The following is a 56,497-nucleotide window of genomic DNA, read 5'->3' on the forward strand; positions in this document are numbered from 1 at the left end:
CGTCGGGCGTGCCGCGCTGCCGCTGGGGACGGTGCTGGGGGGCAGGTGGGCGCTGAGCTCCCAGATCTCCAGCATTTCCGCGTATTCCAGGGCGTTGGCCGGGTCGCTGTCGATCCAGGCCTGGAACTCGGCGCGCTCCTCGGCGGTGCAATCCTCGGCGTGCAGTCGCATGCACCAGTGGGCGGCGACTTCGACCAGGGGATCGCTGGTGGCGGGGGAGGTGGCTTTGTTCATCGGGCTTACCGGTTTGACCTGGGTTCCATGGTGATTTGGAGGCGATCCGTCATTGAGGCTTAAATCTTGATGAGAATTATTATAAATTTAGTTCATTTCAGACTGCCAGCATCGTAGGACGATGGGCGTTGATCTCGCTCAACTGGTGTGGCCGCGTGGAACGCGGCCGGGGGACGCCTTGGAAAACTACTATCGGGAGCTGCTGCGTTTCCTGCAGTCCAGGCTCGGAGACCGTCAGGCAGCAGCGGATGTCGCCCATGACGCGTATTTGCGGGTGATGGAGCGTGCGAGTCAAGAGCGCATCGAGTCGCCACGGGCCTTTCTCTACCGCACGGCACTCAATCTGGTGGTGGACGAACACCGGCGCAGCGTCATCCGCCGCAACGAGCCGCTGGAGGTGCTGGACGAGGAGGAGCGCTTCCACGCGCCGTCGCCCCAGCGCCTGCTGGCCCGCGATCAGCGCCTGTCGATGCTCGGGCGGGCCCTGGACGAACTGCCCCAGGCCTGCCGCGACGCCTTCCTGCTGCGCAAGCTGGAGGGGCTGTCCCACATGGAGATCGCCGAGCGCCTGGCGATTTCCCGCAGCCTGGTGGAGAAACACATCGTCAATGCGATGAAGCACTGCCGGCTGCGCATGCGCGAGTGGGAGGCCGGTTGAGTCGCCGGTAAATTTCCCCGCCCAGTCCTCGTTCCTTGTCAGCAGGCGGCCACCGGGCCGTCCCCCATGACAGCCGCGGTCCGCGACGGCCCGCCAGCAGAGGACACAGGACATGACCCAGCCCCTCAACACCGCCATCCACGACCTGATCGGCATCGGCTTCGGCCCTTCCAACCTGGCCCTGGCCATCGCCCTGCAGGAGCGTGCCGCCAGCGGGCAGGGCACCCTGGACGCGCTGTACCTGGACAAGCAGGCGGACTACCGCTGGCACGGCAACACCCTGGTGAACCAGAGCGAGCTGCAGATTTCCTTCCTCAAGGACCTGGTGACTCTGCGCAACCCCACCAGCCCGTACTCCTTCGTCAACTACCTGCGCCAGCACGACCGCCTGGTGGACTTCATCAACCTCGGCACCTTCTACCCCTGCCGCATGGAGTACAACGACTACCTGCGCTGGGTTGCCGGCCAGTTCGCCGACCAGTGCCGCTATGGCGAGGAAGTCCAGGCGGTGGAGCCGCTGCTGGAGGGCAAGCAGGTGCAGGCACTGCGGGTGGTCTCCCGCGATGCCAACGGCCAGTCCCAGGTACGCACCACCCGCGCGGTGGTGCTCAGCGCCGGCGGCACCCCGCGCGTACCCCAGGCCTTCCGCCACCTCAAGGGCGATGCGCGGGTGTTCCACCACGCCCAGTACCTGGAGCGCATCCAGCAGCAGCCGTGCGCCAGTGGCCAGCCGATGCGCATCGCCATCGTCGGCGGCGGGCAGAGCGCCGCGGAGGCCTTCATCGACCTCAACGACAGCTACCCGAACGTACAGGTGGACGTGATCCTGCGGGGCTCCGCCCTCAAGCCGGCGGATGACAGCCCCTTCGTCAACGAGGTGTTCTCCCCCGAGTTCACCGACCTGATCTTCAGCCAGCCCACCGCCGAGCGTGAGCGGCTGATCCGTGAGTACCACAACACCAACTACTCGGTGGTGGACCTGGACCTGATCGAGCGCATCTACGGCATCTTCTACCGCCAGAAGGTCTCCGGCTCGCGCCGCCATGCCTTCCGCAACCTCAGTGCCGTGGAGCGGGCCACCGCCACCACCGACGGCATCGAACTGGTGCTGCGCCACATCGCCACCGGCGAGCAGAGCAGCCACCGCTACGACGCGGTTGTGCTGGCCACCGGGTATGAGCGCCAGGCCCACCGTGAGCTGCTGGAACCCCTGGCGCCCTGGCTGGGGGACTTCGAGGTGGCCCGCGACTACCGCCTGCGCACCGACGACAACTTCCGCCCCGCGCTGTACATGCAGGGCTTCTGCCAGGCCAGCCACGGCCTCAGCGATACCCTGCTGTCGGTGCTGCCGATCCGTGCCGACGAGATCGCCGCGTCCCTGCATCAGCACCTGGAGCCCGCCGGTGCTGCCGGGCGTACCGCACCGAGCTACGCCATCGCCGGCTGACCACCCCCGCGCCGGCTTCGGTCGGCGCGTTCCCTTTCTCCGCGAGAACCTCCGATGCCCATGCGCACCCTTGTCGCCGGGGCCGCAGCCTTGCTGCTGGCGCCGTGCCTGTCCCATGCCGCCGATGCCGGTGGCGACACCCTGATCCGCTGGACCGCCCACGGCGTGCCGCACATCCGCGCGGCTGACGAGCGTGGCCTCGGGCGTGGCATCGGCTATGCCTACGCCCGCGACAATGCCTGCCTGCTGGCCGAAGAGATCATCACCGCCCGAGGCGAGCGGGCCCGCTGGTTCGGCGCGGACGGGCAGTCCTCCGCCGGTCTGGCCAACGTCCCGTCCGACCTGTTCTTCACCTGGCTGAACGCCCCCGAGCAGGTCGCCAGCTTCCGTCGTGCCCAGACCGACGAGGTGACCGAGCTGCTGGCCGGCTATGCCGAAGGCTTCAACCGCTACCTGGGCGAAGCCGACGCCGGCCGCACCCACTGCCTCGGCCAGGCCTGGCTGCTCCCCATCGAAGCGGATGACCTGGTCCGCCTGACCCGGCGCCTGCTGGTGGAGGGCGGCGTCGGCCAGTTCGCCGAAGCCGTGGTGGGCGCCGCGCCGCCCGGGCGGCAACAGGCCGCGCGGGACAGCGGCCACACCCTCGCGCGGGTCGAAGGCTTCCGCCTGGACCGGGGCAGCAACGCCGTGGCCGTGGGCCGCCAGCGCAGCGCCGACGGCCCGGCCATGCTGCTGGCCAACCCGCACTTCCCCTGGAGCGGTGCGCTGCGCTTCTGGCAACTGCACCTGACCATCCCCGGCAAGCTCGACGTGATGGGTGCCGCGCTGCCCGGCCTGCCGGTGGTCAACATCGGCTTCGGCCAGCACCTGGCCTGGACCCACACCGTGGACACCTCCGCGCACTTCACGCTGTACCGCCTGGAACTGGACCCGAAGAACCCGACCCGCTACCGCGTCGACGGCCGCTACGAGCCCATGACCCGCACGCGCCTGCGCATCCAGGTGCGGCAGCCGTCCGGTGAGCTGGTCACCCAGTTCCACGATCTCTACGAATCCCGCTTCGGCCCGCTGCTGAACTGGCCCGGCAAGCTGGACTGGTCGGCCGGCGAGGCCTGGGCCCTGCGTGATGCCAACCTCGGCAACACCCGCGTGCTGCAGCAGTGGTACGCGATGAACCAGGCCCGCGACGTGAACGCCCTGCGCGCCAGCGTCGAGCGCCTGCAAGGCATTCCCTGGGTCAACACCCTGGCGGTGGATGACCGGGGCCGCGCGCTGTACATGAACCAGTCCGTGGTGCCTCGCTTGCAGCCCCAGCGGCTCGCCGAGTGCGTCATCCCGCAACTGGCGGAGCAGGGGTTGCCCGCCCTGCAAGGCAATCGCAGCGCCTGCGAATGGCAGCGGGAAGCCGGGGCCGCCCAGGCCGGCATCACCCCGGCCACGCAGTTGCCCGTACTGCTGCGCGAAGACTTCGTGCAGAACTCCAACGACAGCGCCTGGCTGACCAACCCGGCGAGCCCCCTGGCGGGCTACTCCCCCCTGGTGAGCCGGGAAACGCCGATTTCCCCCCGTGCCCGCTTCGCCCTGGGGCGCTTGCAAGGCCAGCAGCCGCTGCGGGCGGACGACCTGGCGGCAATGGTCACCGACAACCAGGTGGGCCTGGCCGACGAGTTGCTGCCGGAACTGCTGGCGCTGTGCAAGGCCCACGCGGGCGAAGCGGACCTGAGCCGCGCCTGTGGCGCCCTGGCCGGCTGGGATGGCAAGGCCCGAGTGGACAGCGGCCTCGGCATGCTGGTGTTCCAGCAAGCGGCCCAGGCCTTCCTCGAACTGGACGACGGCTGGCAGCACCCCTTCGACCCCGCGCGCCCGCTGGACACCCCCAGCGGCATCGCACCGGCCGCCCGCGAACCGCTGCGCCAGGCCCTGGTCGCCGCCAGCGAGGCCCTGGCCGCCTCGGGCGCCCCCGCCGATGCCCGCTGGGGCGACCTGCACCAGGTCACCCGCGGCGCCCGAACCTTCCCCATGCCCGGCGCCGATGGCCACCTGGGCGTCTACAACGCCATGCAGAGCGAACACCAGGGCGACCGCCTGGAAGTGGTCAGTGGCACCAGTTACCTGCAACTGGTCACCTTCGGCGACAAGGGCCCTCGCGCCCGAGGCCTGCTGGCCTTCTCCCAGTCCAGCGACCCCGGCTCGCCCCATTACGCCGACCAGACCGCCCTGTTCGCCGATAACCCCTGGCAGCCGCTGCCCTTCAGCGACAGCGAAATCGACGCTGACCCGGCATTGGAGCGCAAAGTGCTGCAGCGCGAGTGATGCTTGGCGGCACGTTCTGGTAAAACCTCGACTCAGCCAGCGCTATGCGCTGGCTGAGTTTTTTGTGGGTGCGGTATCGAACGTCAACTTGGGGGGAGTGTGTCGCGTTTTAATTGGTCGCCGAAGTCTGCGGATATGCAAGATCTTTTATTGGTTAGATGGCCGGCCATGATTAGGCTTGAAAGAGGGATGCAAGTGCATGAGTGGGAAAGAGCTGGATTGTTATAGTGATGAGCTCTTGGGCTTTGCCATTGCTTGTCTTTTTTCGGGGGCTGTCAGTAAAGAGGAGTTTAGGCTCTGGTGCGTTGATATGTTTTTACAGGGCGATATTCCGGATTTTTTTATTGAGCTTGCTCAGTTCGATGGTGAGATTTTTCAAATATATAAAACGATCGGTCACGTTCCGTGCTGGGAGCACACAGAGAGCGAAGAGTATGCAATCTATGGAATTGCTGTTAAGCGTGGTAGTGCTCCGAGTGATATGCCAGTTACTCCTGAAGCTGCTTTGCAGGCACTTGAGGAGTGTTCCAGCGTTGCGTGGTTATTTAGGCGGGTGTTTGGTGGGCTTTGAACTAGGGTGGTGAAGGGTTATGGCTTTCAGTGTGGTATAGGGTTTTTAAATATTGGGTGCTAGGTTGTTGGGGTTGTACTTGGTTTGATTTTTCTTTTATTGAAAGTATTGATTTTGGGGTGGGGCTTTATAGTTGTGGAGGAGAACGCATGAATGATGGGCGTATTTTCTTTTCGGAGTCGGGTGGCTGTAGTGAGGAAGTTGCTGAATCTGTACTGCAGAGTGCCTTTGGTCTTTCCATGAGAGCTATATGGCAGCACATGACGGTTGAGATCTCTGATTGTCATGTCGATTACCCGTATAAGGTTAAATTATTCTTTTCACTAATGAGTTGGCTCATGTTGGGTGGGCATTTAAAGCTGGCAAGTGAGAGTTGTTTTCTCGATGGCTCCGTTCAAGATCAGTTGCACATTCTGCGGAAGGCTTGGCCTGACACTCCAGGAGAAGACGATCTTGATGGTTTTGGGATTTGGTTTCTTACAAATGCGCCAGCAGGCGTGGTTTGGATTGGACAAGATGGAAGCGAGTTTTGGACGTAGCCTACGTCATTGCCAAGGCAAGGAGTTGTACGAATAAAATATTCTGAAGGGCAGAGACTTATGCTTGTTACAGCGTAGAAGGTGAGTTTCTCAAGGTCGGCACGGTAGGGGCGGAAATGGTTGGGTTAAGGCTAGGTTCGCGAGCCTAGTTGTGAAAAAGATGTTCTCGGTCCTCAGGCAGTGGATTTGGTGAGATGTTTTTTGACTGATGGTGGTGGACAACCATATGAAGCCACTATTGCTTGGCTGAAAGAGGGCCTTTCAAAAGTTAGAGCTGTAAAGCAGGGTGAATTGGAATCCCATAACTGGGATCGCGAAGATTGGGGTGTGGAAATAAGCAGGGAAAATTCCCGGATTTACTCGCTGCGTGATGACGATTTTTTCTGCTTTCTAACGACTGATGAATTCGAAGCGGCTCTTTCTTCCTGGATAGCGTTTCTGCTGGAGGGGTAAGCGTTTCCTCTCAGCCTCTCACCCCCGAACAGCTAAGATAGCCACCCTTCAAAATCCTGGGGATTGCCATGGATATCGACCTGGCACGCACCTTTCTCGAAATCGCCCGCAGCGGCAGCTTTGTCTCGGCGGCGGAGCGTTTGCATGTGACCCAGACCGCCATCACCGCGCGGGTGCAGAATCTGGAGGGTCAGCTTGGCTGCCGGCTGTTCGTGCGCAACCGGGCCGGGGCGCGGTTGACGCCGGAGGGGGAGGTGTTCGTCGGGCACGCCACGCAACTGGTGAAGACCTGGGAGGCCGCCCGGCGTGACCTGCCGTTGCCCAAGGGCTACCGCGACCTGCTGGCCATCGGCGGTGAGGTGAGCCTGAGCAACCCGCTGTTGCTGGGCTGGATGACTCGCCTGCATGAGCGGATTCCGTCCCACGCAGTACGGGTGGAGGTGGCCGCCGGCCAGCACCTGCAGCAGCAGATCGAGCTGGGGCTGCTGGATGCGGCGCTGGTCTACCAGCCCGAGTACTGGCCGGGCATGCAGGTGGAGTTGCTGTTGGAAGAGAAGCTGGTGCAGATCCGCTCCAGCCGTGCGCCCGAACCCTACGTGCAGGTGGACTGGGGCCCGCGCTTCCGCCAGCAGCACGATGCTGCGCTCCCTGACCTGGCGCGGGCGGCGGTCTCGGTGAACCTCGGGCCGCTGGCCCTGCAGTTCATCCTGCAGAACGGCGGCTCCGGCTATTTCCGCACGCGGGTGGTGCAGAGCTACCTGGACAGCGGCGTGCTGGAGCGGGTGGAGCGGGCGCCGGAGTTCACCTACCCGACCTACCTGGTTTATTCCCGTGACCGTGATTCGGCGCTGTTGCAACAGGCCATCGGCGTGCTGCGCGAGGTGGTGGCCGACGACATCGACTGGTCCCAGCGCTGGGATGCGGTGCTCTGAGCGGCGGGCTCAGGCCCGCCGCGCGATGGGGTGGGCGTCGCTGACGTTGTCGCGGTCTTCGAGGAACTCGGTGGGTGCGGTGCCGTTGGCATTGAGCTGGAACACCCGCGTCGGCCGCCCCTCGGCATCGAAGAACACCTGGCCCAACCCGGCGCCGTTCCACAGGCGTTCCCCCGCGCGGCTGTGGGCCGGTGTGTGGGGCACCACCTTCATGCGGCGACGCTGGGTGAGCCAGTTGAGCGGCGAGCGGGGTGCGTAGAGCCAGCGATTGAGGCGGTCGAACAGGTCCAGCAGGCGGTGGGGGAATTCGTTCTTCACGCCGCTGCTGGTGATCTGCCAGATCTGCGGGCCCTGCTGCCGGTGGCGGATGAGCACGCGGTAGACGAAGGAGTAGTGCACGTCGCCGGAGAGGATGGTGTAGCTGCCCGGCGTGCGTGAGTGACGGAAGATGTTGAGGATCACCTGGGCGGCACCGCGATGGGCCATCCAGTTTTCCGCATCCACCAGCAGCGGGTGGCCGAGCCAGGTGAACACGCGCTGCACCGCCTCGATCAGCTTCACGCCGAACACCGGGGCCGGTGACACGACGATGGCCGAGGGGTGCCCCAGCAGTGCCTGTTGCAGCTCGCACAGGGCCTCCCAGTCCAGCAGGCCGGACGGCCGCTTGAGGTCGACTTCGCTGCGCCAGCGGCGGGTGCGGGTGTCCAGCACCCGCAGGGGTGGCTGGGTGTCCAGTTCGTACTGCCAGCCGTTGAAGGCCAGCAGGCGGCCGATCAGACCGTCAAGCTGCGTGCTGTCCAGCCGGCCATGGGCATCGGGGCTGGCGCACAGCGCGGCGAGGTCGTCCTGCAGGTCGTCGAAGGCGTCCGGGTCGTTGCCCCAGCCCTGGCACAGCAGGTAGGCGAGCAGGGCGTTGCCGATGATGCGGCGGGAGAAGGGGTGGCCGTAGGCCGTCTGCTCCCACTGAGCGGAGAGGTTCCAGTCATCGGTCACGTCGTGGTCGTCGAAGATCATCAGCGTCGGCAGGTGCGCCAGCGCCCGCGCCACGCCCGGCAGGCCGGTGACGAAGCCTTCGAGGCGCGTGGCTTCGAGGTGGTAACGTTCCGCTTCTTGCGCGCCGAGTGCGGGCATCTGCGGTGTCACCAGCGTCCAGGGCACCGGCGACCAGACCAGCAGGTACATGGCCAGCACCTCGGCGAGGGTGACGAGGTGATTCTCGGCGTTGCTGCTGGTGAAGATCGGCTTGCGCGCGCCGCCGAAGAAGCGCTCGCGCAGGGTCTCGTTGCTCTCCAGGGCCGGCAGCAGGTCGGCGCGCCTGTAGTAGCTGGCGGGGTGCTGGTAGAGCGCGTCGCTGTCGTCCACCACGGCGCCCTCCAGGTACTCGCCGTACAGGCCCAAACGCTCGATGAGCTGGTGGATGGCGCACAGCATCGGCCCGGCCACGTCGTCGGCATAGACCTGATCCCCGCTGAGCATGAGCAGCGCCGGGCGCTGTTCTGGCAGAGGGCGCTCGGCCAGCAGGCGGTCAGCACAGAGCAGCCCGTCGGGGGCGGGGTGATGGGGCTTGCGGCAGGAGCCATGGAGCAGGTGGTCGATGCGCGAACGCAGCACGAAGTCGGGCCGGGTGGCCTCGCCGTAGAGCAGGTGCGGCGCCCACTCGGCAATACCCTGGCCGTCGATCAGCAGGTCGTAGGCGATCGGCGTGTCCTGGGGCAGGGGCGCGTCCAGACGCAGGTCGATCAGGTGCACATGCGCGTGCCGGCCCACCGCAAGGATGCGGCATTGTCGCGCGTCCAGGCTGTGGCGCTGGGCCTGGCCGCTGGCTTCCAGCAGCAGGACGGGTTGCAGCGGGCGCGTGGCCACCAGCCAGAACACCAGGTGCCGGGGTTCGGCGCGGCGCAGCAGGGGGCCGGTCAGGACAGTGGGCAGAGCGGTCAGGGGAGCGTCGGCAGGCATCGGTACCACGGTTTCGGAGAGCGGTTGGGCATAGTACGACAGCGAAGCGGCGTGTTCATCGCCGCTTGGACCGCATCGAGCCATCCGGGTGCCGTGCCTGTGTCGTCAGGCACCCGCCAGGATCAGGTCGGCGCCTTTTTCCGCCACCATCATCACCGCCGCGTTGGTATTGCCCGAGGTGACGTTGGGGAACACCGAGGCATCGACGATGCGCAGGCCGGTGATGCCGTGTACCCGCAGCCGGCTGTCCACCACCGAGGTGGCCGGGTCGGTTCCCATCGCGCAGGAGCCGCAGAGGTGGTAGATGGAGCCGGCGTTCTCGCGGAAGTACTGCAGCATGCCGGCCTCATCGGCCACCGATGGTCCGGGCAGCACCTCTTCGACGGTGATCGCCTTGAGAGCGGGGGCATCCATGATCTTGCGGATCAGGCGGCTGCCCTGGATCACCTCGTCGATGTCCTTCTCGGTGCTGAGGTAGTTGGGGCGGATCAGCGCAGCCTGGGTCGGGTCGGCCGAGGCGATCTCGATGGTGCCCCGGCTGGTCGGGCGGCACGGGTTGAAGCACAGCAGGAAGCCCGAGTAGGGCTCCGGCTTGAGGCGCGCCTTGCTGCTCCTGGGGATCTGGTACGACAGCGGGTTGAAGTAGAGCTGCAGGTTCGGTTGCGGCTGGTGTGCGTCGCCACGGAAGAAGCCGCCGGCCTGGTTCACGCTCATGGCCAGCGGGCCCTTGCGGGTCAGCAGGTACTGGATGCCCAGCCTCACCTGGCCCAGCAGCGAGCTCAGTTCGTCGTTCAGGGTGGGAACGTTGGCCTTGTAGTAGTAGCTGACGCAGAGGTGGTCCTGCAGGTTGCGACCCACCGCCGGCAGCTCGTGCACCATCGCAATGCCGTGACGGGCCAGCAGACCGCGCCCGGCGACGCCGGAGAGCTGCAGCAGCTTCGGGGTGTCCACCGCGCCGGCGGCGAGGATCACCTCCTTCCGCGCGTTGAACTGCCGCTCCACGCCATGCTGGCTGACCACCACGCCGGTGGCCCGCCGCGCGTCGTCGAACACCAGGCGCTGGGCCAGGGCATGGTGCTCGACATGCAGGTTCGGCCGCGTCAGTGCCGGGTGCAGGTAGGCGAAGCTGCTGGAGCAGCGCTGGCCGTTGCGGGTGTTGACGTCATAGAGGCCGGCGCCCTCGAAATCGGCCCCGTTGAAGTCCTCGCTGCGGGGGTAGCCCAGTTGCTGGCAGCCCTCGATGAAGGCATCGCAGATGGCATGGGTCTGGCCCTTCATGGGGCTGATGTGGATGGGGCCGTCGGCGCCGTGGTAGGCGGTGTCGCCCAGGGGGTGGCTCTCCAGCTTGCGGAAGTAGGGCAGCACGTCCTTGAACGACCAGCCGTCGTTGCCGCCCGCCGCCCAGTCGTCGAAGTCGTGAGGCTGGCCGCGCACGTAGATCATCGCGTTGATGGAGCCCGACCCACCCTGCACCTTGCCGCGCGGAGCGTAGATGCGGCGCCCGGCCAGCTCGGGCTCCGGCTCGCTGTAGTACATCCAGTTGTAGGTGGGGTGGTAGTACATCTTGGCGAAGCCCACCGGCACCTTGAACCAGGGGGAACTGTCCTTGCCGCCGGCTTCCAGCAGCAGCACCGAATGCTGGCCGGAGGCGCTGAGGCGGTTGGCGAGGATGCAGCCGGCAGAGCCGGCGCCAACGATGATGAAGTCGTACGTCATGGGTCGATTACCGCGTCGTTCAGGGTCAGGTTCGGGCTTGGCGAAGGCGCCTCGCCCCCGGCGTGCAGGCCGGTGGGCGAGGGCGGCATCGGTCAGCCCTTGGCGGGTGCGGTGTCGCGCACGTCCACGGGGTCGGGGGCCATCTGCAGGTGCAGGCGTTCGCCGGTGTAGGGCGAGTGCCGGCGCACCACGTCCATGTCCAGTTCGACGCCGAGCCCCGGCTCGCGGGACGGGATGACGTAGCCGTCTTCCCAGTGCAGCGGCTGCTTCAGCACCTCGGCATGGAAGCCGCCCCAGGTCTCGATGCTTTCCTGGATCAGGAAGTTCGGCGTGCAGGCCGCCAGCTGGAAGCTGGCAGCGGCGCCGATGGGGCCGTTGTAGAGGTGCGGGGCGATCTGGGCGTAGTGGACCTCGGCCAGCGCGGCGATCTTCTTCGCCTCCAGCAGGCCGCCGCAGCGGCCCAGGTTCATCTGCAGGGTGGAGACGCCGCCATCGGTCAGCAGCCGGTGGAACTCGTACTTGGTGGTCAGGCGCTCGCCGCTGGCGATGGGGATGCTGGTCTTGGCCGCGACCTGGCCCATGGCCTGCTCCTGGCCGGGCGGTACGGGCTCCTCGAACCACAGCGGGTCGTACTTCTCCAGGCGCTGGGCCAGGCGGATGGCTGAGGAAGGGACCATCTGCCCATGGGTGCCGAACAGCAGGTCGCAGCGGTTGCCCACGGCCTCGCGGATCTTGCGGCAGAAGGTTTCGCAGCGGTCCATCACCTCCAGCGACAACTGGTGCCCGGAGAACGCCGTATAGGGCCCGGCCGGGTCGAACTTCAGGGCGGTGAAGCCCTGGTCCCTGTAGGCCACCGCGCATTCGGCGGCCAGGTCCGGGTCGTCGTAGTCGTACTCGCCCCTGGCGTTCTTCGGGTAGAGGTAGGTGTAGGTGCGCAGGCGCTCGTTCACCAGGCCGCCAAGCAGCTCGTGGACCGGCTTGCCGGCGGCCTTGCCGATGATGTCCCAGCAGGCCATTTCCAGGCCCGAGACGACGCCCATCATGGTCAGGTCCGGGCGCTGGGTGAAGCCGCTGGAATAGGCGCGGCGGAAGAAGCGCTCGATGTGGTGCGGGTCCTGCTCCAGCAGGTAGCGGGCGAACACATCCTCGATCACCGGGACCATGGCCTGGGGGCCGAAGGTGGCGGCGTAGACCTCGCCGACGCCTTCGATGCCGCAGTCGGTCCTGAGTGTCACGAACAGCCAGTACATGCCGCCGATGTGGGGCGGTGGAACGGCGACGACGTGGGTTTCCAGGGAGATGATCTTCATGGGCGGTTGCCTGCCTTGTGGTCGATGCGTTTTTTCAGGGTGAGTGCGGCCAGCACGCCAAGGGTTCCGATGGCGGCGATGTAGCCGAAGTAGATCTGGTAGCCGGGGAAGCCCGGGAAGGCGTCGGCGATCCAGCCGTTGATCAGCGGGATGAACACGTCGGGCGAGTAACCCACCACCGAGATGATGCCGATGGCCAGCCCGGTGATGCGCAGGGGGATCTGGCAACTGTCGAGGATGGCCCAGTAGAGGCCACGGATGGCGTAGGTCAGCAGGCCGATGAAGATCACCAGGCCGATGAGCAGGGCCAAGCTGTCGAGCACCGGAAAGACGATGAGCCCGACCATGCCCAGGGTCGCCAATACCAGGGCGACGATCAGCACCGCGATGTTGGAGAAGCGATCCCCCAGGTAGCCGCCGCCGATCCCGCCGATCGGGCGCATCCACAGCTTGATGGTGGTGATGGTGCCGGCCATCACCGCGCTGAGGCCGAAGCCGCCCTCCTGCAGGTAGGCCGAGAAACTGTAAGTGGCCCAGAAGATGTGGTAGCCGCAGAAGACGATGGCGGCCACCAGCCACAGCTCGGGAATGCGCGCCAGGGTGCGCAGGTCCTGCAGCAGGTTATGGGCCTGGCGTTCTTCCCGGGCATCGGCGTTGGCCGCCTTCGGGTCCTTGACGCCGAGCATCAGCGCGCCGAGCAGCAGGCAGGTGAAGGCGTAGAGATAGACCACATGGGTAAAGCCCACCTGGTGGGACTGCCCCCGGGATTCGGTGGCGTAGGCGAAGAGGGCGAGGGCGACCGTGGCCAGCAAGGCTTCCACCAGCCCGCGTCCGCCGTCGAGGATGCCGAAGAAGCGGCCCTGCTCGCTGGCCTGGGCGATCATGTTCACCCGCTTGATCACCGAGGCCCAGAAGGTCAGCCCGGTGCTGATGCCCCAGCCGGCATAGATCACCAGCAGGCTGTCGAAGCCGGGCGCGGTGGCGTACCAGAGCGCCAGCAGGCCGGTGGCCACCAGGGAGAAGCTGATCAGCAGGCGGGGCGCGATGCGGTCGGCCAGCCAGCCGCTGGGCAGGTAGCTCACCAGGAACAGCGTGCCGAGCATGGAGTACAGGTAGCCCAGCTCGGTGTTGGTGATGGCGAACACCTCCAGCATGGTGCTCTGGTACACCTGCCGCAGGTAGAGCACCGGGTAGATGGCCCCGGCGGCGAGTACCAGCAGCATGAGCTGGAGATAGCGTTGGGTCTTGCCGTTCGCTCCGCGTGCGAGCGGAGCGTCGGCCTGGGCAGCGGTTCTGGACATGAGGGCATCCTTGGGCGCGCGCAGGGCGCACGCCTCGATCATTGTTCTTGTTGGTCGCCCGACGCGGGTCGCCAGGCAGGGTGCGGTGCCTGGGCTCAGTACTTCATGACCACCAGGCGGGTCTGGGTGAACTCGAGCATCCCGTGCTTGCCGTCGTCGCCGCCGAGCCCGGAGCGTTTCCAGCCCGCGTGGTAGCCCTGGTAGGGGTCGGCCGGGGTGCGGTTGACGTACAGCTCGCCAGCCTGGATGGCGTTGGCCACCCGCAGGGCGCTGCGGTAGTCCTCGGTGTAGAGCACCGAGGCCAGGCCGAACTGGTGGTCGTTGGCCAGGGCGATGGCCTCGTCCAGGTCGTGGTAGCGAAGCACCGGGAGGATCGGCCCGAAGCTTTCCTCGCGCACGATCTCCATGCCCTGGCGGCAGCCGCTGAGCAGCGTGGCCGGGTAGAAGTGCCCGGCGCCTTCGGGGATGAAGCCGCCGGTTTCCAGCACCGCGCCCTCGGCCAGGGCCCGCTGCACCAGGCCGTGGATCTGCGCGCGGGCACGTTCGCTGACCAGCGGCCCCATGCGCGTCGGGTCCTCGGCGCGGTCGCCGATGCGCACGGCGGCCATGCGCGCTTTGAGCAGGTCGAGGAAGCGGTCGTGAACGCTGTCGTGGACGTACACCCGCTCGATGGCGGTGCACAGTTGCCCGCAGTGGGTGGTCTTGGAACGCACCAGGTCATCGGCGGCACGTTCCAGGTCGGCATCGGCGGCGATGATCGCCGGCGTCTTGCCGCCCAGCTCCAGGGACGGCTTGGCGATGTTGGCCTTGCAGTACTCCAGCACCATGCGGCCGGCCTGCACGCTGCCGGTGAGGGTGATCATGCCCACCGCCGGGTGGGTGCAGAGGGCCGCTGCAGTGTCGTGGTCCATGGTCAGCAGGTTGAACACGCCCTCCGGCAAGCCGGCCTGCTGCGCCGCGCGGGCGATCTCGAAGGCCGACAGCGGGGTGTTGTTGCTGGGGCGCACCACCACGGCGTTGCCGGTGATGAGGGCCGGCGCCACTTTGCGCAGCAGGGTGTAGACCGGGTAGTTGAACGGGATCAGGCAGGCCACCACGCCAATGGGTTCGCGCTGCAGCAGCAGGGTCTCGTCGGGGGTGTCGCTGGGGATCACCTCACCCTCGATGCGGCGTGCCCATTCGGCGTGGTAGCGGGTGATCTCGGCGGCGTAGCGGGCCTCGTTGCAGGCATCCTCCAGGCTCTTGCCCGATTCGGCTGCCAATGCCGCACCGATGGCGTCGGCGCTGGCCAGCAGTGCATCGGCAAAGCGCCGCAGGTGCTCGGCGCGCTGGATGCTGGGCAGGCGTGCCCAGCCGGGTTGTGCGGCTGCGGCGAGGTCCACGGCGTGGTGAACCTCGTCCACCGAGGCTGCCGGCACACGGCCGACCAGCGCCTGGGTGGCAGGGGAATGGATGGCGAAGTCGGCATCGCCGGTCGGGTCGACGAACTGGCCGCCGATGAAGTGCTTGCATGTGCGCATGGCTGTCTTACCTGGCTTGAAACGGTTGTCAGGAACCATCGGGTCATGCGCGCTGGAGCGGTGTCGGCGCTCCGGCGCGCAGGGTCACCTTCAGAAGATGTCGAGGGGGTACTGGGTGATGATCCGCACCTGGTCCACGTCGCCGTCCGCCTGGGCCGAGTTGGCGCGGTGGATGGTCTGCTGGAGTGCGATGGAGAGGTCCTTGGCGGGGCCGCCCTGGACCACGTACTTCACCTCGATGTCCCGTTCCCAATGCCGGCCGCCATCGCCCAGGCGGGCGTAGTAGGCGTAGGCACCCTTGGGGTCGACCTTGGAGTTGTCGATGCCGCTGCCCCGCAGGTAGCGGGTCATCAGGCTCAGGCCCGGCACGCCGTAAGGGGCCAGGTCCAGGTCGTAGCGCACCTGCCAGGAGCGCTCGTTGGGCGAGTTGAAGTCGGAGTACAGCACCGAGTTGGCCAGGTAGATGGAGTCGCCATCGCCCAGGTAGTCGAAGGGCTGGTCACCGTCGATGCGCTGGTAGGCCAGCATGAAACCGTGGGCGCCGAGGGTGAGGCGGGCGTAGGCGCTCCAACTGTCGGTGTCGATGCGGCCGGCGCGGGCATTGCCCTGGTCACGGGTGCGGTACAGGTTGGCGCCCAGGGCCAGGCTGCGGTGCTCGGCCAGCTCGATGCTTCTGCCGAGGCTCAGGTAGGTCTGGTCCCAGACATCCTCGAAGCGCGCCCGGTAGAGGCTCAGCAGGGTGCCGTCGGTGAAGCGGTAGTCCCCGCCGAAGTAGCTGGCCGACTCATAGGCGGTGCCACCGTACTCGGTGCTCATCTCGCCGTCGTGGTTGCTGCTGGCCTTGTTGCGTGCCGCGTGCAGGTGGCCGGCCATCAGGGTCAGGTCGTCCAGGCTGTGGTTCTCCGCGGAGACGCCGCGGAAGCTCTGCGGCAGCAGACGGCCGTCGCCGCGCTGGAACACCGGGGTGATGGGGAGCAGGTCGCCGACCTTGAGTTCGGTGTCGAACGCCCGCAGCTTCAGCGCGGCGCCCGCCGTCGAGTAGTGGTCCTCGGCGTGGTTGCGGCTGTCCAGCGGCAGCAGGTTGGTGCCGGAGGTGCCGCCGCCACTGTCCAGCTTGAACCCCATCAGCGCGTGGGCATCCAGGCTGACGCCCACCGTGCCGTCGGTGAACCCGGAGCTGTAGAAGGCCTGGACGCCGTGGGCCCATTCCTCCCGGTAGCTCTGGGCGCGGCCGTTGAACAGGCCGTCGTTGCGGCTGCGAAAGTCCCGGTTGAAGTAGAAGTTGCGGTTGATCAGCTTCAGCGAGCTGCCGTCGACGAAGCCTGTGCTGGCCGGTTCATCGGCCTTGCAGACCAGGGGGAGGGTGCAGAGCAGCAGGCCGGCGGCGGGCAGGGCCGCAGAGGCGCGAGCAAGGTAGGACACGTTGGCGATCCTCGAATAGTTGTTATGTGAGGCCGCGCCATGTTCGTCAGCCGTGGGTTGTCGGACAAACGATTAAATTCGGGGGTGAACATTCGAAAAACGCACGTTAGTGGCCATGAGGTTTAGTCATGGCCGCTTGAGTTTTTGTGGTTACTGACGGTGGGCGGGTGGGTGCTACAACTCGCCGAAGCTGGTTTCGCCGGCTCGGCTCATCCAACAACTACAACGAGCACCGTCACCATGAACGTCCTTTCCTTTCTCGGGTTCGGGAGGTCTCGGCTCGGCACCGTCGAGTGGTTGGAGCGACCGCCGCTGTCGCGTAATTCCAGTGTTTCGCCCCGCACCGTGCCCTCGCCAGCGGCGGCCTGATACGCGGCTCGCCATGGTGCAAGCACGACTTTTCCGCATCTCCGAGGAATCCCCATGAAACAGCTCGACCTCTACATCGGCGAGGGCTTCGAAGGCCCCGGCGTCAACGCCGCCCACATCAACCTGCTGATCGGCCCGCGCAACGGGCCGGCCGGCCTGGCCTTCGCCAACAGCCTGGCGTCCCCCAGCCAGGGCCATTGCCCCTTCATGGTCATCGCCCAGCCCAACGTGCCGGTCAAACCCATGACCCTGTACGTGAACAAGGCCGAGATCAGCGGCGACCTGCACGCCAACGCCACCTGGGGCGCCTCCCAGGCGGGTATCGCCAAGGCCATCACCGAGGCGCTGCTGGACGGCACCCTGCCGCCGGAGGCCGAGGACGAATGGGCCATCGTCACCGCCAACTGGGTCAACCCCGCCTGCGATGACCTGGATGCGGTCTACCGCAACAACTACACCGCCTGCCGTACCGCCATCCGCGCGGCGCTGGCCGGGCTGCCCACGCGCGCCCAGTTGGCCGACGTGGCGGGCGCCATCGCCAACCCTTTCTACACCCCGAAAGCCTGAGGAGGCCGCCATGCAGTACGTCCGTCTCGGCCAGTCCGGCCTGCAGGTGTCCAAGCTCTGCCTCGGCACCATGAACATGGGCACGCCGCAGTGGAAGCCGTGGATCTTCGATGAGCGCCAGAGCGAGCCGATCGTCCGCCATGCCCTGGACAAGGGGGTGAACTTCATCGACCTGGCGGACTTCTATTCCGCCGGTGTCGGCGAGGAGGTGGTGGGGCGCATCCTCAAGCGGCTGGTGCGTCGCGAGGACATCGTGGTCACCACCAAGGTGGGCTACGGCACCCGCGAGGGGATCAACGCCAGCGGCCATTCGCGCAAGCACATCATGGACAGCATCGACGCCTCCCTGGCGCGCCTGGGCATGGATCACGTCGACCTCTACATGCTGCATTTCTTCGACGTGAACACCCCCGTGGAAGAGACGATGGAAGCCCTGCACGACATCGTCAAAGCCGGCAAGGCGCGCTACATCGGCGTGTCCACCATGCTCACCGGCCAACTGGCGAAGCTGCTGATGGCCTGCGAGCGGCATGGCTGGGTCAGGCCCATCAACATGCAGTTGCAGCTCAACTGCGCCTACCGCGAGGAAGAGCGGGAGATGATCCCCTTCTGCCGCGACCAGGGCCTGGGCGTCTCGGTGTTCAGCCCGCTGGCCCGTGGCCTGCTGACCGGCGATGTGCAGTCCACCCGCAACCAGACCGACTTCTTCACCCAGCAGATGTACGCCGATGAAGCCTCCTTCGAGATCGCCCGGTCGGTGCAGCGGGTGGCGCGGCGGCGTGGCGTGTCCAACGCCCAGATCGCCCAGGCCTGGGTGCTCAACCACCCGGGGGTGGATTGCATGCTGGTGGGGGCGGACTCCACCGAGCAGTTCGACAGCGCCCTGGCGGCCCTGGACACCCGCCTGGAGGCGGATGAGCTGCACGAACTGGAGCGCAACTACACGCCCTGCGACCTGATCAACGACTACACCGCCGGCAAGCGCATCCTGCGTGTTCCGCGTCCGGCCGGAGAAACCTTCACCCTCAAGGAGGCCATCGCATGAGCCGGCTGCTGCGCAAGGGACACTACATCGACGGTCGCTGGTTGGAAGACGGCCCGCGCTACCCAGTACGCAACCCGGCGGACGGTACGCTGATCGCCGAGGTGGCGAAAGCCGGGGTGGCGGAAACCGATCAGGCCATCGCCGCCGCCCAACGGGCGCTGCCGGCCTGGCGCGGACTCACCGCCAAGGCCCGCAGCCAGCCGCTGCGGCGCTGGTCCGAGCTGATGCTGGCCCACCAGCGCGAGCTGGCGGAGCTGCTCAGCCGTGAGCAGGGCAAGCCCCTGGCCGAGGCGATGGGGGAGGTGGTCTATGCGGCGAGCTTCCTTGAGTGGTTCGCCGAGGAGGCCAGGCGCGTTTACGGCGACGTGATTCCCAGCCACAAGGCGGATGCCCGCATCGTCGTCACCAAGGCGCCCATCGGCGTGGTCGCCGCCATCACGCCCTGGAACTTTCCCCTGGCCATGGTCACCCGCAAGGTCGGCCCGGCGCTGGCGGCCGGCTGCACGCTGATCCTCAAGCCGTCCGAGGAGACGCCGCTGTCGGCCTTTGCGCTGGCGGTACTGGCGGAAGAGGCGGGGATTCCCGCCGGGGTGTTCAACATCGTGTCCGGTGATGCCCCGGCCATCGGCAGCGCGCTGCAGGCTTCGCCGGTGGTGCGCAAGCTGTCGTTCACCGGCTCCACCGCCACCGGCAAGCTGCTGATGCGCCAGGCGGCCGACACCCTGAAGAAGGTCTCCCTGGAGCTGGGTGGCAACGCGCCTTTCATCGTCTTCGACGACGCCGACCTGGACGCGGCGGTGCGCGGGGCCATGGCCTCCAAGTTCCGCAACACCGGGCAGACCTGCGTCTGCGTCAACCGCTTCTACATCCAGGAAGGGGTCTACGAGGCTTTCACCGCCAAGCTGGCCGATGCCGTGCGCGCCCTGCGCGTGGGGGCCGCGCTGGAGGGCGAGAGCGACCAGGGTCCGCTGATCAACACGGCCGCCCTGGCCAAGGTGGAGCAGCACCTGGGCGATGCGCTGGAGAAGGGCGCCCGGTTGCTGTGCGGCGGTCGTCGCCATGCCCTGGGCGGTACCTTCTTCGAGCCGACGGTGCTGGCCGAGGCGACCCCGCAGATGCTCATCGCCCGCGAGGAAACCTTCGGCCCGGTGGCGGCCTGCTTCCGCTTCAAGGACGAGGCCGAGGTGCTGGCCCAGGCCAACGACACCCCCTATGGCCTGTCCGCCTACTTCTACAGCCGCGACATCGGCCGGGTCTGGCGCGTGGCCGAAGGGCTGGAGGCCGGGATGGTCGGCATCAACGAGGGGATCATCTCCACCGAGGTGGCGCCCTTCGGCGGCATCAAGGCCTCCGGCCTGGGCCGCGAAGGCTCGAAGTACGGCATCGAGGATTACCTGGAGATCAAGTACCTGCTCATGGGCGGCCTCTAGCCCATCGGGAGGCTCCGGCCTCCCTTGCATCCCCACCACTCGCCCAGGCGAGAACAACAAGAAACGGGAGCTCACCATGTCACACACCATCAAGCTGGACGACGCGCCCCTCGGGCGCTTCCACCTCCGTATCGCCGGCCTCACCTTCGGCGCGCACTTCACCGACGGCTACATCCTCGGCCTGATCGGCATCGCCTTCACCCTGATCAGCCCGCAGATGCAGCTCGACCCGTTCTGGCAGGGCCTGATCGGCGCCTCGGCACTGATCGGCCTGTTCCTCGGCAGCCTGTTCTTCGGCTGGATCTCCGATTACGTCGGCCGGCAGAAGATCTTCGTCGTCAGTTTCGTGCTGATCACCCTGGCCTCGGTGCTGCAGTTCCATGCCGAGACGGCGTTGCAGTTGTTCCTCCTGCGGGTGCTGATCGGCATCGGCCTGGGTGGCGACTACAGCGTCGGGCATACCCTGCTGGCGGAGTTCGCGCCGAGGAAGCATCGCGGCGTGCTGCTGGGCTCGTTCAGCGTGATCTGGACCTTCGGCTATGTCGCCGCCACCTTCATCGGCACCGCCATGCTGAGCCTGGGGGATGACGCCTGGCGCTGGATGCTGGCGTCCTCGGCGATTCCGGCGGCCATCATCCTCATCGCCCGCATCGGCACCCCGGAGTCGCCTCGCTGGCTGGTGAACCGGGGCCGGGTGGAAGAGGCGCGGGCCATCGTGCGCAAGCACATCGGGGCCAACGTGGTGCTGGACGACGAGCGTCCCCAGCGCAACCGCAGCGGCTACGCGGTGCTGTTCAGCCGCGAGTACCGGACCCGCACGGCCTTCAACTGCCTGTTCTTCATCTGCATCGTGATGCCGTACTTCGCCATCTACACCTTCCTGCCGACCATCCTGGCGAAGATGGGGCTGGCCGAGGGCATGGGCACCGAGATGATGCTCAACGCCCTGCTGGTGCTGGGTGCCGTGGCGGGCATCGGCTGCACGCTGAAGTTCTCCCGGCGCGGCTTCCTCATCGGCTCGTTCTGGCTCCTGGCCCTGACGCTGCTCCTGCTGGCGGTCCTGCCCGGCAGCATGGCCTGGGCGCTGGTGCTGCTGTTCGGGCTGTTCACCCTGGTGTTGTCGGCAGTCAGCAATCTGGTGGGGGTGTTCCCGGCGGAAAGCTTCCCCACCGAGGTGCGCGCCAGCGGTGTCGGCCTGGCCACGGCGGCCAGCCGACTGGGCTCGGCCATCAGCACCTTCCTGTTGCCGGTGAGCGTGGCGGGCATCGGCCTCAACGCCACCATGGCGCTGCTGGCCGGGGTGCTGGTGTTCGGTGCCCTGGTGTCCATGGCCTGGGCGCCGGAAACCAAGGCCCTGTCCCTGGCGGAGGCCGGTGCGCCGGACGAGGAGGGCGGCACGCTCGGGCGGGTGGCAAAGACTGCCTAGCGGCCTTGAGCCGAGCACCCGGACTGAAGTCCGCGCTACGGGAGCGAACCACACCGTAGCCGGGCGTCAGCCCGGGGCGTGGGTGGCGCTCTGTGCCTCGATCCACTCGCAGAACACGCTCACCTTGGACAGCCCCTGGCTGCTCGCGGGCACGTCCAGCCAGTAGCCGTAGGGGCCTTCCACCTCCACCGGGCTGATGGGCAGCAACTGCCCGGTGGCCAGTTCGTACTCGATCATCTGCCGGTCGATGACCGCCAGCCCGCCGCCGGCCAGCGCGGCATGGATCACCTGGTCGAGGGTGCTGAATTCCAGCCCCTGGCTGGGGTCGACAGCGTCGCCCCCCGTGGCTTCCAGCCAGTTCTCCCAGACCTGCAGGTGCTTGCCCTCATGAAGGATGTGCAGCAACGGGTGCTCGCCCAGCGCAGGCGGCCTGCCGTGCTCGAACAGTTCCGGGGCGGCCACCGCCAGGTGACGCTCCAGCACCAGCAGGTGGCTATGCCAGCCCGCTGCCGGCGTCTGGCCGAAGCGGATGCGGCAGTCGATCTCGCGCTGGCTGTCGGGGCCGGAGTCGTTGCGTACGTTCAGGGCGATGTGCGGGTAGCGCCGGGTGAACCCCTTCAGCCGGGGCGAGAGCCAGCGGGTGGCATAGGTGGGGGGCGCGTGGATGCGCAGGCGCTGGCGCAGGTTGGGCGCGCGCACCTCCGCCAGCGCCTTCTGCATGCGGTCGAAGGCTTCGGTCAACCCGGGCACCAGGATTGCGCCGGCCGAGGTCAGGGTCAGGCCCTGGGGGGAGCGGGTGAACAGGCCCACGCCCAGGTAGTCCTCCAGTTGTCGGATCTGCCGGCTCACGGCGCCCTGGGTCACATTCAGGGCGTTCGCGGCGCGGCCGAAGCTGCTGTGCCGGGCGACTTCCTCGAAGACCCTCAAGGCATTCAGCGATGGCAGTTCACGCATGTTGAGGTTCCCCTTCGCTGGCGGCCAGCGAGGGCTCCAGGTGGCGGGCCGAGAGCCAGATCTCCTGTTGCAGCCAGGTGCGGAACACCTGCAGGGCCGGGGAGTCGCTCAGCTCGGGGCGGGTCACCAGCCAGTAGGACTGATGGCCCTCGACGTGCACGTTGAGCAGTTGGGTCAATTGGCCGGAGGCCAGCTCCCGCTGGACCATGTGCCAATCGGCGATGGTGATGCCGAGGCCATCGAGCGCGGCGCCGATGGCCAGGTCCAGCAGGTCGAACTCGTAGCCCTCGCGGGTATCCACGCCGCGGATGCCGGCGGCGTCCAGCCAGTGCTGCCAGGTCTGGTAGCGCCGCTCTTCGCTGGCCAGCACATGCAGCAGGGGCATGCCGTCGAGGTCCGGGACGCCGTTCTGGTTACCCAGCCTGGCCAGGAGGTTCGGCGCACAGACGGCGATGTGTCGCTCCTGCATCAGCAGGGTGGCCTCCAGTTGCGCCCACTCGCCATCGCCGAAGCGGATGGCGCAGTCCAGGGTGCCGGTCTCGGCCAGGCTGTCCTGCAGGCGGGTGGTGATGCTCAGTTCCAGCTCCGGGTGCTGCGCCCGCAGGCGTCCGAGGCGTGGCAGCAGCCAGCGGCGGGTGAAGGTGGGCGGCGCGTTGAGGCGCAGCCGATTGAGGTGGCTCTTCTGCTGGATGGCGCGAACGGCTACCTCGATGCGGTCGAACGACTGGTTCAGGGCGTCCAGCAGCTTGCGTCCGGCGCGGGTCAGTTCCAGGTGGTGGTGGCGGCGGATGAGCAGGGTCTCGCCCATCTGCTCCTCAAGCTGGCGCACCTGCCGGCTGACGGCACTCTGGGTGACGTTCAGCAGCTCCGCTGCGCGGGTGAAGCTGCCGGTGTGACCGGCGGTTTCGAATGCCTTCAGGGCATTCAGTGGAGGGAGTCTGCGCTTCATGACCAGGCCCGCCTTCAGGGAAAGGCCCCGGAGCATATGCCAGGTCGGTGCCGGTCCGCATCACACCGCGCGTTGCAGGGCGGGGGTGCCGAGCGGCGCCGGGGCCACCTCCTTCAACCAGTGCCGGTAGAGCCCGCCGATGAGGTCGCTCTGGGTCACCAGGCCCACCAGACGGCCCTGTCCGTCCTGCACGGGCAGGCCGTGCAAGCCCTGGTCGGAGAGCAGGGAGACGAGGGCGCCGATGTCGGTGTCGGGGCGCACGCTGCGCACCTCCCGGGTCATCAACTGACGCACGCGCACCTGCTGCGGGCGCAGGCGGGCGAGCAGCGAGACGGACGGGTCACGGTGGCCGTGGTGCAGCAGGTCGGTGGGGGTGACCACGCCCACCAGGGCGCCGTCGGCGTCCAGCACCGGCAGCAGCTTGATGCGGTGCTGGCGGAACAGCTTCCAGGCGTCGGCGAGGCTCGCGTCGGGGGAGAGGGTGCGCAGGTCGCGGGACATGATGTGTTCGGCGGTGACCCGGCCCATGCCGCGCCGCAGGGCGACCCGTTCGGTCTGGCGCAGCAGGCGTTCGAGGTCGTCGCGGGTGATGTCGACGAACTCGCCGAAGTCCGCCAGGGCCTGGTCGAGGTCGGCTTCGGCGAAGCTGGCCCGCTCGCTGGGCAGCGGGTCGTCCGTGAGGTGGCTGTCGTTGCGCAGTTGCGCCGGGGCGTTGACCAGGGCGCCGCGGGTGAGGCGGTTGTAGGCCAGGGCGCTGATGATCAGCACCGCCGAACCCATCAGCACCGGCCAGGCCACGCCGAAGCCCAGGGTCTCGAATGCCGGGCCACCCAGGGTTACGGCCACGGCCAGGGCGGTACCGGGTGGGTGCAGGCAACGCAGGCCGTACATGGTCAGCACGGTGAGCGCCATGCTCAAAGTGGCGGCCAGCACCGTGTGATCGATCCACAGGCCGCAGGCGCTGCCCACCAGGGCTGCCACCAGGTTGCCGAGCAGCACCGACCAGGGCTGTGCCAGGGGGCTGCTGGAGACGGCGAACAGCAGCAGCGAGCTGGCGCCCAGGGGCGCGGCCAGGCGCAGGGTGACGTCGAGGCTGAACAGGTGGCTGGTGACCAGGCAACACAGGGCCAGGCCGACGCAGGCGCCAAGGGAGGCGCGCAGCCATTCGGTGGGTGGTGCGCTGCGGGGGACGGGGGCGAGGCGCCTGGACCAGCGGCGCCAGCGGCTTTCCGGGGGCATGACGAGTCTCGTAAAAAAGGGGGCCGGAGCGGCCCCCGCAGAAGTCCCACTGCGTGCGCGGGATCGGTGGCCTCGCCGGGGCGACGAGGCGAACGGGGCGCATCCTAAGGGCGCGTGATCCATCGCTGCCAATGAATGTTATTGCAGCTTGAGTGCAGTTTTTTTGAAGTCAAATACCCGGCAAGGCGAGCCGTGCCGGCGTAGCATGCGGTGCGAGCCAGGCAGAGGAGGGGCGTGATGCAACGGTTGGAGGTAGAGGCGGGGCTGGCAGCGGAACGTGCGTTGCTGGAGCAGGTGCACCGAGGGGAAAGGGAGGCCGGGTTGCTGCTCTGGCGGCCGCTGGACCGTGCCCTGGTGATGCCCGCACGCATGAGCCGCCTGCCGGGCTTCGAAACGGCGCGGGCGGGCTGCGAGACGCTGGACTGGCCGGTCTCACTGCGGGATACCGGCGGCGAGCCGGTGCCGCAGTCGCCTGGGGTGCTGAACATCGCGCTGGCCTATGCGGCGCCGACCGGGGAGAGCGAACTGACCCGGATCGAGACCGCCTACCTGCGCCTGTGCCGCCCATTGTGCGATTGGCTGGCGGGGCAGGGGCTGGAACCGGGTATCGGCGAGGTGCCAGGGGCCTTCTGCGACGGGCGCTATAACGTGCGGCTGGGCGCGCGCAAGCTGGTGGGCACGGCCCAGCGCTGGCGCCGCCGCAGCCAGGACGGGCGCAACGTGGTGCTGGTGCACGGGGCGATGCTGGTGGAGAACGAGCGCGAGGCGATGGTGGCGCTGGTCAATGCCTTCTATGTCGGCTGCGGCCTGGCGGATCGTTGCGAGGCGGCGAGCCATGTGGGCTTGGCCGAGCACCTGGAGCGGCCCTGGGATGCTGTGCCCACCCTCTCATCCGCTGTCCGGCGGGCGTTGGCGGAAGGCGGAATTCCCTTGCCGGATGCCTGATGCAAAAAAGTTGCTGCAGGGCCTTCCCAGCCCCCACCGGGTAGGCACTATCATCGCCGCTCCCCAGTGCCCGCACCGCAGGCTGCCTGAAGGCACCGCACCCGCTGTTGCTGTGCCGGACCCGCACGGAGCATCCGTTATACCCGCCAGGACGGCGCTGCATGGGTTCCCGCCAGCCGCCGCGCGTGACGCCTCGACCCAACCCGCCGGGCCTGTTCGCATTCTTTCGATGGATGGACACCGCCCCCATGAGTTCAAGCCGTAGCCCGATCGGGTCGTATCGCCCCACGCTGCGCAGTCACCTGGCCTTCACCGTCTATTGCGGCCTGGTCTTCCTGGTTCTCTACACGCTGCTGCGCGGGGCCTTGCTGATCTACAACCGCGAGCTGATCGGCAGCACTCCGGCCTCGACCTTCGTCGAGGCCTTCATCAACGGCTTCCGTTTCGACCTGCGCCTGACCATCTACGCCCTGGCGCCGTTGCTGTTGTCCATCCCCTTCGTCACCGCCATGTCGTTGCGCCGGCTGCACCTGGCCTGGCTGACGGTGTTCGCCAGCCTGACGCTGTTCTTCGGCATCCTCGAACTGGACTTCTACCGCGAGTTCCACCAGCGCCTGAACGGCCTGGTGTTCCAGTACATGAGCCAGGACCCGAAGACCGTGCTGAGCATGCTCTGGTACGGCTTCCCGGTGGTGCGCTACCTGCTGGCCTGGGTCCTGGTGACCTGGCTGCTGTTCAGGCTGTTCCGCTACCTGGATCAGGTCACCCGTCCGGCCCGTGGCGGCCTTGAGACCGCGCCGAGCCTCGGCGGACGCAGCAGCGTGGCACCCTGGTACGTGCGCGCTGGCGTGTTCGGCCTGTGTCTGGTGCTGGCTGTGGCGGCCGCCCGGGGCACCTTGCGTCAGGGCCCGCCGCTGCGCTGGGGCGATGCCAATACCACGGATTCGGCCTTTGCCAACCAGTTGGGTCTGAACGGCACGCTGATGCTGGTCAACGCCGCTCAGGCGCGCTTCTCGGAGACCAATCAGAACGTCTGGAAGGCCACCCTGCCGGATGAGCAGGCGCTCTCGGTGGTACGCGAGATGCTGCTGACCCCGCAGGACCGCCTGGTGGACCCGGCCACCGCCGCTGTGCGCCGCGTGTTGACGCCCGAGGCCGAGCGCACCCTGCCGATCCGCAATGTGGTGGTGATCCTGATGGAGAGCTTCGCCGGCCACTATGTCGGCGCGTTGGGTGGCAAGGGCGACATCACCCCGAACTTCGACCGCCTGAGCAAGGAAGGGCTGCTGTTCACCCGCTTCTTCTCCAACGGCACCCACACCCACCAGGGCATGTTCGCCACCATGGCCTGCTTCCCCAACCTGCCGGGCTACGAGTACCTGATGGAGCAGCAGGAGGGGACCCACAAGTTCACCGGCCTGCCGCAACTGCTGAGCGCTCGCCGGTACGACGACCTCTACGTCTACAACGGTGATTTCGGCTGGGACAACCAGATGGGGTTCTTCGGCAACCAGGGCATGCGCAACTTCATCGGGCGCAATGACTTCGTCAACCCGGTGGTGTTCGACCCCGCCAGGGGCGCCTCCGACCAGGACATGTTCGACCGCGCCGCCCAGGAGCTGCGTGACAACCATGGCAAGAAGCCCTTCTACGCCCTGCTGCAGACGCTTTCCAACCACAAGCCTTACGTGCTGCCCGACCCGTTGCCGATGCCGGCTGTGACCGGCTTCGGCTCCAACGACGAGCACCTGACGGCCATGCGTTATTCCGACTGGGCCCTGGGGCAGTTCTTCGAGAAGGCCAAGCAGTCGCCTTACTACAAGGACACCCTGTTCGTGCTGGTGGGTGACCATGGTTTCGGCGCGCCCGAGCAGCTCACCGACATGGACCTGTACCGCTTCAACGTGCCGCTGCTGCTGATCGCCCCCGGCATCCAGGAGAAGTTCGGCGCCCGTACCGAGGTGGTGGGCAGCCAGGTCGATGTCGTGCCCACCATCATGGGCCGCCTGGGGGGCGAGACCCGCCATCAATGCTGGGGCCGCGACCTGCTCAGCCTGGCGCCGGAGGACAAGGGCTTCGGTGTGATCAAGCCCTCCGGCAGCGACCAGACCGTGGCCATCGTCAGCGGTGACCGCATGTTGATGCAGCCCCGTGGTGGCGAGCCGCAACTGTTCCGCTACCAGCTCAACAGCGAGGGCCAGGGTGCCGCTCGTATCGACGACCCGGCGGCGATCAAGGCCCTGAGCGAGCGCCTGGAAGCCTTCCTGCAAGTGGCCACCAGGAGCCTGCAGGGTGACACCGCCGGCCTGGAGGACCCGAAGCGCTAGCAGGCCGTTGCAGAACGACCAGCCCGTGCGCTTCGTCGGTTGCTGAGCGTGCAGCGCGCGGGCGGGCCTAAGGTGAAGGTCCGGCGTCCACCCGGCGCCGGGCCCACCGGGAAGGCTCCATCGGGCCTTCCGCCCCAGAGGAGGCCGCGCCATGAACGCCAGCAACCACTGCACCTACCGTGACCACGTCATCACCGCCCACCTGATCGAGCACCCCGGCATTCCTACCCCCTGGGCCGGCGGGGTGCACATCACCGCGCCGGACGGCCACCGTACCCGACGCATTCCGTTGCCCGCCGATGCCGCCTTCCTGGCAGAGGAGGACAGCGCCCGCCGCGCGTCCATCGCTCATGGTCGCTGGCTGGTGGACCGCAGCCTGGACCAGGGCATGCACCTCGGCTGAGGCGCTTCGTCCCGTTGCCTGAACCGCAGCCAGCTTTGGGCGGTCGCTGAGAAGGAGGGCGCCTGATTTGCCGGTGCTGCCTGTCTGGACAACCGCCCGGCATGACGTTGCCCGGGCCAGGAGGATCGACCATGGTCGCGTTCGAGCCGCAATCCCGTGATACCGCCACCCCTGATGCCGGCAACGTGCAGGGCTGGGAGCGGATGTTGTGCATCGGCACCGTGGGCTCCGGCGTGCACCGGGGCGGGCCGGCGGGCTGGTTGCGCGCCGCCCTGGGCGCCGTGGTGCTGGCCCGGGGCCTGAGCGGTCGCTGCCCGGCCAAGCGGGTGATCGTCGAGCGCCGTTCCGAGCTGGAAGCGCTGCGGGCTCGTATCGAGGAGGCCGCCGGCAAGCTGGCGGACTGGGAGAAGGCACAAGCGAAGGGGTGAACTCGGCCGGCAGGGCCGGAAACGAAAACGGCAGCGTCAAGGCGCTGCCGTTACGTTACACCTTTGGCGGGCGCTTACTTGCCGTAGTTGCGGCGGAACTGCGTGATCAGCTTCTCGGGCTTGGGCTCTTCCTTGGTAAGCACGTACACCACGCGCTGGCCATCCGGGCCGCCGCCGATGTCGACGTAGCTGAAGGTGGGTTCGCCGATCTTGTACATGTCCATCATGTCGCCGTGGCGGCTGAACACGTAGATGATGCCGTCTTCGTCGCGCATCTCGCCGTAGAAGGGCTGGGCCGGCGGCAGGCTGACGTCGAGGAAGCGCTGGGCGCTGGTCTTGGCTTCCTTGCCCTGGTCTTCGGCCTTGAGCACCAGGATGATCTCGCGACCGAAACCGTCCTGCTTGCCGGTGTCCTTGCGCACGGGGGTGGCACCGTTGGCGACGTAGTTGCGGTAGGTGGCGTAGTCGTCGAAGACGAACAGTTCCTTCTCGGTACGGATCTGGTACCAGTCCTCGTTGTTCAGGGCCTCCACCTTGGCCGGCGCGGCCGGCTGGGTGGCGCAGGCGCCGAGCGCCGCGGCCACCAGGGCCAGGCTGAAACTGCGGATGAAGGTCTTGGTGTTGGGCATTGCGGTTCCTCCCCGGTCATGGTGAGACGCGAATCTGCCCGAGTCCTGTGACGGCCAAATGATGGCCAGGTGCTGGCACCGTGACAGCCGGGATCAGGCTGGCTGCAGCGGCTTTATCTGCTCGAAGGTTGCAACAATCATTTGATCCTTTCGGGTTTTATCTACCGAAGCAGAGCCAATACAGTGGCGCACCCCGGCCAGCAGGCCGTCTTTCCCGATCTCGGAGGTGCCCATGGCCACTGCCACCCTGCATTACTTCCACGACCCGTTCTGCGGCTGGTGCTACGGCGCCGCGCCTCTGGTGGCGGCTGCCCGCGCGGTGTTGCCGGTGCGTGCCCACGGCGGCGGCATGCTCGCTGGCCCGGCCCGCCAGCATGGCGGCGAGCAATGGCGGGGCCATGTGCTGCCCCATGACCGGCGCATCGCCCAGATGACCGGCCAGGTATTCGGCGAAGCCTACCTGGACGGGCTGCTGCGGGACCCGGAGGCGGTGTTCGACTCGCTGCCGCCCATCGCCGCCGTACTGGCGGCCGACACCCTGGCGGGCAAGGGCCTGGACATGCTCGCGCGACTCCAGGTGGCTCATTACGGAGAGGGGCGGCGCATTGCCGAGGCGGTGGTGCTGGTCGCCCTGGCGACTGAACTCGGCCTGGAGCCGACGGCGTTCCGCAGCGCCCTCGACCAGGCGCTGACCCATGACGTGGTCGGGCACATCAGCGAGACCCGTCGCCAGATGGCGCGCCATGGGTTGAGCGGCTTCCCGTCCTTTCTGCTGGAAGTGGACGGCCGCTTCGAGCGGGTGGATGCCTCGGCCTTCCTTGGCCAACCGGCCCAATGGAGCGCATGGCTGGCCCAGCGTCTCCAGGCGCAGGGCGCTGCCTCGGCCAGCGAAGCAGTGGGTGGCCCGAGCTGCGGGCTCGATGGCTGCGCGTGAGGTGAGCACGATGAAGAGCAACCTGCAGATCATTGCCGACCACTACGAGGCTTCGGCGCGCGGCGACCTGGCCGGGATGCTGGCAGAGGTGGCCGCCGACGTGCGCTGGACCGAGATGGACGGCTTCCCCTGTGCCGGTACCTGGGTCGGACCGGAGCAGGTGGTGGCCCAGGTGTTCAGCGTGCTGGCGCGGGATTGGGACGGTTACCGCTTCGAGCTGGAGGCCCTGGTGGACGGCGGCGCCAGCATCGTCGGCATCGGCACCTACCGGGGCGTACACCGCGCCACCGGCAAGGCCATGGCAGCGCGCGTGGCCCATCATTGGCAGCTCGAAGGCGGCCGCATCACGGCCTTCGAACAGTTCACCGACACCCTGCGGGTGGCCCAGGCCATGGCCTGACGCCCTGGGGTGGCGCATTCGGCGAAGCCGGCCACACTTGGGGTCACGAGCAAGGGGTCTGACCGTCCGACGATTGACGCCATCAAAATGACATCGCTGGACTACGCTCATTCACAGGGACCTCTCTTCAACGGAGGCACGTGTATGAAAGTCCTGATTGCCGATGATTCCAGCCTCTCCCGCAAGCTGGTGCTCAAGGCCCTCCCCGAACTGCTGACCGAAGAGGTGAGCCAGGCCGCCAATGGCCAGGAAGTGCTCGCCGCTTACGAGGCCGGCCAGGCGGAGATCATCTTCCTCGACCTGACCATGCCGGTGATGGATGGCTTCGAAACCCTGGAGCGCCTGCGCAAGTCCGAGGCGGAGGCCATCATCATCGTGGTCAGCGCCGACATCCAGCCACTGGCCCGGCAGCGGGTGATGGAGCTGGGCGCGGCGGCCTTCATCAAGAAGCCGATCACCAGCGAAGCGATGAATGCTGTTCTCCATGAAATCGGAGTGGTGTGATGGACAGGCTCACGGAGGACCAGCGCGACGCGCTGCAAGAGCTCATGAACGTGGCCATGGGACAGGCCGCCGACCAGTTGGCACGCTTGACCGACACCTTCGTGGTGCTCTCGGTGCCACGCATCCACAGCGCGTTCAGCCTCAGCGATGCCCAGGTGCCGGAAGAGCTGGGCGGCTGCCAGGTTGTGGATGTCACCCGCCAATCCTTTCTCGGGCAGATGCGCGGCGAGGCGTTCGTCTGTTTCGGCTGCCACGGTGCGGACCAACTCGCCGACCTGATGGGCTATGACGAGCACGACACCCAGCAGCGCGAGGAACTGATGCTCGACGTCACCAACATCCTCAGTGGCGCCTGCATCAACAGCCTGGCGCAGCAGTTCGAGATTCCGGTGAGCTATGGCGCGCCCTCGGTGTTCTCCCGCCACGCTTCGTTCCAGGAGGCTCTTGGGGCCAAGTCTCTGCAGGACCACCGGGCGCTGATCATGGAGATCCGCTTCGAGGTCGAGGCTTGCGAGTTCACCTGCGACTTGCTGCTGTGCATCGCCGAGGAGACGGTGGGCAGCGTGCTGGCGGTCATCGACCGGCTGCTGAGCGAGCTGTGACATGAGCGCTCCAGGCTCCCCAGGTCCGTCCTCCCAGGTGCTGGAAACCGTGCTGGAGAACATCAACCTGGGGGTGCTGGTGGTGGACCCGGACTGCCGCGTGCTGTTCTGGAACCGCTTCATGGTCATCCATGGCGGTCGCATCCCGGAGGACACGATCGGGCGCTCGTTGTTCGAGCTGTTCCCCCAGTTGCCCGAGCGCTGGCTGCGGCAGAAGGTGCGGGGGGTGCTGACCCTGCGCAACCTGGCCTTCACCACCTGGCAACAGCGGCCGCACCTGTTTCCCTTCGGCGGCACCCGGCCGATCACCAGCCAGCTGTCGAGCATGTACCAGAACTGCACCTTCTTCCCTCTGGAGAACGAGCAGGGCGAACCGGTGGCGGTGTGCATCACCGTTGCCGATGCCACCGACACCGCTGCCCGCCAGCAGGACCTGGAGCGCCTCAATGCCCTGCTGGAAGTGGAAAAGGAGCAACAGGCGCAGTTGATCCGCCGTCTGGAAGAAGCCCAGGCGCAACTGTTGCAATCGGAGAAGATGGCCGCCATCGGCCAGCTCGCTGCCGGTGTGGCCCATGAGATCAACAACCCGGTGGGCTTCGTCTACTCCAACCTCAACAGCCTGCGCGGCTATCTGGAGCAACTGATGGGGCTGGTGGACGGGCTGCAGGCGAAGATCGAGACCTGTGGCGATGAGGCCCTGGTGAGCGAGTGCCGGGCGTTGAAGCAGGCCGCTGACTACGACTTCCTGCGTGAAGACACGCCGATCCTGCTCAAGGAATCCTGCGATGGGCTGGAGCGGGTCAAGCGCATCGTCAAGGACCTTCGGGACTTCTCCCACGTGGACAACGGCGAGTGGCAGATGGCCGACCTGCACCAGGGACTGGACAGCACGCTGAACGTCATCTGGAACGAAATCAAGTTCAAGGCCAAGGTGGTCAAGCACTACGGCCAGTTGCCGCCCGTGCAGTGCATCGCCTCGCAGATCAACCAGGTGTTCCTCAACCTGATCGTCAACGCGGCCCAGGCCATCGTCGAGCACGGCACCATCACCCTCACCACCGGCACCCAGGGCGACGCGGTGTTCATCGACATCCAGGACGACGGCCCTGGGGTGCCGGAGGAGCTCAGAAGGCGCATCTTCGAACCCTTCTTCACCACCAAGCCGGTGGGCAAGGGCACCGGGCTCGGGTTGTCGGTTTCCTACAACATCATCGAGCGCCACCACGGCACGCTCAGCGTCATTTCGCCACCCGGAGGGGGCGCCTGCTTCCGCATCGTCCTGCCACGCCATCAGCCGCCGGCCGATTGAAGGGCTGCCCGGCTGTCATTCCTCCAGATAGGCCTCGAACAGCCCGCCCAGGGTGTCCTCCGGCGAGCGCATGTACTCGAGGGTCTCCGCTGCCAGCACATCCAGCAGGACCACGCCATTGACGCTCTGTTCCGCCCGGCTGGCTGAGCGCAGGCGTTCCGCCATGGCCAGATTCACCTCCCGCAGGCCTCGATAGAGTGCCAGCAGGCCTTCCGTGCCGTAGTCCGCCGGGAGGGCGTGCTGTTGACGCAGGTATTGGCCGATGAGGTAGGTGCCAAGGGCGCGGAACAGGGTTTCCGCCGCATCGCTGAAGGGTTGATGGAAGTGCGCCATGGGGATCAGCGGGCGGGTGCGTGGGCAGCCCGAACTGGCACCGATCAGGCCGATCAGCGAGCTGAGCGCACGCTGCAGGGTGGTGGTCTGCTCCAGATGCCGGCCGTGCCAGTCGATGCTCACCCGCACCGTATCGAAGGAGCGGCGGCCTTCCAGGGCCTTCAGTGGCACCGCCAGGGCAAGCGCGAATGGGCAGAACGGTGTGGTTTCTGCCTGCAAGGGGCAGTTCCTGCACTGGCAATGTTCCAGCCGGGCCCACTCGGGGGGAATGTCCGGGGACGGGGAGGGGGCATCGAGAGCGGCCTCGCCGCCATCCTCGAAGGCCAGGTGGTAGTGCGCTAGGGAATTCGTCGCGTGCATGGGACCTCCTGGCGTGAAACGGTTTCCGACGAAGTGACGGTGATATGACGTCAAATTGCCATCACCCGCAATTCGCTTGCCTATACTCAGCTTAGGTCCGATGTGGGCGGGTGTTATTCCATGAGCTCAACGGTTATTCAGCAGCAGATGGTCGCCGCGGTGGAGCAGATTCCCGCCGGCTTCCTGCTGCTGGATGGGTCGCAACGGGTTCTCTACTGCAACGCTTTCATCCGCCAGCGCTGTTCGCGTGACCTCTCCGGGATTGTCGGCATGCACCTGGTGGAGGCGTTCCCCGAAGTCGATACGCCGTGCTGGCACGGCCTCTTCGACCAGATCAGGCGGGGCGGCCAGGCGGTACAGACCATCTGGCACGACCAGCCTTACCTGATCCTTCTCAGCAGCCAGCCGGACGACGACGAGCCGACGCCGCTGCCGATGCTCCAGGCCACCCTGCTGTACTGCGTCGAGTCCGGCGTGGATGAACCGCTCTATGGCCTGGCGATTTTCGACAGCAGCCGTGCGGCGGCCAACCCGGCGCTGCAGCATGCCTTGATTGCACTGCGGAGCAAGCATGGCGAGCTGAACGAACTGAGCATCAAGCTGCAGGCCGCCAATCGCCAGCTGCTGCAATCGGAGAAGATGGCTGCCATCGGCCAGCTCGCCGCAGGTGTCGCCCACGAGATCAACAACCCGGTGGGCTTCGTCGCCAGCAACCTCAAGACCCTGGTGGGCTACGTGCAGCAACTGCTGCAACTGGTGGACCAGATGAGCGAGTGGGGCGGTCTGGAGCTGGAGCGGCTGAAGACGCAGTTCGACTACGACTTCATCCGCGACGACATCAACGGCCTGCTGGGCGAGTCCGCCGATGGCGTGGAGCGGGTCAAGCGCATCATCTCCTCGCTGCGCGACTTCTCCCACAGCGGGGATGAGCGCTTCGTGCCGGCTGACCTGCATGACGGCATCCGCAGCACCCTCAACGTGGTCAACAACGAGGTCAAGTACAAGGCCGAGGTGGTCTGCGACTTCGGAGAGCTGCCTCTGGTGGAGTGCATTCCCGCGCAGATCAACCAGGTGGTGATGAACCTGCTGGTCAACGCCGCCCAGTCCATCGAGAGCTTCGGGCACATCGTCATCCACACCGAGCACTGCGGTGGCGATGTGCTCATCGAGATCAGCGACAGTGGCTGCGGCATTCCCGAAAGCCAGTTGATGCAGATATTCGACCCGTTCTTCACCACCAAGCCGGTGGGCAAGGGCACCGGGCTGGGACTCGCGCTATCGTTCAGCATCGTGGAGAAGCACGGCGGCAGCCTGACGGTCACCAGCGAGGTGGGCCAGGGCTCGACCTTCCGTATCCGTCTGCCGATCCACCAGGGAGCAACCAGCGGAGGAGCGCACCATGACTGAAGCCCACGAGAGCCTGCCGCGTCCGCGCGTCCTGCTCGTCGATGACGAGGAGAACATCCTCAACAGCCTCCGACGGTTGCTCCGGGGCCAGCCTTATGACCTGGTCATGGCCCACAGTGGCGACGAGGCGCTGCAGTTGTTCGAGACCCAGCCCGTCGACCTGGTGGTGTCCGACGCACGCATGCCCGGCATGGATGGCGCCACGCTGCTGGCCGAGATTCACAAGCGCGACCCGGGCTGCATGAGCGTGCTGCTCACCGGCTACGCCGACATCAACACCATCATCACCGCCATCAACGAAGGGCAGATCTACCGCTACCTGAGCAAACCCTGGAACGACGACGAGTTGCTGCTGACCATCCGCCAGGCCCTGGCCTACCAGTTCGCCGAGCGCGAGCGCGAGCGCCTGCAGCACCTGACCCAGGAGCAGAACCAGCAGCTCAAGAGCCTCAACGAGACCCTGGAGAAGCGCGTCCAGGCGCGCACCTCCGAGCTGCAGCAGACGGCCGACATGCTCGACCTTGCTTACGAAGAGCTGCGCCGCAGCTACGCGCTCAGCACCGAAGTGTTCTCCCTGCTGGTCAACCAGCGCCTGCCTCGGGAGAAGCAGACCAACCAGCAGATCATCGCCCTGATCCGCGCCTTCGCCGCCGACCTCGGCATGCCCGAGGACCAGGCCCGCGACCTGAGCATGGCCGCCGCGCTCTACAACATCGGCAAGCTGAGCCTGCCGGATGCGCTGATCATCGGCCCTTCGGACCTGATGCACAGCAAGGACCGCGACCTCTACCGGCGCTACCCCTCCCAGAGCGAATCGGTGCTGATGGCGCTGGAACCGCTGCACGACGCCGCACGGCTGATCCGCCACCATCAGGAGCGCTGGGACGGCTCCGGCTTCCCCGATCACCTGCGCGGCAACGACATCCCCCTGGGTTCGCGCATGCTCAAGCTGGCGGTGGATTTCGTCGAACTGCAATGCGGCCTGGTGCTGGAGCGCCGCCTCAATCGCGACGAGGCCCTGCTGTTCATCCGCAAGTACGCCGAGCGGCTGTACGACCCGGAGCTGGTGGAGCGCTTCATCACCATCTGCTCCACGGCGATGCCCGACGTCACCATCGGCGATCCCGATGTACGGGCAGTGGACACCCGGCACCTGGAGCCCGGCATGGTGCTCGCGCGTAACCTGCACGCCGACAACGGCATGCTGCTGCTCAATGAAGGCAAGGTCCTCTCAGACCTGCTGATCCGCAAGCTGATCGCCTTCGAAGGCATCGAATCGGCTTCCTACACCCTGTTCGTCCGTGAGCCAGAAGCGGCCAAGCCCCGCGCTCACCTGGAGTGATGCCATGTCCAGATTGCTGCTGCTGGATGACGAGCCCGCCGTGGTCAATGCCATCTGCCGCGAACTGCGCGGGGAGAGCTGGCAGCTCGACACCTTCACCGATCCCCAGGAGGCGCTGGAGGCGTTGTCGCAGAACACCTACGAGCTGATCCTCTCCGACCTGCGCATGCCCGAGCTGGACGGCATCGCCTTCCTCCAGTTCGCCAAGCAGCTGCAACCCGACGCCCTGCGCCTGCTGCTCAGTGGCGACAGCGACCGTGAAACGCTGGTGCGCGCCATCAACCGGGCCGAGGTCTACCGCTTCATCTCCAAGCCCTGGGACGCCTACGAACTGTGCAGTACCCTGCACACCTGCCTCGAACTGCAGCACAGCCAGGTCGAGCGCAAGGCGCTGCTCGAACGGGTCAGGCAGCAGCAACACGCCATCGACACCCACAAGGCGCACCTGCGCAAGATGCGCCAGGAACATCCCGAGATCTTCGCCGTCGCCCGGAGCGAGGACGGCGCCATCCTGCTCGAGGACGAGAGCGAACCGGAGCCTCGCTGATGGACATCCAAGAATCTGTTTCCGCCTCCCTGGCGGACAGGATTGCCACCCAGGGGCCCTGCGCCCCCGGCGCCTTGCTGGCATTGATCGACCTCGACGACTTCCACACACTCAACGCCCACCACGGCCTGGAAACCGGCGACCTGGTGATGCTGCACCTCGAAGACCGCCTGCGCGCCGCCCTGCGTGACGGCGAATGGCTGTGGCGCAACGGCCCGGACAGCTTCCTGCTGGGCGTGCCGGATGGCCGCGACACCCCCGACCGCCTCGGCGCCTCCCTCTGCGCCCTGGTGGAAGCGCCGCTGGAACTGGCCGGCCAGGTGTTCCACCTGCGTGCCAGCGTCGGCCTTGCGGTGGCCTGGGTGCGCGACCGCACCTTCGCTAGCCTCTACAGCCGCACCGAACTGGCCCAGCGCGAAGCACGCCGCGAGGGTGGCGGGCGCTACCGCTATTTCGACGAAGCCCGCTTGATCACAGCCCGGCGCGAGGCTGAACTCTGCGGCCAACTGCGTGCCGCGCTGCGGGAAGAGCAACTGGTGCTGCACTATCAGCCGCAGATCGACTGCCAGACCGGCGAAGTCTGCGGCTACGAAGCCCTGGTGCGCTGGCAGCACCCAACCCGGGGCCTGCTGGGGCCGGACAAGTTCATCCCGGTGGCGGAGCGGCTGGGGCTGATGGTGGACCTCGGGCAATGGGTGCTGGGCCGCGCCATCGCCGACGCCCGCGCGCTGCTGACGGAAAGGCACGCCACCCTGGCCGTCAATCTGTCGCCCTCCCAACTGCGCGACCGCCAACTGGTGGGCTTCATCCAGCGCACCCTGCAGCGCCACGGCCTTGAGGCCTCGCGGCTGGAGCTGGAGATCACCGAGTCCTGCCTGCTGGATGACGAAGCCCAGGTGCGCGAGCAACTGGCCGGGCTGCGCCGCCTCGGGGTACGCCTGGCCCTGGACGACTTCGGTACCGGCTTCTGCAACCTCGGCTACCTCCAGGCCCTGCCGGTGGACCGGGTCAAGGTGGACCGGCGCTTCCTCACCGGCACCGGCGAGGACGCCCGCGCCCTGGCCCTGTTCCGCGCACTGATGGCCATGCTCCAGCACCTCTCCGTGGAAGTGCTCTGCGAAGGCGTGGAGCAGGAAGCCCAGATGCGCCTGTTGCATAGCCTGCGTTGCAACCAGTGGCAGGGCTACTTCGCCGCTCGGCCCATGCCCCTGGACGCGGTGGCGCCCTGGCGTGGCCAGACCCGGCACTGGTTCCCCCGCCCCGCCTGCGCCGACCACCCCGACGCCCCCACGCTGCTGCTGGTGGACGACGAACCCGCCGTACACGGCGCCCTGCGCCGCGTATTGCGGGGGCGTGGCTGGAAGGTGCTGTGCGCCGGCAATGCCGAGGAAGCCTTCGCCCTGCTGGCCAGTCAGCCGGTGCAGGTGATCATCTCCGACCACGCCATGCCGGGCATCACCGGGGTGGAACTGCTCAGCCGCGCACGCCAGCTCTACCCAGCGTGCCGGCGCATCCTCCTCACCGGCCACAACGACGCCCAGACGCTGATGCAGGCCATCAGCCAGAGCGCGGTCTGTCGCTTCATCACCAAGCCGTGGAACGACGCGCACCTGGTCCAGGCGGTGGAGTTGGCGTTGCAGTAAAAGACGAGCTGCATGGCTGCCGCGCTGAAAAAGGGGCCCTTGGGCCCCTTTGTCGTGTCGAGCGGTTGCTCAGATATCCCACACCAGATTGACCGCGAAATTACGCCCCGGCTGGGTCAGCCGATCGAGGTTGGCCGGGCTGGTCACGCCGGCTTCGCCCACACCGTCGTAGCCCCGCACGTCATCCCACAGCCAGTACTTCTTGTCGGTGAGGTTGTAGAGGCCCGCGTTCACCGTCAGGTCGTCGGTCAGCTTGTAGTAACCGGTCAGGTCGAGCACGCCGAAGCCCGGGGTCTTGAACTGGCTGCTGCGGCCATCCGGGGCGTTGAAGTCGCCCTGGTCGATGCGGGTCTTGCGCTTGGCCAGGGTCCAGCTCAGCAGGGTGCCGTAGGTGTCCTGCTCGTAGCCCAGGCCGAACACGCCGGTCAGCGGGTTGACGCTGTTCAGCGCCGCGCCGGTGTCGTCATCACGGCCCCGGGCGTAGGCGATGGAGGCCTGGCTGTAGAGACCGGCCGGGGCGCCGAAGGCGTCCAGGTTCAGTCGGCCCTTGGCCTCGATGCCACGGATGCTGGCGTGGGCGATGTTGACGCTCTTGAAGGTGGCGCCGCTGGTGGCGACGCTGGCGTTCTCGTCGATGAAGTCGCGGTACTCGTTGTAGAAGGCCGCCACGTCGAAGCTGCCGGCATCGAACTGGCCGCGCAGGCCCGCTTCCACGCCACGGCTCTTCTCCGGCTCCAGGTTGGGGTTGGGCTCGACCACGTAGCCGCCGGCGATGTTCTCGAAGCGGCCGTAGAGCGCTTTGGCGCTCGGTGTGCGGAAGCCTTCGGCGTACTGGCCGAATGCGGTGTAGTGCTCGTCGAACTCGTAGGTGACGCCGAACTTGGGCGAGACGCGGTCCCAGGTCTGGGCCTTGTCGCTGAAGGCGGTGACGTTGGCGTTGCTGATGGTGGCGAGGAACTCGTCGGTCAGCTCGGGCTTCAGGCGGGTGTAGTCGTAGCGCAGGCCCGGCAGGAAGGTCCACTGGTTCCAGCGGATCTGGTCCTGCAGGAACAGGCCGTAGGTCTGGATGGTCGGGTCCGGGAAGTCGCTCTGCGCAGCCAGTACGTCACTGGCGCTTATCTGACCAACGCGGTTGGTGCAGCTGCCCACCGAGGCGGCACAGACGCCGGTGCCGCTGCGCAGGCCGGTGACCTGCTCGCGCTTGAGGCTGGCGCCGTAGGTCAGCAGGTGCTCGGTCTCGCCCAGGGAGAAGGCCTTGTCGAACTGTGTATCGAGCACCCAGAGGCGGTCCTTGTAGGTGGTCTCGCGGTAGCGCATCACGTTGCGTGAGCCAGGAACGTAGTGTTCGACCGTACTTTGGTCGGTCTTGGCCAGTTGGTAGTTGAGGCTCCACTTCAGGTTGTCTGCCAGCAGGCTGTCCAGGGCCAGGGTGTGCTCCAGGCCGAAGCGCTCGCGGGTGATGGTGTCGTTGCCTGTCCGGGAGCGGTACCAGTTGAAGGCGTTGTTGCCGATGAACGGCCCGCCCACGGCGCTGAGCTGGTTGGTGTCGCGGTCGTCCTTGTATTTCTCGTAGGTCAGTTGCAGGCGGTCGGTGTCGTTGTAGTTCCAGCCCAGCTTGGCCAGCAGGTTGGTGGTGCGCACGTCTTCCGGGTTGGCTTCGGCGCGGTCCAGGCCGGTGCCGCCATGGCCGCCGTAGGACTCGGTCTCGTGGCCATTGCGCTGGGAGAGGTGCAGCAGGGCGTCGAACTGCTCGTGACGGCCGGCGACGGTGCCGGAGGTGAGCCAACTGTCATCGGCGGAGCTGTAGCCGGTCTTCAGACGGGCGCCGGTGTCGCGGCCGGGTTTGATGATGTCGTCGGCGTCCAGGGTGAAGTAGCTCACCGCACCGCCGATGGCGTTGCTGCCGTACAGGGCCGAGGCCGGTCCCCGGAGGATCTCCACGCGCTTGACGATCTCCGGGTCCACGTAGTTGCGGTGGGTCTGGGCATAGGGGCCGTAGAAGAAGCTGCTGGGCACTTCGACACCGTCCACCTGGGTCAGCACGCGGTCACCGTCGATGCCGCGGATGTTGTAGCCGGTGATGCCGGCACGCTGGCCGGCGCCGCTTACCGAGACGCCGGGCTCGCCACGCACCAGGTCCTTGATGTTGTTGATGTTGCGGCGGTCCAGTTGCTCGCGGCTGGCCACGCTGACGCTGGCGGGGACTTCGCTGGCAAGCTGTTCCTGGCGGGTGGCGGTGACAGCCAGGGGCTGCAGCTCCATGGCCAGGCCCGGGGTGACGGCCTTGAGCAGCACCACGCTGCGTTCGCCCACCAGCTTGTAGTCCAGCCCGGTGCCGCTGAGCAGGCGTTTCAGGGCCTGCTCGGCCGGCAGCCGGCCGCTGACGCCCGGGGACTGGATGCCGCTGGCCAGGTCTGCCGAAAGCCCCACCTGCCAGCCGCTGGTGGCGCTGAAGGCGTTGAGCGCATCCACCAGCGGCTGGCGGGCAATGGTGAAGCTGTAGCCGCCCTGGCTGGCCAGTTGGCCGGTGGCCTGGGGCGCGGTGCCTTGGGCGCTGGCGGGGGCACTGCCCATGGCGATGGACAGGGCCAGCAGTGACAGGCTGGCGGGGCGGGCGAGGCGACGCAGGGCAGGGGAGGTGGAACGCGTGGTCATGGGTTCGGCTCTCTTCGGTCCGTCTGATGATACGCATCTAATGCGAATCAGTTGCATTGGCATCTGACCAGACGAACGTCCCGCCACAATCGCGTAAAAAAAAAATCAGCCGGTGCTGACGCAGAGCTGCTGCGTGCCTGGAACCGGCCTGGGCGACTTCCCGGAAAAGGCAGCCGCGCCGTTGGCGCATCGAGGATCAATCCGCTCCCACCGGGTGCTGCCAGTTAGGTTGGGGCATTCCCTGCATGGCCGCCACGTACGGGGCATCGACGCGGTTCGCCGGGCTCACCGCATCCTACGGGCTTCACACAAAGGGCAGCGCGCCATTGGCTCGGCGCGGGGTGGATGGCGCTTTTTCCATCCACCCATGGCGTTCGCCGTGACCACGCAGGGTGGACCGATGAAGCGCGGTCCCCCTACGCCCTGGCAAGGATCACCTTTGCCGTGATGAGAGGTCCGACGCCCTATCTGACCTCGCGTCGCTACGGCAAATGGACATGGAATTTCCCACGCAGGCACCGTCGTAGCCCGGGCTTCAGCCCGGGGAATCCGCGCGCAAGACGCCCGGCCCGTTCCGCCAGCAAACGCGCAGGGGCCCGCATCCGAGACAGTCATGTGGCGTGGAGAAGGGCGGCAGCGCGCCGGGGTCAGTCGATGACCACCAGCGCGGGGTACTCGTGCAGGCTGGCTGCGGTGATGTCCGCCAGGGCGCGGACCACGGCGATGGGGTCGTCGAGGCGGTAGTTGCCGGTCACCGCACGCTCGCCCAGGCGCTCGTCGGTGTTGATGATCCAGCCGGGGTAGTAGCGCCGCAGCTCCGCCAGCACCTCGCGCAGCGGACAGTCCTGAAACACCAGGCGCCCACGCACCCAGGCCAGGTCCCCGGCGTCCAGGCGGCGCCGATCACTGAAACCACCCGGGCCGATGCGCACGCTGTCGCCGGCAGCCAGGCTCATGCGTGCGTCGCTGCGGCGGGAACGCAGATCCAGTTCGCCGCGCTCCACGCTGACCTCGGCTTCGTCCCCCAGGTAGCGCACGGCGAAAGCGGTGTCGCGCACCGACAGGCTCACGGGGCCGGCCTCTACCTCGAAGGGGCGGTTAGGGTCCTTGGCCACGTTGAAATAGGCCTCGCCCTGCAGCAACCGGGCGCTGCGCTGGGTGGGGTCGATGTCGGCGGCAAAGGCCGTGCGGGTGTTCAGCAACACCCGTGAACCGTCGGCCAGCTCCACGGTCTGGCGCTGACCGGTGGCGGTCAGGTGGTCGGCCTGCACGCGCAAGACCAGCTCGTTGTGAAAGCCCACGCCCACCGCCAGCAGCACCGCGGCCGCCAGGCCCCACAACGGGCGCAACCGGCGGTTGGCACGGGGGCGGGCGAGGGTGGGTTCCAGCCGGGCGGCGGCCTCACCCAGCAGCGGGGCGTTCCACATCCGCCGCGCGGCCTCGAAGGCACGGGCGTGCTCGGGGGATTGTGTGCGCCAGCGTTCGAAGCGCTGGCGGCACTCGTCATCGGCCTCGTCCAGCAGGATCAGCCAGTCCAGCGCCTCGCCCAGGCAGGCCGGGTCCACCGCTGGATGGGCATCGGAAGCAGGGCGGTGTTCGTCGGGCACGGGCGCGTCCTCGGGGCGTGGGGCGCCTATTCTTGTCGAACCCGGGCAGGAGCGAAACCCTGTCATGTGGGCGGGTCCAGCCGGCTCATCAGGGTGATGCACAGGGTCATGATCAGTTTCAGTTCCTTCTGCACCGTGCTGGGCGAGACGCCGAGCTGTTCGGCGATCTCGCCGTAGCTCAGGCCATGCAGGCGGCTGAGCACGAAGGTCCGCTGCTGGCGGGGCGTCAACTGACCGAGGGTGTCGCCCAGGCGCTCCAGCAGGCGCTCGGCATGCAGGCCGTCCTCGGTGGAGGAAGTGGGGGCCGCCACGGCCTCGATCACCGCCTCGGGCACGTCCTCCAGCAGCGTCCGTGACTGCATGCGCACGCGCCGCAGGTGATCCAGGGCCAGGTTGCGCCCGGTCTGGAAGAGGAACGGCTCCAGGTGGTCGATGGGCCGCTCGTGGAGGGTCCGCGCCACCCGCAGGTAGGTTTCCTGCACCAGGTCCTCGGCCACGCTTGGGCTCTTCACCATGCGGGCCAGGGTGCGCAACAGCGGCATGCGCTGGGCGAGGAATACGGCATCGAGGTTGGAAGGGGTCACTGCGACATCCGGCCACCAGAAAGCCGCAAATGATAATTGCTTTTATTTGTGTTGGATAGCGGCCCACTCAGCCCCGCTTGCGCTGCCCTGGCGCCTCCGCCTCCGCCGTGCGTGCATCGTCCAGGCGGCGTGTGTCGCTGCGCACCTGGGCGTGGCTGATCAGGGCGAAGATCAGGCTGCCGCCGACGATGTTGCCCGCCAGGGTGGGGCCGGCGAAGTCGAGCCAGAAGGCTGCCCAGTCGAGGTGCCCGGCGAACACCAGGTAGGACACCTCCGCCGAGCCGACCACGATGTGGGTGAAGTCCCCCAGGGCCATCAGGTAGGTGACGAGGATGATCAGCAGCGGCTTGGCGCTTTCCTGGGAGGGGATCATCCACACCAGGGTGGCGATCATCCAGCCGGACACGATGCCCTTGGCGAACATCTGCCCGTTGTCGTTCTCCATCACCTTGCGGCCGATGCCGAGGAAGGCACGGTCCGTGGCGCCGTCGAAGATCGGCAGATGCAGCATCACCCAGGCCACCAGCAGGGTGCCGGCCAGGTTGCCCGCCAGCACCACGCTCCACAGGCGCAGCAGACGGCCGAGGTTGTGCAGGGTGGGCTGGCTCATCACCGGCAGCACGGCGGTCAGGGTGTTCTCGGTGAACAGCTGCTGGCGCGCGAGGATCACCGCCAGGAAGCCCGCCGAGTAGCCCAGGCTGGCGATCACCTGGCTGGCAGGGGTGTCCGGCAGGCGCGCATGCAGCAAGCCCATCGCCATCAGCGACAGGCCCATGGTCAGGCCCGCCGCCAGGGCCGACCACCACAGTGCGGCGGCCTTGCGCTCCAGTTCCTGGTCGCCCTGGGTACGGATGATCTCGTGGAGCACCGCCGCACGGGGCGGCTGGTTCTCGTTCACGTCCTGGCGTTCGCGGGGGGACAGCCCCGGTGTCTTGCCGTCTTCGCTCATGGTGGGCTCCTGCAGGTGATGCAGGGTTGATCCTCGCAAGTGGCGTTTGGTTCGGCTGCGTTTCGTGCCGCTCGGCGGCTGGTGGAAGGAGTCGCCGCTGGCTAGGATGGCGGCCTGTTTTCGGAGGCCCGCGATGGACACGCGCTACCTGATCGACATGCGCCTGAAGGCCGACAAGGCCGAGGGCCGCAGCGACTACCCCTATTCGCTCCCGGCGGTCAGGCACCTGGGGCGCCTGGAGTTCAGCCCCACCGTGACCTTCCTGGTGGGGGAGAACGGTTCGGGCAAATCCACCCTCATGGAGGCGCTGGCGGTGACCCTGGGCTTCAACCCCGAGGGAGGCACCCGCAACTTCAACTTCGGCACCTGGGCTTCCCACTCCGAACTGCACCAGGCCCTGCGGGTCGGCAAGGGCGTGCGCCGCGCCCGCGACGGGTTCTTCCTGCGGGCGGAGAGCTTCTTCAACGTCGCCACCGAGATCGAGCGGATGGACGCCGAGCCCGCCCCGGCGCCGCCGGTGATCGACTCCTACGGCGGGCTCTCGCTGCACGAGCAGTCCCACGGCGAATCCTTCTTCGCGCTGATGATGAATCGCTTCGGCGGCAAGGGCGTCTACCTGCTGGACGAACCCGAGGCCGCGCTCTCGCCCCAGCGCCAGTTGGCGATGCTGGCGCGCATCCACGACCTGGTGAAGGACGACTCGCAGTTCGTCATCGCCACCCACTCGCCGATCCTCATGGCCTACCCGGGCGCCTGGATCTACCAGTGCGGCCCCCAGGGCTTCGAACGGGTGGACTACGACGACACCGAACACGTGCGGGTGACCCGGGGCTTTCTCGCCAACCCCGCGCGCACGCTGCGCACCCTGCTGGATTGAACCAGCCCGCGACCCACGGACGGCCCCGACCATGGACGACCTGTTTCCCAACCCCTTCCTGCTGGCCGGTGGCGCACTGAGTGCGCTCGCCGCGCTGCTGCACCTCGGCTGCATCCGCTACGGCGCGCCCTGGTACCGCTTCTTCGGCGCCGGTGAGCGCATGGCGCGCCTGGCCGAGGCCGGCAGCCCGTTCCCCACGCGGGTGACCCTGGGCATCACCCTGGTGCTCGGCCTGTTTGCGCTGTACGCGGTCTGCGCCGGGCTCGGCCGGCTGCTGCCCCTGAGCCGCCTGGTCCTGGGCGGGGTCGCCGCCGTCTACCTGCTGCGCGGGGTCGGCGGGCTGGCGCTGATCCCTGTCGGGCTCGGCCGCAGCCCGGCATTCTGGCTGTGGAGTTCGCTTATCTGCCTGGCCCTCGGCGGTTTGCACCTGGCGGGAATGCTGCAGGTCTGGCCGGCGCTCTGAGGCTGTTTCCAGGCGCGCCAGGCTGACGGCCCGGGGCGCGTGATGGCGGTGTGCCCATCCAGCGTTAAGCGGGAAATGCCGCCCCGCAGCGTCAGGGCGTTCGATCCGTCTTGCACCGCTTTTCCTACAGGCCCGACAGGGCCTGCGCCACAGGCGGCCCGGCATCCACCGGCCGCCTTCGCTTCGGTTCCGCCTCTTTCGCGTCGCCTCCTGAACAGGGCTGGGCCCTGTGCTAGAACCCGGAGCCAGTTCAGTGACCGGAGGGGTGCGAAATGAAGGGATTGTCCATCAAGCAGAAGATTCTCGGGCTGGCCATGTTGCCACTGCTGTTGCTCGCGCTGGCCGGCGCCTGGACCGGTTTCGACCAGGCCCGTGACCTGCGCGACCTGGGGCGCGACACCCTGCGCCAGTCGCTGCTGGATGCGCGCCGCGACCAGTTGGCCAACTACATGGAACTGGCCCTGTCCGCCGTCGAGCCGGCCCTTGCGCGGGGCGAGCCGGAGCGGGCCAAGGACCTGCTGCGCGCCCTGCGCTTCGACGGCGACAGCGGCTACTTCTTCGTCTACGACACCCACGGCGTGCAGGTGGTCAGCGGCGACAACCCCTCGCGGGAAGGCAACGACTACTGGAGTTCCAGCACCCCGGACGGACGCGCCCTGGTGCAGGAGTACATCGAGGCCGCCAAGCATGGTGGTGACTACCTGGAATACGGCTGGACCAAGCCGGGCCAGGACGCCCCATCCCCCAAGCTCGCCCACGTCGTCCCCGTGCCCGGCACCGACTGGGTGCTGGGCACCGGCTTCTACATCGACGACCTCGACGCCCTGGTCGCCGCCCTCGACCAGGAGTTCGCCGAAGCCTTGCGCCAAAGCCTGCTGCGCGGCGGCTTCTCCGTCGTCCTGCTGCTCGGCCTGGTGGTGGGGCTGGTGATGCTGCTGGTGCGCAGCATCCATGCACCGCTGGGCCAGGCCGTCTCCACCATGGAGGACATCGCCCGGGGCGAGGGCGACCTGACCCGCCGGCTGGACGAATCCAGCGGCCATGAACTCGGCGCCCTGGCCACCTCCTTCAACCGCTTCGCCGAACAGGTGCGCCACCTGGTGCGGCAGACCCGCGAGTCCTCCGACACCCTGGGCCGCGCCAGCGAAGAGCTGGAAGCCTTCATGGCCGGCATCGGCCAGGGCATCGACACCCAGCATCGCGAGAGCGACCAACTGGCCACCGCCACCGAGGAAATGTCCGGTGCGGCCCAGCAGATCGCCGGCAGTGCCTCCAGCGCCGCCCAGGCTGCCCGCGACGCCGAGCACCGGGTGGACGAGGCACGCAGCCTGGTGGGCGGCGCCACGGCGGAAATCCGCGGGCTGGAAGGCCAGGTGGCGGAAGGCGTCGCCACCATCCGCCAGCTCGGCAGCGAGTCCGAGCACATCGGCGGGGTGCTGGACGTGATCCGTGGCGTGGCCGAGCAGATCAACCTGCTGGCGCTCAACGCCGCCATCGAAGCGGCCCGTGCCGGCGAGCAGGGGCGGGGCTTTGCCGTGGTGGCGGACGAAGTGCGCACCCTGGCCGGTCGCACCCAGAGCAGCACGGCGGAAATCCAGGGGATGATCGAGCGCCTCCAGGGCGGCGCCCGCGAGGCCATCGCCGTCATCGAGCAGATCCGCCAGGGCTGCGCCCGCAGCGTCGCCGAAGTGGCCCGGGTCGGGCAGGCCCTGGAGGCCATCAGCGAGGCCGCCGGCGTCATCAACGGCATGAACGCCCAGATCGCCGACGCCGCCGCCGAGCAGACCCGGGTCTGCGAGTCGATCAACCACAACGTGCACCAGATCGTCACCATCGCCCAGCACACCGCCGAGAGCAGCCACACCGCCAATGGCATCACCCAGCGCCTGGCCGAGATGGCCGGCGGCCTGCAGCGCCTGGTAGGACGCTACCGCGCCGATTGAGCGTTGCGCGCCGCCAGCGCCTCGATGGCCCGCACCCCGGCGCGCATCCGCGCCACGGCGGCGGAATTGGCCGAATGCACATGGATGTGCGGCGGCACGAACCCCCGCAGCGCCACCGCTTCCTCGATCCACAGGATCACGTCATAGCCGGTGCCGCGCTGGTCATCGCCCAGGTCGTGGTCCAGGCTCAGTTCGCTGACCTGGCCGGTCTCCAGCAGCGCGATCACCTCATCCGGCCACCAGGCACGGACCCAGCCCTCAGGCGTGGCGCGTTCGTCGTCCAGATAGACCTTCATCGCTCAGGCCCCTGTTGACCAGCTGTAGAGCAGCCAGGCGTTACGGGTTTCGCAGAAATAGAGCTTCTCGTTCCAGCTGTCCTGCAAGGCCAGCACCGGTACTGTCAGCTGCTCGGGGAGGATTGGTGTATCCAGCGGCTGCGGCTGGCCGTCGAGGAAGATCCCCCAGTAGTCGCTGTGGTACGGGCGTCGGGTGTCGGCGCGTCGCTCGAGAATTGCGTTGCGGATGGCATCCCCCATGCTGGTGATCTCCAGGGTCGCTTCCTGCGGGTTGATGCTGGTAGGGCGGGCATCGACGAGCTGCGGTAATAGCCAGTGCTTTATCAGGTCGTCGACATGCTCTGGAGTCGTTTCCTCCATCGCCCATTCCTGCACCCGGTGTAATTCGTGATTGAGCAGCGCGACCAGTGCCTGGGCAGACGTCGCACCGCTCGATCTGGCGCAGTGGTAAAGCCTGGCGTCGCACAGGCCTTCGTCGAAGGTGCGGAACTCCAGCGTCTCCACCCGGATGGCTAAGGCATTCAGAAGGTGCTGGCGCATCAGGCCAGGTGTGGTGAGCAGTTCGTCTACAAGAAAGCGGTTCACTTCGATTCCATTCGGTGTGCAGTCAGTCGGGCTTCGGGCGAGGCCGCGCAGTTTAACGTGTGCAGCAACGGGCTACACACGCTCCGTCTAAATCCCCACCTTCACCCATCGTCTCCTCTGCACACGGCCGGTATGCGCCACACGCACCCGGCCCGGAGCCAGATGCCACTTTCATCGAGGGTCGAAGGATGCACGTCGCCACCAGCCTCACCACCAGCCAACCGCACGCCGTTGCCGAAGACGAGACGCTCTACCAGTTCGAAACCTCACCGCTGCTGGCCCGTCAGGCCCGGCAGGAATCCAATGCCCGCAGCTACCCCCGGCGCATTCCCCTGGCGCTCAAGCGCGCGCGTGGGCTGTATGTCGAGGACGTCGAGGGCCGCACCTTCATCGACTGCCTCGCCGGTGCCGGCACCCTGGCCCTTGGGCACAACCACCCGGTGGTGATCGACGCCATCCGCCAGGTGCTGGACGACGAGCTGCCGCTGCACACCCTCGACCTCACCACCCCGGTGAAGGACCAGTTCGTCCAGGACCTCTTCGGCCTGCTGCCCGAGGGCCTGGCCCGGGAGGCGAAGATCCAGTTCTGCGGCCCCACCGGCACCGACGCCGTGGAAGCCGCGCTGAAGCTGGTGCGCACCGCCACCGGGCGCAGCACCATCCTCTCGTTCCAGGGTGGCTACCACGGCATGAGCCAGGGCGCCCTGGGGCTGATGGGCAACCTGGGGCCGAAGAAGGCCCTGGGTGCCGTGCTCGGCAATGGCGTGCAGTTCGCCCCCTATCCCTATGACTACCGCTGCCCCTTCGGCATCGGTGGCGAGGCCGGCGTGCGCGCCAACCTGCATTACCTGGAAAACCTGCTCAGCGACCCCGAGGCCGGCGTGCTGCTGCCGGCGGCGGTGATCGTCGAAGCGGTGCAGGGGGAGGGCGGCGTGGTGCCGGCGGACATCGAGTGGCTGCGCGGCCTGCGCCGCATCACCGAGAAGGCCGGCGTAGCGCTGATCGTCGACGAGATCCAGAGCGGCTTCGGCCGCACCGGCAGGATGTTCGCCTTCGAGCACGCCGGCATCATTCCCGACGTGGTGGTGCTCTCCAAGGCCATCGGCGGCAGCCTGCCGCTGGCGGTGATGGTCTACCGTGAGTGGCTCGACGCCTGGGGGCCGGGCGCCCACGCCGGCACCTTCCGTGGCAACCAGATGGCCATGGCCGCCGGCTCGGCGGTGATGCGCTACCTCAAGGAGCACGACATCCCCGCCCACGCTGCCGCCATGGGCGAGCGCCTGGCCGGCCACCTGCGCGAACTGCAGCGCGACTACCCGCAACTGGGCGACATCCGCGGACGCGGGCTGATGCTCGGCGTGGAACTGGTGGACCCCACCGGCACGCCGGACGCCCTCGGCCACCCGCCCACCTACAGCGCCCTGGCCTCGCGCCTGCAGGCCCAGTGCCTGAAGCGCGGGCTGATCCTCGAACTGGGTGGCCGCCACGGCAGCGTGGTGCGCTTCCTGCCGCCGCTGATCATCACCGCCGACCAGGTGGACGAAGTCGCCCGCCGCTTCGCCCGGGCCCTGGCCGCAGCGTTGCAGGAAGCGGCCTGAGGCCGCCGGGAGATCGCCATGAGCACCTTGCTGGAACTCCTCGCCCGGCCCCTGCTGCCTGGCGCGGGCAACCTGCCGCTGCTGGTCCAGGCCCCGGAGCCGGGGCTGGACCTCAACGAGGCGCTGGGGCCGATCCGCGAGCTGGTGGACCGTCACCTGCTCAGCGTCGGCGGCATCCTCTTCCGTGGGTTCGACGTGGGCGGCGCGGAAGCCTTCCGCCGCTTCGCCGCCGGCTTCGGCCACCCGCTGCTGAACTACGAGTTCGGCTCCACCCCGCGCACCAACGTCACCCAGGGCGTGTACACCTCCACCGAGTACCCGCCGCACCAGAAGATCCCGCTGCACAACGAACAGGCCTACACCCGCGAATGGCCGATGAAGATCTGGTTCTACAGCATGGTCGCCGCCGAGACCGGCGGCGAAACGCCCATCGCCGACAGCCGCGAGGTGTTCCGCCGCATCGACCCGCGCATCCACGAACGCTTCACCCGCCATGGGCTGATGTACGTGCGCAACTTCGGCAACGGCCTCGACGTGCCCTGGGAGCAGGTGTTCAACAGCGACGACCCGGCGGTGGTGGAAGCCTACTGCCAGCGCCACCGCATCGCCTGCGAATGGAAAGAGGACGGCGAACTGCGCACCCGCCAGGTGTGCCAGGCCGTCGCCCGCCACCCGCGCACCGGGGAGGACGTCTGGTTCAACCAGGCGCACCTTTTCCACGTCTCCAACCTCCCCCCGGAGGTGCGCGAGAGCCTGCTGGAGATCGTCGAGGAAGAGGACCTGCCGCGTAACGTCTACTACGGCGACGGCTCGCCCATTGAGGACGCCATCCTCGACGAAGTGCGCGGCGTGCTCGACGACTGCACCATCGCCTTCCCCTGGCAGGAAGGCGACGTGATGATGCTCGACAACATGCTCGCCGCCCACGCCCGCAGCCGCTTCACCGGCGCACGCAAGGTCATCGTCGCCATGGCCGAGGGTCATGGAGCCGATTGATCGGCTCACCCAAGAGAAGGGTGAGAGCAATCTGGTGCGCATTCCGGGGTATTTCCGGGATGGAAGGGTTGGGCAGGGACAAGGGCCCCTTCAGAAGGCTGAGCGTAATCGTTGCAGAGGGGGTTGAGCGGCATGGATGCCGCGAGAGACGCGTCAGGCCATGGATGGCCTGTCGCGGCGTACCCCCGGCGCAATGATGTAGCGAGGGTAGTTTGGCGAAGCCAAACCCGCATGTAGGGGCCAGACCTTTTGGTTTCTTTTGGGGCGATTGCCAAAAGAAACTCGCCCGGCAAGGCGAAACAGAATGCTCAGGCAGTGCTCGCTAATCGGCTTGGCCTAGTGCTTGTCGAGGGCTGCAATGCCGATAGCCGGGTTTCATAAGTGGGCTTCTTCACCGGCTAAATGCAAAGCCAAATCGTTCGTTCATCTGGTATCGCGGAGCCCAGGGCTCCCTCCATCCGATCGGACGACCCATGACCACCCTCGATCAATCCCGCCTCCTGGCCCGTCGGTTCATCGACCTGCCCCCCGAAAAGCGCCACCTGTTCCTCGAAGCCCTCAAGGGCGAGCAGATGGACTTCGCCAGCTTCCCCATCCCCGATTGCAGCGGCAGCCCCAGCCGTGACCTGCTGTCCTACGCCCAGCAGCGCATGTGGTTCCTCTGGCAGTTGGAGCCCACCAGCGCCGCCTACAACCTGCCCGGCGCCGTGCGCCTGCTGGGCCCGCTGGAGCGCAACGCGCTGGACTGCGCCTTCGCCGACCTGGTGGCGCGCCACGAGTGCCTGCGCACCACCTTCCACGAGGTCGACGGCCAGGCCCTCCAGCGGGTCGGCGACGCTGCCGACGCCCAGGTGCGCCACCTGGACCTGTCCGCCCTGGCACCCGACGAACGCCTGCAGTACACCCGAGAAGCGGTCGCCCGGGAGGCCGGCCAGCCCTTCGACCTGGAGCAGGGTCCGCTGCTGCGGGTGGTGCTGCTGCGCCTCGCCGCCGACGAGCACGTGCTGCTGCTGACCATGCACCACATCATTGCCGACGGCTGGTCGATGAACATCCTCATCGAGGAGTTCATGCGCTGCCTGGACGCCCGCAGCGCCGGTGCCGAACCGCAGCTCCCGGCGTTGCCCGTGCAGTACCGCGACTACGCCCTGTGGCAGCGCAGCTGGCTGGAAGCCGGCGAGCGCGAGCGCCAGCTCGACTACTGGCGCGACCAACTGGGCGAGGAGCACCTGCCCCTCGAACTGCCCAGCGACCGCCCGCGCCCGGCGCAGCCCAGCCATGCCGGTGCGCGCATCGAGTTCGCCCTCGAACCGGCGCTGCACGCCGGCCTCAAGGCCCTGGCCCAGCGCCAGGGCGTGACCCTGTTCGTGGTGCTGCTGGCGGCCTTCAAGACCCTGCTGTACCGCTACAGCGGCCAGGGCGACATCCGGGTCGGCGGGCTGATCGCCAACCGCAACCGGGGCGAGGTCGAGGGCCTGATCGGCTTCTTCGTCAACACCCAGGTGCTGCGCAGTCAACTGGATGGGCGCCTGCCGTTCGCTCAGTTGCTGCAGGACCTGCGCCTCACCGCCCTGGGTGCCCAGGCGCACCAGGAGCTGCCCTTCGACGCGCTGGCGGAGGCCCTGCAAGCCAATCGCAGCCAGAGCCAGAACCCACTGTTCCAGGTCATGTACAACCACCAGCCGCTGGTCACCGACATCCAGGGCATGCGCTTGGGCTGTGGCCTGCAACTGGCGCACCTGGACGCCGAGCAGAGCGTCGCCGGCGCCCGCCACCATGCCGCCGCCAGCGACCTGATGCTGGAGACCCGGGAGGAGGGCGAGCGCCTGCTGGCCGCCTTCACCTACGCCACCGACCTGTTCGACGGCACCACCGTCGAGCGCATGGCCGGTCACTGGCGCAACCTGCTGCACAGCCTGGTCGCCGACCCCGGTCGCCGCCTTGGCGAACTGCAGTTGCTGGCCAGGGACGAAACCCGTCAATTGCAGGCCTGGGCCCTGCGCGCCGCTGCTCCCCAGGCAGCGGAGCCGGCCCACCTGCGCTTCCAGGCCCAGGCCGCGCGCACCCCCGAGGCCATCGCCCTGGTGCTGGCCGGCGAAGGCGTGGGCGCCCAACTGACCTACGCCGAGCTGGAACGCCGCAGCAACCGCCTGGCCCACCGCCTGGTGCAACTGGGCGTCGGCCCCGAGGTGCTGGTGGGCGTCGCCCTGGAGCGCTCCCTGGACATGGGCGTGGCCTTGCTGGCGGTGCTCAAGGCTGGCGGCGCCTACGTGCCCCTCGACCCCCAGGCGCCCGGCGAGCGCATCGCCCAGGTGTTCGACGACAGCGGCCTGCGCCTGCTGCTGACCCAGACCGCACTGCACGACACGCTGCCCCAGGTCCCGGGCATCCGGAGCCTGTGCCTGGACGCGGCGGGCAACGGGCTCGAAGACCAGCCGGAGCACGCGCCGAACGTAGCGGTGGCGCCGGGCAACCTGGCCTACGTGATCTACACCTCCGGCTCCACCGGCCGGCCCAAGGGCGTGGCCATCAGCCACGGCGCCCTGGCCGAGTTCTGCGTGCTGGCCGCCGACTACTCGCGCCTGCAGCCAGGCGACCGCGTGCTGCAGTTCGCCACCTGCAGCTTCGACGGCTTCGTCGAGCAGTTCTACCCGCCGCTGTGCGTCGGCGCCCGCGTGGTGCTGCGCGACGGCCGCCTGTGGGACAGCGCAGCCTTCCAGCAGGCCCTGGTGGCGCACGGCATCACCCTGGCCGACCTGCCCGCCGCCTACTGGCACATGTTGGTGCAGGACTACGCCCGAGGTGCCCCGCAGGCCTTCGGCGCGCTGCGCCAGGTCCACGTCGGCGGCGAAGCCATGGCCGTGGACGGCCTCGACCTCTGGCGCCGTGCCGGCCTTGCCGGCGTGCGCCTGCTCAACACCTACGGCCCCACCGAAGCCACGGTGGTTTCCAGCCTCCACGACTGCAGCGAGCTGGCCTCGGCCGATGTCTCCTGGCGCGGCATCCCCATCGGCCAGGGCCTGGCCGGGCGCCGCCTGCTCATCCTCGATGGCGAGCTGCAGCCGGTGCCGGCGGGCGCCATCGGCGAGCTGTACATCGGCGGCCCGGGCCTGGCGCGGGGCTACCACGGCCAGCCGGGGCTCACCGCCCAGCGCTTCCTGCCCGACCCGCAGGTGCCCGGCGAGCGCCTCTACCGCACCGGCGACCGCGCGCGTTTCAACGCCAGCGGCGCCATCGAGTACATCGGCCGCGTCGACCACCAGGTGAAGGTGCGCGGCTTCCGCATCGAGCTGGGCGAGATCGAGATGCGCCTGCAGCAATGCCCCGGCGTGCGCGAGGCCGCCGTGCTGGCCCTGGACATGGCCGGCGGGCGGCAACTGGTCGGCTACCTGGCCACCGAGCCTGACGGCAGCGGCCCCGACGCGCAGCGCCAGCGCATCCGCGAAGCCCTGCGCGCGACCCTGCCGGACTACATGGTGCCCACGCACCTGGTGCTGCTGGAGCGCCTGCCGCTGACCCCCAGCGGCAAGCTCGACCGCAAGGCCCTGCCCGAGCCCGACCCGAGCCAGTTGCAGGCCGCCTACCGCGCGCCGGCCAGCGAGCTGGAACAGCGCCTGGCCGGCATCTGGATGGAGGTGCTGCAGGTGCCCCGCGTCGGCCTCGACGACAGCTTCTTCGACCTGGGCGGGCACTCGCTGCTGGCGGCCCAGGTCATCGCCCGGATCAAGTCCGAGCTGGGCATCGCGCTGCCCATGCGCAGCCTGTTCGAACGCCCGCACCTGGCGGCCCTGGCCGAAGAGCTGGAGGCCCTGGGCGGCACCGCCGACGAGGACTGGGCCGACATGGAAGCGTTCATGAATTCACTGGAGGAGGTTTGAGCATGTCCCGCACCACCACGCTGCGCATCGCCGAGAAATTCATCGGCCTGCCGCTCGAACAACGCCGCCAGTTCCTCGACAAGCTGCGCCAGGACGGCAAGGACTTCGGCCTGCTGCCGATCCCGGTGAGCCGCCACGGCCAGGACGCCATCCCGCTGTCCTACGCCCAGCAGCGCCTGCTGTTCCTCTGGCAGTTGGACCCCGGCAGCGCCGCCTACAACATGGCCGCCGGCCTGCGCCTGAAGGGCGAACTGGACGAAGCCCGCCTGCAGCGCGCCTTCGATGCCCTGATCGAGCGCCATGAGGCGCTGCGCACCGTGTTCCAGGTGGACGGCGAGCAGCCGCTGCAACGGGTGCTGCCCGCCGCGCCCCTGGCCCTGTGCCAGATCGATCTCTCCAGCAGCGACGCCCCCGAGGCCGAGCTGGCCCGCCAGGTGGACGAGGAGGTGGGCCGGCCCTTCGACCTGCTGCACGGCCCGCTGCTGCGCGCCAGCCTGTTCCGTCTCGGCGAGGACACGTGCGTGCTGGTGGTGTGCATGCACCACATCGTCTCCGACGGCTGGTCCATGGACGTGATGGTTCGCGAGTTCGTCCAGGCCTACCAGGCCGGTGCCGAGAGCCTGCCGCCGCTGCCCCTGCAGTACGCCGACTACGCCCTGTGGCAGCGCCGCTGGCTGGAGGCGGGCGAGGGCGAACGCCAATTGCAGCACTGGCGCGAGCAACTGGGTGAGGAGCACCCGCTGCTGGAGGTGGCCCCCGACTTCCCCCGCCCGCCGGTGCAGAGCCTCCAGGGCGAGACGCTGCGGTTCGATTTCGGCACGGCGCTCTCCAGCCGTTTGCGCGAAACCGCCCGCGTCGAGGGCGTGACCCTGTTCATGCTGGCCCTGGCCGGCTATGCGCTGTTCCTCTCGCGGCATTCCGGCCAGCGCGACATCCGCATCGGCGTGCCCAACGCCAACCGCGGGCGCGAGGAGGTGGAGGGGCTGATCGGCTTCTTCGTCAACACCCAGGTGCTGCGCTGCGTCATCGATGAACGCCAGTCGCTGCGCGAACTGCTGGCCCAGGTGCGCGAGGCCACCTTCGCCGCCCAGGCCAACCAGGAGCTGCCCTTCGAGCAACTGGTGGAGGTGCTCGCGCCCGAGCGCAGCCTCGGCCACAACCCGCTGTTCCAGGCCAAGTTCAACCAGAACGTCGGCGTGCAGAAGCAGACCGCGCTGCAACTGCCGGGCCTCGTCGTCAGCGAATACCCGCTGCGCAAGGAGGGCACCCACTTCGACCTGGCCCTGGACATCACCGATGACGGCGAGCGCATCCATGGCGAGATGACCTACGCCAGCGACCTCTACCAGCGCGCCAGCATCGAAGGCTTCATCGCCTCCCTGCGGGTGCTGTTCGAAACCCTGCTGGAGCGCCCCGATGCTCCGTTGCACAGCCTGGTCGAACCCCCGGCGCCGCAGCTCGCCGCCGAGCGGCCGCAACCGGCCCTGGTGCTGCAGCGCTGGGATGAGCAGGTGCGCCGCCAGCCCGAGGCCCTGGCCGCCGTCTGCGCCGACTGCTATCTGAGCCACGCCGAACTGGACACCCAGGCCAACCGCCTGGCGC

Annotated in this window: 50 protein-coding genes (1 of these 50 cut by a window edge); 31 read left to right on the forward strand and 19 right to left on the reverse strand. The window is 67.6% G+C overall.

What is annotated here, in order from left to right:
• The coding region (locus tag A7D27_RS17835; protein ID WP_139134121.1) for a DUF4880 domain-containing protein at positions 1–234 on the reverse strand (234 nt) is incomplete at its 3' end.
• A gap of 178 nt (positions 235–412) precedes the next feature.
• On the opposite strand from A7D27_RS17835, the gene A7D27_RS17840 reads away from it, so the two are divergent.
• The 7 genes from A7D27_RS17840 to A7D27_RS17860 all read left to right on the forward strand — a co-directional run bounded on the left by A7D27_RS17840 (position 413) and on the right by A7D27_RS17860 (position 7,147).
• A complete protein-coding gene (locus A7D27_RS17840; RefSeq protein WP_069562727.1) occupies positions 413–892 on the forward strand; it encodes a sigma-70 family RNA polymerase sigma factor in 480 nt (159 codons plus the stop codon).
• Positions 893–1,004: 112 nt separating this feature from the next.
• Complete coding sequence (locus A7D27_RS17845; RefSeq protein WP_069565611.1) at positions 1,005–2,339, forward strand: lysine N(6)-hydroxylase/L-ornithine N(5)-oxygenase family protein; 1,335 nt, start codon at positions 1,005–1,007, stop codon at positions 2,337–2,339.
• Positions 2,340–2,399: 60 nt separating this feature from the next.
• A complete protein-coding gene (locus A7D27_RS17850) occupies positions 2,400–4,652 on the forward strand; it encodes an acylase (protein ID WP_305884672.1) in 2,253 nt (750 codons plus the stop codon).
• Positions 4,653–4,851: 199 nt separating this feature from the next.
• Positions 4,852–5,223, forward strand: a complete 372-nt coding sequence (locus A7D27_RS27980; protein ID WP_139134122.1) for a hypothetical protein — start codon at positions 4,852–4,854, stop codon at positions 5,221–5,223.
• A 149-nt stretch (positions 5,224–5,372) separates the two neighbouring features.
• Entirely contained in the window at positions 5,373–5,762 is a 390-nt protein-coding gene (locus tag A7D27_RS27320) for a DUF596 domain-containing protein (RefSeq protein WP_083265685.1), read from the forward strand.
• Between the two features lie 201 nt (positions 5,763–5,963).
• Positions 5,964–6,215 carry a hypothetical protein gene (locus tag A7D27_RS27985; protein ID WP_139134123.1) on the forward strand — a complete coding sequence of 84 codons (252 nt, stop codon included), beginning with the start codon at positions 5,964–5,966 and terminating at the stop codon, positions 6,213–6,215.
• 68 nt (positions 6,216–6,283) lie between these two features.
• Positions 6,284–7,147 carry a LysR family transcriptional regulator gene (locus A7D27_RS17860; RefSeq protein WP_069562725.1) on the forward strand — a complete coding sequence of 288 codons (864 nt, stop codon included), beginning with the start codon at positions 6,284–6,286 and terminating at the stop codon, positions 7,145–7,147.
• A 9-nt stretch (positions 7,148–7,156) separates the two neighbouring features.
• Here the strand turns inward: A7D27_RS17860 and A7D27_RS17865 are convergent, their stop codons facing one another.
• From A7D27_RS17865 to A7D27_RS17890, 6 genes are all read right to left on the reverse strand, one after another.
• Complete coding sequence (locus A7D27_RS17865; protein WP_069565613.1) at positions 7,157–9,103, reverse strand: hypothetical protein; 1,947 nt, start codon at positions 9,101–9,103, stop codon at positions 7,157–7,159.
• A 105-nt stretch (positions 9,104–9,208) separates the two neighbouring features.
• Positions 9,209–10,819 (reverse strand): GMC family oxidoreductase, encoded by a 1,611-nt coding sequence (locus A7D27_RS17870; RefSeq protein ID WP_069565614.1) that lies wholly within the window; start codon positions 10,817–10,819, stop codon positions 9,209–9,211.
• A 92-nt stretch (positions 10,820–10,911) separates the two neighbouring features.
• Positions 10,912–12,129, reverse strand: a complete 1,218-nt coding sequence (locus tag A7D27_RS17875) for a mandelate racemase/muconate lactonizing enzyme family protein (RefSeq protein WP_069565615.1) — start codon at positions 12,127–12,129, stop codon at positions 10,912–10,914.
• Positions 12,126–13,430, reverse strand: coding sequence for a nitrate/nitrite transporter (locus A7D27_RS17880; protein WP_069565643.1), 1,305 nt, complete (start codon positions 13,428–13,430; stop codon positions 12,126–12,128). The genes A7D27_RS17875 and A7D27_RS17880 overlap by 4 nt, the downstream gene beginning before the upstream one ends.
• Before the next feature lie 95 nt (positions 13,431–13,525).
• The gene (gene aldA / locus A7D27_RS17885; protein WP_069565616.1) at positions 13,526–14,950 is read right to left on the reverse strand and encodes an aldehyde dehydrogenase; all 1,425 of its coding nucleotides are present in this window, start codon (positions 14,948–14,950) and stop codon (positions 13,526–13,528) included.
• A gap of 90 nt (positions 14,951–15,040) precedes the next feature.
• On the reverse strand, positions 15,041–16,372 hold the full coding sequence (locus A7D27_RS17890) for an OprD family porin (protein ID WP_083265686.1): 1,332 nt from the start codon (positions 16,370–16,372) through the stop codon (positions 15,041–15,043).
• 423 nt (positions 16,373–16,795) lie between these two features.
• Between A7D27_RS17890 and fae the strand changes: the two genes are divergently transcribed.
• From fae to A7D27_RS17910, 4 genes are all read left to right on the forward strand, one after another.
• Entirely contained in the window at positions 16,796–17,308 is a 513-nt protein-coding gene (gene fae / locus A7D27_RS17895; RefSeq protein ID WP_069562719.1) for a formaldehyde-activating enzyme, read from the forward strand.
• Positions 17,309–17,318: 10 nt separating this feature from the next.
• Positions 17,319–18,353 (forward strand): aldo/keto reductase, encoded by a 1,035-nt coding sequence (locus A7D27_RS17900; RefSeq protein ID WP_069565618.1) that lies wholly within the window; start codon positions 17,319–17,321, stop codon positions 18,351–18,353.
• Positions 18,350–19,783, forward strand: a complete 1,434-nt coding sequence (locus A7D27_RS17905; RefSeq protein WP_069565619.1) for an NAD-dependent succinate-semialdehyde dehydrogenase — start codon at positions 18,350–18,352, stop codon at positions 19,781–19,783. Before A7D27_RS17900 ends, A7D27_RS17905 begins: the two co-directional genes overlap by 4 nt.
• Before the next feature lie 76 nt (positions 19,784–19,859).
• Entirely contained in the window at positions 19,860–21,209 is a 1,350-nt protein-coding gene (locus A7D27_RS17910) for an MFS transporter (protein WP_069565620.1), read from the forward strand.
• Positions 21,210–21,275: 66 nt separating this feature from the next.
• On the opposite strand, the gene A7D27_RS17915 is transcribed toward A7D27_RS17910, so the two are convergent.
• Genes A7D27_RS17915 through A7D27_RS17925 form a run of 3 tightly spaced genes read right to left on the reverse strand, consistent with a single transcriptional unit; the run spans position 21,276 to position 24,351 of the window.
• Positions 21,276–22,163, reverse strand: a complete 888-nt coding sequence (locus A7D27_RS17915) for a LysR substrate-binding domain-containing protein (protein ID WP_069565621.1) — start codon at positions 22,161–22,163, stop codon at positions 21,276–21,278.
• Entirely contained in the window at positions 22,156–23,112 is a 957-nt protein-coding gene (locus A7D27_RS17920; RefSeq protein ID WP_069562747.1) for a LysR substrate-binding domain-containing protein, read from the reverse strand. The genes A7D27_RS17915 and A7D27_RS17920 overlap by 8 nt, the downstream gene beginning before the upstream one ends.
• A gap of 60 nt (positions 23,113–23,172) precedes the next feature.
• Positions 23,173–24,351 (reverse strand): CBS domain-containing protein, encoded by a 1,179-nt coding sequence (locus A7D27_RS17925; protein WP_069565622.1) that lies wholly within the window; start codon positions 24,349–24,351, stop codon positions 23,173–23,175.
• Positions 24,352–24,585: 234 nt separating this feature from the next.
• On the opposite strand from A7D27_RS17925, the gene A7D27_RS17930 reads away from it, so the two are divergent.
• The 4 genes from A7D27_RS17930 (at position 24,586) to A7D27_RS17945 (ending at position 28,454) form a co-directional block, all read left to right on the forward strand.
• A complete protein-coding gene (locus A7D27_RS17930; RefSeq protein ID WP_240921155.1) occupies positions 24,586–25,296 on the forward strand; it encodes a lipoate--protein ligase family protein in 711 nt (236 codons plus the stop codon).
• Positions 25,297–25,529: 233 nt separating this feature from the next.
• Entirely contained in the window at positions 25,530–27,623 is a 2,094-nt protein-coding gene (locus A7D27_RS17935; RefSeq protein ID WP_139134126.1) for an LTA synthase family protein, read from the forward strand.
• Between the two features lie 151 nt (positions 27,624–27,774).
• Positions 27,775–28,026, forward strand: a complete 252-nt coding sequence (locus A7D27_RS17940) for a hypothetical protein (protein ID WP_069562711.1) — start codon at positions 27,775–27,777, stop codon at positions 28,024–28,026.
• 131 nt (positions 28,027–28,157) lie between these two features.
• A complete protein-coding gene (locus A7D27_RS17945; protein ID WP_069565625.1) occupies positions 28,158–28,454 on the forward strand; it encodes a DUF2892 domain-containing protein in 297 nt (98 codons plus the stop codon).
• Positions 28,455–28,528: 74 nt separating this feature from the next.
• Here A7D27_RS17945 and A7D27_RS17950 read toward each other — a convergent pair whose 3' ends face one another.
• The gene (locus tag A7D27_RS17950) at positions 28,529–29,083 is read right to left on the reverse strand and encodes a hypothetical protein (RefSeq protein WP_069565626.1); all 555 of its coding nucleotides are present in this window, start codon (positions 29,081–29,083) and stop codon (positions 28,529–28,531) included.
• A gap of 93 nt (positions 29,084–29,176) precedes the next feature.
• A complete protein-coding gene (locus A7D27_RS28395; protein ID WP_170832303.1) occupies positions 29,177–29,317 on the reverse strand; it encodes a hypothetical protein in 141 nt (46 codons plus the stop codon).
• Between A7D27_RS28395 and A7D27_RS17955 the strand changes: the two genes are divergently transcribed.
• From A7D27_RS17955 to A7D27_RS17975, 5 genes are all read left to right on the forward strand, one after another.
• The gene (locus A7D27_RS17955; protein WP_069565627.1) at positions 29,316–30,017 is read left to right on the forward strand and encodes a DsbA family protein; all 702 of its coding nucleotides are present in this window, start codon (positions 29,316–29,318) and stop codon (positions 30,015–30,017) included. The genes A7D27_RS28395 and A7D27_RS17955 overlap by 2 nt on opposite strands.
• 10 nt (positions 30,018–30,027) lie before the next feature.
• The gene (locus A7D27_RS17960; RefSeq protein ID WP_069562707.1) at positions 30,028–30,417 is read left to right on the forward strand and encodes a nuclear transport factor 2 family protein; all 390 of its coding nucleotides are present in this window, start codon (positions 30,028–30,030) and stop codon (positions 30,415–30,417) included.
• Between the two features lie 144 nt (positions 30,418–30,561).
• Entirely contained in the window at positions 30,562–30,921 is a 360-nt protein-coding gene (locus A7D27_RS17965) for a response regulator (protein WP_069562706.1), read from the forward strand.
• A complete protein-coding gene (locus A7D27_RS17970; RefSeq protein WP_069562705.1) occupies positions 30,921–31,523 on the forward strand; it encodes a chemotaxis protein CheC in 603 nt (200 codons plus the stop codon). Before A7D27_RS17965 ends, A7D27_RS17970 begins: the two co-directional genes overlap by 1 nt.
• Before the next feature lies 1 nt (position 31,524).
• A complete protein-coding gene (locus A7D27_RS17975; protein ID WP_069565628.1) occupies positions 31,525–32,832 on the forward strand; it encodes an ATP-binding protein in 1,308 nt (435 codons plus the stop codon).
• Between the two features lie 15 nt (positions 32,833–32,847).
• Here the strand turns inward: A7D27_RS17975 and A7D27_RS17980 are convergent, their stop codons facing one another.
• On the reverse strand, positions 32,848–33,525 hold the full coding sequence (locus A7D27_RS17980) for a hypothetical protein (protein ID WP_139134124.1): 678 nt from the start codon (positions 33,523–33,525) through the stop codon (positions 32,848–32,850).
• 120 nt (positions 33,526–33,645) lie between these two features.
• Between A7D27_RS17980 and A7D27_RS17985 the strand changes: the two genes are divergently transcribed.
• Genes A7D27_RS17985 through A7D27_RS18000 form a run of 4 tightly spaced genes read left to right on the forward strand, consistent with a single transcriptional unit; the run spans position 33,646 to position 38,464 of the window.
• On the forward strand, positions 33,646–34,932 hold the full coding sequence (locus tag A7D27_RS17985; protein WP_256557183.1) for an ATP-binding protein: 1,287 nt from the start codon (positions 33,646–33,648) through the stop codon (positions 34,930–34,932).
• Complete coding sequence (locus A7D27_RS17990; RefSeq protein WP_069562701.1) at positions 34,925–36,274, forward strand: HD domain-containing phosphohydrolase; 1,350 nt, start codon at positions 34,925–34,927, stop codon at positions 36,272–36,274. Before A7D27_RS17985 ends, A7D27_RS17990 begins: the two co-directional genes overlap by 8 nt.
• 4 nt (positions 36,275–36,278) lie before the next feature.
• Entirely contained in the window at positions 36,279–36,821 is a 543-nt protein-coding gene (locus tag A7D27_RS17995) for a response regulator (protein WP_069565631.1), read from the forward strand.
• Positions 36,821–38,464, forward strand: coding sequence for an EAL domain-containing protein (locus A7D27_RS18000; protein ID WP_069565632.1), 1,644 nt, complete (start codon positions 36,821–36,823; stop codon positions 38,462–38,464). Before A7D27_RS17995 ends, A7D27_RS18000 begins: the two co-directional genes overlap by 1 nt.
• Positions 38,465–38,533: 69 nt before the next feature.
• Here the strand turns inward: A7D27_RS18000 and A7D27_RS18005 are convergent, their stop codons facing one another.
• The 4 genes from A7D27_RS18005 to A7D27_RS18020 form a co-directional block, all read right to left on the reverse strand.
• Positions 38,534–41,119, reverse strand: a complete 2,586-nt coding sequence (locus A7D27_RS18005; protein ID WP_069565633.1) for a TonB-dependent receptor — start codon at positions 41,117–41,119, stop codon at positions 38,534–38,536.
• Positions 41,120–41,766: 647 nt separating this feature from the next.
• Positions 41,767–42,726, reverse strand: a complete 960-nt coding sequence (locus tag A7D27_RS18010; protein ID WP_069565634.1) for a FecR domain-containing protein — start codon at positions 42,724–42,726, stop codon at positions 41,767–41,769.
• A 62-nt stretch (positions 42,727–42,788) separates the two neighbouring features.
• Positions 42,789–43,310 carry an RNA polymerase sigma factor gene (locus A7D27_RS18015; protein ID WP_069563653.1) on the reverse strand — a complete coding sequence of 174 codons (522 nt, stop codon included), beginning with the start codon at positions 43,308–43,310 and terminating at the stop codon, positions 42,789–42,791.
• A 67-nt stretch (positions 43,311–43,377) separates the two neighbouring features.
• Positions 43,378–44,259, reverse strand: coding sequence for a formate/nitrite transporter family protein (locus A7D27_RS18020; protein WP_069565635.1), 882 nt, complete (start codon positions 44,257–44,259; stop codon positions 43,378–43,380).
• 133 nt (positions 44,260–44,392) lie between these two features.
• On the opposite strand from A7D27_RS18020, the gene A7D27_RS18025 reads away from it, so the two are divergent.
• The 3 genes from A7D27_RS18025 to A7D27_RS18035 all read left to right on the forward strand — a co-directional run bounded on the left by A7D27_RS18025 (position 44,393) and on the right by A7D27_RS18035 (position 47,542).
• Entirely contained in the window at positions 44,393–45,136 is a 744-nt protein-coding gene (locus tag A7D27_RS18025; RefSeq protein ID WP_044399406.1) for an AAA family ATPase, read from the forward strand.
• Between the two features lie 31 nt (positions 45,137–45,167).
• Entirely contained in the window at positions 45,168–45,599 is a 432-nt protein-coding gene (locus A7D27_RS18030; protein WP_069563650.1) for a hypothetical protein, read from the forward strand.
• 272 nt (positions 45,600–45,871) lie between these two features.
• Positions 45,872–47,542 carry a methyl-accepting chemotaxis protein gene (locus A7D27_RS18035; protein WP_069565636.1) on the forward strand — a complete coding sequence of 557 codons (1,671 nt, stop codon included), beginning with the start codon at positions 45,872–45,874 and terminating at the stop codon, positions 47,540–47,542.
• On the opposite strand, the gene A7D27_RS18040 is transcribed toward A7D27_RS18035, so the two are convergent.
• Positions 47,527–47,838: a cyclic-phosphate processing receiver domain-containing protein gene (locus tag A7D27_RS18040; protein ID WP_044399400.1), complete on the reverse strand. Its 312-nt coding sequence runs from the start codon at positions 47,836–47,838 to the stop codon at positions 47,527–47,529. The two genes, A7D27_RS18035 and A7D27_RS18040, sit on opposite strands and share 16 nt — an antisense overlap.
• Before the next feature lie 3 nt (positions 47,839–47,841).
• Positions 47,842–48,423 carry a hypothetical protein gene (locus tag A7D27_RS18045; RefSeq protein WP_069565637.1) on the reverse strand — a complete coding sequence of 194 codons (582 nt, stop codon included), beginning with the start codon at positions 48,421–48,423 and terminating at the stop codon, positions 47,842–47,844.
• A gap of 188 nt (positions 48,424–48,611) precedes the next feature.
• Here A7D27_RS18045 and A7D27_RS18050 point away from each other — a divergent pair, with 188 nt between their 5' ends.
• From A7D27_RS18050 to A7D27_RS18065, 4 genes are all read left to right on the forward strand, one after another.
• Complete coding sequence (locus A7D27_RS18050; RefSeq protein WP_069565638.1) at positions 48,612–50,021, forward strand: aspartate aminotransferase family protein; 1,410 nt, start codon at positions 48,612–48,614, stop codon at positions 50,019–50,021.
• Positions 50,022–50,039: 18 nt separating this feature from the next.
• A complete protein-coding gene (locus A7D27_RS18055; protein WP_069565639.1) occupies positions 50,040–51,017 on the forward strand; it encodes a TauD/TfdA family dioxygenase in 978 nt (325 codons plus the stop codon).
• A 473-nt stretch (positions 51,018–51,490) separates the two neighbouring features.
• Positions 51,491–54,895, forward strand: a complete 3,405-nt coding sequence (locus tag A7D27_RS18060) for a non-ribosomal peptide synthetase (RefSeq protein WP_069565640.1) — start codon at positions 51,491–51,493, stop codon at positions 54,893–54,895.
• Positions 54,896–54,897: 2 nt separating this feature from the next.
• Positions 54,898–56,497, forward strand: the 5' portion of a protein-coding gene (locus A7D27_RS18065) for a non-ribosomal peptide synthetase (protein WP_069565641.1). The gene runs 6,305 nt beyond the window's last position; only the first 1,600 of its 7,905 coding nucleotides appear in the window; the start codon lies at positions 54,898–54,900; the stop codon falls past the right edge of the window.

The organism is Pseudomonas sp. 1D4 (assembly GCF_001728925.1).
Lineage (GTDB): Bacteria > Pseudomonadota > Gammaproteobacteria > Pseudomonadales > Pseudomonadaceae > Metapseudomonas > Metapseudomonas otitidis.

Excerpts from the sequence above, each read along its gene's own strand:
- A7D27_RS17845 (WP_069565611.1), top strand. The coding sequence starts at position 1,005 with ATGACCCAGCCCCTCAACACCGCCATCCACGACCTGATCGGCATCGGC.
- A7D27_RS17850 (WP_305884672.1), top strand. The coding sequence starts at position 2,400 with ATGCGCACCCTTGTCGCCGGGGCCGCAGCCTTGCTGCTGGCGCCGTGC.
- A7D27_RS27980 (WP_139134122.1), top strand. The coding sequence starts at position 4,852 with ATGAGTGGGAAAGAGCTGGATTGTTATAGTGATGAGCTCTTGGGCTTT.
- A7D27_RS27320 (WP_083265685.1), top strand. The coding sequence starts at position 5,373 with ATGAATGATGGGCGTATTTTCTTTTCGGAGTCGGGTGGCTGTAGTGAG.
- A7D27_RS17860 (WP_069562725.1), top strand. The coding sequence starts at position 6,284 with ATGGATATCGACCTGGCACGCACCTTTCTCGAAATCGCCCGCAGCGGC.
- A7D27_RS17865 (WP_069565613.1), bottom strand. The coding sequence starts at position 9,103 with ATGCCTGCCGACGCTCCCCTGACCGCTCTGCCCACTGTCCTGACCGGC.
- A7D27_RS17870 (WP_069565614.1), bottom strand. The coding sequence starts at position 10,819 with ATGACGTACGACTTCATCATCGTTGGCGCCGGCTCTGCCGGCTGCATC.
- A7D27_RS17875 (WP_069565615.1), bottom strand. The coding sequence starts at position 12,129 with ATGAAGATCATCTCCCTGGAAACCCACGTCGTCGCCGTTCCACCGCCC.
- A7D27_RS17880 (WP_069565643.1), bottom strand. The coding sequence starts at position 13,430 with ATGTCCAGAACCGCTGCCCAGGCCGACGCTCCGCTCGCACGCGGAGCG.
- aldA (WP_069565616.1), bottom strand. The coding sequence starts at position 14,950 with ATGCGCACATGCAAGCACTTCATCGGCGGCCAGTTCGTCGACCCGACC.
- fae (WP_069562719.1), top strand. The coding sequence starts at position 16,796 with ATGAAACAGCTCGACCTCTACATCGGCGAGGGCTTCGAAGGCCCCGGC.
- A7D27_RS17900 (WP_069565618.1), top strand. The coding sequence starts at position 17,319 with ATGCAGTACGTCCGTCTCGGCCAGTCCGGCCTGCAGGTGTCCAAGCTC.
- A7D27_RS17905 (WP_069565619.1), top strand. The coding sequence starts at position 18,350 with ATGAGCCGGCTGCTGCGCAAGGGACACTACATCGACGGTCGCTGGTTG.
- A7D27_RS17910 (WP_069565620.1), top strand. The coding sequence starts at position 19,860 with ATGTCACACACCATCAAGCTGGACGACGCGCCCCTCGGGCGCTTCCAC.
- A7D27_RS17915 (WP_069565621.1), bottom strand. The coding sequence starts at position 22,163 with ATGCGTGAACTGCCATCGCTGAATGCCTTGAGGGTCTTCGAGGAAGTC.
- A7D27_RS17920 (WP_069562747.1), bottom strand. The coding sequence starts at position 23,112 with ATGAAGCGCAGACTCCCTCCACTGAATGCCCTGAAGGCATTCGAAACC.
- A7D27_RS17925 (WP_069565622.1), bottom strand. The coding sequence starts at position 24,351 with ATGCCCCCGGAAAGCCGCTGGCGCCGCTGGTCCAGGCGCCTCGCCCCC.
- A7D27_RS17935 (WP_139134126.1), top strand. The coding sequence starts at position 25,530 with ATGGACACCGCCCCCATGAGTTCAAGCCGTAGCCCGATCGGGTCGTAT.
- A7D27_RS17940 (WP_069562711.1), top strand. The coding sequence starts at position 27,775 with ATGAACGCCAGCAACCACTGCACCTACCGTGACCACGTCATCACCGCC.
- A7D27_RS17945 (WP_069565625.1), top strand. The coding sequence starts at position 28,158 with ATGGTCGCGTTCGAGCCGCAATCCCGTGATACCGCCACCCCTGATGCC.
- A7D27_RS17950 (WP_069565626.1), bottom strand. The coding sequence starts at position 29,083 with ATGCCCAACACCAAGACCTTCATCCGCAGTTTCAGCCTGGCCCTGGTG.
- A7D27_RS17955 (WP_069565627.1), top strand. The coding sequence starts at position 29,316 with ATGGCCACTGCCACCCTGCATTACTTCCACGACCCGTTCTGCGGCTGG.
- A7D27_RS28395 (WP_170832303.1), bottom strand. The coding sequence starts at position 29,317 with ATGGGCACCTCCGAGATCGGGAAAGACGGCCTGCTGGCCGGGGTGCGC.
- A7D27_RS17960 (WP_069562707.1), top strand. The coding sequence starts at position 30,028 with ATGAAGAGCAACCTGCAGATCATTGCCGACCACTACGAGGCTTCGGCG.
- A7D27_RS17965 (WP_069562706.1), top strand. The coding sequence starts at position 30,562 with ATGAAAGTCCTGATTGCCGATGATTCCAGCCTCTCCCGCAAGCTGGTG.
- A7D27_RS17970 (WP_069562705.1), top strand. The coding sequence starts at position 30,921 with ATGGACAGGCTCACGGAGGACCAGCGCGACGCGCTGCAAGAGCTCATG.
- A7D27_RS17975 (WP_069565628.1), top strand. The coding sequence starts at position 31,525 with ATGAGCGCTCCAGGCTCCCCAGGTCCGTCCTCCCAGGTGCTGGAAACC.
- A7D27_RS17980 (WP_139134124.1), bottom strand. The coding sequence starts at position 33,525 with ATGCACGCGACGAATTCCCTAGCGCACTACCACCTGGCCTTCGAGGAT.
- A7D27_RS17985 (WP_256557183.1), top strand. The coding sequence starts at position 33,646 with ATGAGCTCAACGGTTATTCAGCAGCAGATGGTCGCCGCGGTGGAGCAG.
- A7D27_RS17990 (WP_069562701.1), top strand. The coding sequence starts at position 34,925 with ATGACTGAAGCCCACGAGAGCCTGCCGCGTCCGCGCGTCCTGCTCGTC.
- A7D27_RS17995 (WP_069565631.1), top strand. The coding sequence starts at position 36,279 with ATGTCCAGATTGCTGCTGCTGGATGACGAGCCCGCCGTGGTCAATGCC.
- A7D27_RS18000 (WP_069565632.1), top strand. The coding sequence starts at position 36,821 with ATGGACATCCAAGAATCTGTTTCCGCCTCCCTGGCGGACAGGATTGCC.
- A7D27_RS18005 (WP_069565633.1), bottom strand. The coding sequence starts at position 41,119 with ATGACCACGCGTTCCACCTCCCCTGCCCTGCGTCGCCTCGCCCGCCCC.
- A7D27_RS18020 (WP_069565635.1), bottom strand. The coding sequence starts at position 44,259 with ATGAGCGAAGACGGCAAGACACCGGGGCTGTCCCCCCGCGAACGCCAG.
- A7D27_RS18025 (WP_044399406.1), top strand. The coding sequence starts at position 44,393 with ATGGACACGCGCTACCTGATCGACATGCGCCTGAAGGCCGACAAGGCC.
- A7D27_RS18030 (WP_069563650.1), top strand. The coding sequence starts at position 45,168 with ATGGACGACCTGTTTCCCAACCCCTTCCTGCTGGCCGGTGGCGCACTG.
- A7D27_RS18035 (WP_069565636.1), top strand. The coding sequence starts at position 45,872 with ATGAAGGGATTGTCCATCAAGCAGAAGATTCTCGGGCTGGCCATGTTG.
- A7D27_RS18040 (WP_044399400.1), bottom strand. The coding sequence starts at position 47,838 with ATGAAGGTCTATCTGGACGACGAACGCGCCACGCCTGAGGGCTGGGTC.
- A7D27_RS18050 (WP_069565638.1), top strand. The coding sequence starts at position 48,612 with ATGCACGTCGCCACCAGCCTCACCACCAGCCAACCGCACGCCGTTGCC.
- A7D27_RS18055 (WP_069565639.1), top strand. The coding sequence starts at position 50,040 with ATGAGCACCTTGCTGGAACTCCTCGCCCGGCCCCTGCTGCCTGGCGCG.
- A7D27_RS18060 (WP_069565640.1), top strand. The coding sequence starts at position 51,491 with ATGACCACCCTCGATCAATCCCGCCTCCTGGCCCGTCGGTTCATCGAC.